Origin of the sequence: Saccharothrix sp. S26 (assembly GCF_021390395.1) — a bacterium.
Taxonomy (GTDB): domain Bacteria; phylum Actinomycetota; class Actinomycetes; order Mycobacteriales; family Pseudonocardiaceae; genus Actinosynnema.
On the sequence record NZ_JAJUWT010000006.1, the window covers coordinates 1 to 57,671 of the forward strand.

A 57,671-nucleotide genomic window follows, 5' to 3' on the forward strand; every position below is an offset into this window, starting at 1 on the left:
GTCACGTTCGCGGGCCGGGGCTGCGTCGCGCGGGGGTGGTCAGGTCCGATCGGACCTGACCTTGCCCGCGACCGTCTCCGCCTCCGTGGGCGCACCGGACTTGACGTACAGCGCGGCGGCCAGCTCCCAGTGGTGCGCCGCCTCCGCCTCCCGGCCGCCGCGCAGCTCCAGGTTGCCCAGGTTGTCGTGCAGCTCGGCCTCCTCGTAGGGGTCGGGCACGCGCTCGCGCAGCGCCAGCGCGAGGTGCAGGTGCCGGCGGGCCTCGGCGAGGTCGCCGAGCTCGAGCCGGGCCCGGCCCAGGAGGTTGAGCACGGAAGCTTCGGTGTGCCGGTCCGCCAGCTCCCGGGCCACGGCCAGCGCCCGCCGCAGGTGGCCCAGCGCCGCGGCGGGGTCGCCTCGGTCGAGCAGCGCGGTGGCGAGGTGGGCCAGCGCCGTGGACTCCAGCCACTGGTCTCCGGCCTGCCGACCGGCCGCCACCGCCTGCTCGAAGTGGTCGACGGCCTCGGCGAGCCCGCCCTGCCGCAGCAGCGCCTCGCCCAGGGTGTCCAGCGTGGCCGCCTGGAACCGCAGGTGGTCGATCCGCCGGCTGAGCTCCAGCGCCCGGGTCAGCGGTTCGACGCTCAGGTCGGCCCGACCCATCCGGATGTAGGTGTAACCGAGGTTGCGCTGGGCCAGGAGGGTGCCCACCGCGTTGTCCTCGGCCTCGTGCACCGCCAGCGCCTCGCGGTAGGCGGCGACGGCCTCGTCGAAGCGGCGCAGCTCGGTGTGGGTGTTGGCGATGTTGCCCTGCACGTGCCCCTCGGCCTGCCGGTCGCCGGTGGCCCGCGCGTGCGCCAGCGCCTGCCCGTAGCTGTCGAGCGCGGCCTCGAACCGCCGGGTCATCTGGTGGGCCACGCCCAGCGCGCGCAGCATCTCGCCCTCGGCCCGCACGTCACCGCCGGCCCGCGCCGCGGTCAGGCCGAAGCGGCACATCTCCACCCGCTCGGTCCATCGGCCGCGCGCGTCGAAGAAGCTCGTCAGCAGGTAGGTCAGCTGCCACGCCGCGGTGTGCCGACCGGTCTCCGCCGCGTGCCGCACCACCGCGAGGAGGTTGGCGCGTTCGGCGTCGAGGAAGGTGAGCGCCGCGTGCCGGTCGGCGAACGGCCCGTCCGGCGTGGTGTGCCGCGGCGACGGCACCACCAGGTCGCGCCGGGGGTCGAGCAGCTGGTTCGCCCGGTGCGCCGCGGTCAGGTACCGGTCCAGCAGCCGGTCCAGCGCCACCTCCCGATCCTCCGCCCGCTCGTCGACGGTGGCGCACTGCCGGGCGAACAGCCTGATCAGGTCGTGGAACCGGTACCGGTCGCCGTCCTGCCGGGTGACCAGGTGCGCGGTGCGCAGCTCCTCGATCGCGCGCCGCGCGTCCGCGAGCGGCACCGCGCACACCGCGGCGGCCAGCCCCGTGCCGAACACCGGACCGGGGTGCAGCCCGAGCAGCCGGAAGGCGCGCGCGGCCGGCGCGCTGAGCGACCGGTAGGTGCTGGCGAACACCGCGCGCACGCTGTGCGAGTCGCCCTCGACCGACAGCACGTCGAGCCGGTCGGCCCCGGCCAGCTCGGCCACCAGCGACCCCACCGCGCCGGCCGGCTGCCCCGCCAGCTTGGCCGCCGCGATCCGCAGCGCCAGCGGCATCCGCCCGCACAGCTCCGCCAGCTCGGTCACCGCACCCGCCTCGCGGCGCACCCGTTCGGCGCCCAGGACGGTCTCCAGCAGCAGCCGCGCCTCGGCGGGACCGAGCGCGTCCAGGTGCGTGACGTGCGCGGCGTGCCGGGTGGTCAGCGCGGGCAGCGACGTGCGGCTGGTCAGCACCACGATGCTCGTCGAGGTGCCCGGCAGCAGTGGAAGCACGTCCTCGGTGGCCCGGCAGTCGTCCAGCAGCACCAGCACCCGCTTGCCGTGCAGCAGCGACCGGTAGAGCGCGGCCCGCTCGAACACCTCGGCCGGCACGCGGTCGTCCGGCACGCCCAGGCTCCGCAGCAGGTGGGGGAGTGCCTGCTCGGGCGTCATCGCGCGCCCGGAGTCGTGCCCGCGCAGGTCGAGGAACAGGTGCCCGTCGGGGAACCGGTCGGCGACCCGGTGCGCCCACTGCACGGCCAGCGCCGTCTTGCCCATCCCCGCCGCACCGGAGATCACCACGACGGGCAGGTCGTCCGCGTGCTCCGCCAGCACGAGGTCCAGCGCGGCCAACTCCGCGTCACGCCCGGCGAAGTGTCCCGGCTTGGCCGGTAGCTGGGCGGGCCTGGGCTGCGCGGCCGTCACGCGCACGGCGCCGTTGGCCGGGACGGGCAGGTCGAGCGCGGGGTCTCGGCGCAGGATCGCGGCGTAGAGCCCGGCCAGCGCCGGACCCGGGTCCAGCCCCAGCTCCTCGGCCAGCCGGCCGCCCAACCGCTGGTAGGCGTGCAGCGCTTCGGTGTGCCGCCCGCACCGGTACAGCGCGAGCATGTGAAGCTCCACCAGCCGCTCCCGCTCGGGGTGGTGCACCAGGAGGCGCTCCAGCTCCCCGACGGCGGTGCGGTGGCGGCCCAGTCGCAGCTCGGCGTCCCACACGTCCTCGACGGCGGCCAGCCGCACCTCGCGTAGCCGGTCGGCTTCGGCCAAGCCCCAACCGGTCACCTCCGCGTCGGAGAGGACCTCGCCGCGCCACAGCGCCAGGGCCTGCCGCAGCCTGGCGACGGCCTCGTCGGTCGGTGCGGTGGACAGCTGCTCGCGCGCCGACCGGACGGTGCGCTCGAACCGGTGCGCGTCCACGGTTTCCGGTGCCACCGCCAGCACGTAGCCGGGTTCCCTGGTGCGCAGCACGTCGGGCAGGCCGCACGCGCCCAGCGCCTGGCGCACCCGAGCCACGTGGCTGTGCAGGGTCCGCAGCGCGGTGCGCGGCGGGTCCTCGCCCCACAACACGTCGATCAGCCCGGCGATCGGCACCACCGAGCCGGCCCGCAGCGCCAGCACCCCGAGCAGCGCGCGTCGTCTGGTGCCGACGAGGTTCGCGACACCGAGCGGGCCGGTGGCCTCGACCTGACCGAGGATCCTGATCTCCCCCGCAGAGCCCGATGAGCCCTCGACGCCAGCCACCATCGAACCTCTTCCCGCCCCGTCGTCTCGCAGCGTACAAGGTTCGCCGCGTGGATCGATCCGCGAGAGGGAGGAACGGAGCGGCCCGGGCGGTGTGCCCGGGCCGCGCTGTGCGAGAGGGTCTACTTCACGTCGACCGACACCAGGCGCATGCCGCGCTCCTGGCAGTAGATCCGCATGTTCGCCAGGGCCGTGGTCGTCTGGTACAGGTTCGTGCTCTGCTGGAACGAACCGCCCCGGTACCGCCACACGCCCATCACGTACGAGTCGTGCGGATGGGTGCGGACGATCTGGAGCTCCCAGCCGGCCTCCTTGCGCGCCCGGTTGAGCCGGTCGAACTGGCTCTCGTTGTTCGAGTCCACGCCGCTGCCGAGGAGGCCCGACGTCCACAGCTGCCCGGCCGTGCCCTGATCCGCGCGCCACACGCCGGTGATGTCGTCGTCGGCGGTGATGACCACGTCGACCAGTCGCAGGCCCTGGTCGAAGTAGACCTGGTTCTGGTTCTTGAAGTCGGTCCAGGACGGGATGCCCGAGCGCCAGTACTGCGCACCGGAGCCGGGGCGCCACACCGCGGCCCAGTCGCCGTCGTAGTCCAGGTCGACCAGCCGCAGGCCCTGGCTGAAGTACGTCGCGTCCAGCGACTCCAACTGGTCGGTCGACAGGCCCCAGTGCACCCGCTGGGCGCCCGATCCCGGCTGCCACGTCGCGGTCACGTCGTTGCCCTCGATGTCCAGCTGCGTGATGCGCAGCCCGTCGGCGAAGTATCCCGCGTCTTTGCTTTTGAAGGTGTCCCACGACATGTTGGTCCAGAACCTCTCGCTGGCGTCCGCCGCCGACGAGCAGGTCGCGGTGAAACCGCCGTACGGGCTGGCACCCGCCTGGGTGGCCCCGGCGAGGGTCGCCGCGACGACCAGGCCGGTCATGAGCAGAGCGCGTCCGGTGCCCCGTGCGAACATTGTCCGCCCCTTTCGAGGGAGTGTTTCGGCTGAGCAGCACCAGCTTCCGGCCACGTGGTTGCGCGGCGGTTGTCGCGCTGTTGTGGCCGTGGAGGTCTCAGCGGGCGCGGCATTCGGCCGAACAGCCTGCGGCGGCCCCATGCGCTCACATGCCGCGGACGGCGAACGGCGAGGTGCCGGCGTTCAGGCGCCCGAGACGGAGTCCCGGAGCTGTTCGTGGAGTCCGGGCACGTCGAGTTGGGTCGCGATGTGATTCATGGCGTGGAGATGGTGGGCGCGTTGTTCGTCGGTGGTGACGTGGGTGAGATGGGAGTGGGTCCAAGCTTGGGAGTAGCGGTCGTTGATGGCCTCGTACAGCTGCAACGCCTGGTTGTGGAATGCGCGGGCGGCGGCGTCGTCCGACCTGCGGGACGCGATCCGGCCCAGGCCGTTCAGGGTGTTGGCTTCGCCCAGCACGTCGCCCACCTGCTTGAACAGCGGCAGCGCTTGGTGGTGGAAGGTGTGGGCGGTGGCGTCGTCCGACTCGTCGAACGCGATGTCGCCGAGCCGGCTCAGGGTGTTGGCTTCGCCGAGCACCGAGCCGACCTGCCGGTACAGCCGCAGTGCTTGGTGGTGGAAGGTGCGGGCGGTGTCTTTCGACTCGTGGGACACGACGTTCCCGAGCAGGCTCAAGGTATTGGCTTCGCCCAGCACCGAGCCGACCCGCCGGTACAGCTGCAGTGCCTGGTCGTAGAAGGTGCGTGCGGTGGTGTCGTCGGATTCGATGAACGCGATGTTGCCCAGGTCTTTGAGGGTGTTGGCTTCGCCGAGCACCGAGCCGACCTGCCGGTACAAGGGCAGTGCCTGGTGGTAAAGCGCGCGGGCGGTGTCGTTGTCCGACCTGCGGAACGCGATCCGACCCAGGTCTTGCAGGGTGCCGGCCTCGCCCGGCACGTCGCCCACCCGCCTGAACAGTGGCAGTGCCTGGTTGTAGAAGGTGCGTGCGGTGGTGTCGTCGGATTCGATGAACGCGATGTTGCCGAGGCCCTTGAGGGTGCCGGCTTCACCCGCCACGTCGCCCACCTCCCTGAACAGCGGCAAGGTCTCGTCATACGAGGCGCGGGCGCGTGCGTGGTCGCCGCGGGTGAAGTGCAGTTGTGCGAGGGCCTGGGTGATGCCGGCCCGCAGTGCGGGGTCGGTGGTGTGGGCAAGGGCGTGGTGGCCGAGTCGGTGGTCGCCGAGCCCGGTGAACCGCTGGAAGTCGAGCAGGTCCGGCACGAGGCCGGCGTAGTCGGGGATCGAGGGCACGGCCGCGTGGAGCAGGGCCGCTAAGTTGCCGAACTCCGGCACCATCTCCGCGACCGCCTGTGCGCCGTCGGCCAGTCCGATCCGCGCGGCTCGGGTGGTGAGCCGTCGCGCGGGTGGCAGGAGCAGGCGCAGGGTATCCGGGCCGGCGGGGTGATGGGCGCGGATGTGCTCGCGCAGTGGCGCGAGGCAGCGGTGGCGGTGCTCGTCGTGGTGGAGCAGGGTGCGGTGGTCAAGTTCCACCAGACCCGCCGCCATGACGTCGGGCAGGTAGAGCCCCGGTCGGTCCCGAGGCCAGCCGTCGGGCAGCAACGCGGCGGCGGACAGGGCGGTGCGCGCGTCGGGCCCCAGCCGGTCCCAGGACAGCTCGATCGAGACGGGCAGGCTGGAGGTGCGGTGGGCGCCGACGTCGCGGTGGAGCAAGTCGGTGTGCTTGGCCCGCCACGCCGCGGTCAGCATGTCAAGGGTGCCACTGGTGTCGGCGAGGCCGGCCAGCAGTGTGATCGCCAGCGGAACCCCGTCCAGTCCCGCCACCAGGTCCGCCAGGTGCGGATCCCGGTGCAGGTGCCCACCGGCCACTGCCAGGAACAACTCCACCGCCACCGGTGCCGATAACGGCCCCAGCCGCACCTTCACCGCCGGGACGACCTCGGTGGGCAGCGCACCGCGCGACCCGACCCCCACCACCGCTGTCCGCACCCCGCGCAGTTGGGCGAGGAGCTCCCCCGCACCCGTCGGGTCGGTGTCGGTCAGGGTCTCGAAGTTGTCCCACACCACCACCGCCGGCCCCGCTGCCAGGAAGCCGAGCACGCGGTTGCGCACGTGCTCGCCCAGCGCAACCCCCAGGACCAGGGCGGTCTTGTCCATCACCGCGTCGGCCGACTCGACGCCCTCGCAGGACACCACGAACCTGCGCGTCCCGAAGGTCTTCACCACCGCCGGATCGTCCAGCGCGGCGGCCAGCAGGGTCGACTTCCCGATCCCCGGCCCACCCGTGACCGCCACCCATCGATCCGAACACCACCCCCGCACCACCGCCGCGATCTCACCGGCGCGACCCAACACCAAGCCGGGCACCGGGGGAGGCACCGGAACCGATCCACCGGCCCCGGCCAGCAGGGGACCACCCACCACGATGTCCCCGCCCGCCTGGAGCACGAGCGATCTCCCCGAGGCCATCGCGCTCTGGTCCACCGCGCCCGCACCCTCGTCACGATCAGCGTCCACCGCACACCCACCCCACGTACGCCGGCCACCCGGCGACCGCTTCGCCCACGAGAACGCGGTTCCGCCCGCATTCGCAACGCACAATTGCGGGCTTCCCGATTCGGCGTCCCTCGACCATCCGTTCATGCCGCAGTACACGTCCAGTCGGTTCGGCGACGGGTGCGGCTTCACCCCGGACGTCCGAAAGGGGTCATGCGGTGGGTCACCGCAGGGGTGTCGGGGTGAGACGGTCCCCGTCGTCGATCGGGGCCTCCGGCCGGCCGGTGAGGGGCGTCGCCGGGTGCTGTAGCGGTGCAGCCAGCCGAAGGTGAGCGGTTGGGCTTCCCCTGTACAACCTCAAGCCTGAGTGCAGTGAAGACTCTCGCGTGTGGAGGCGTTGCAGCTCTCGGCGGGGCGATAGGCATCTACGAGTGACATGACGCCCTGTTGCACTCCGTGGTCACTGCGAACCACCGCCCTGGCCAGACTGCCAGTGGGTGCCCACCCGAGGCGTATGTGGGCGTACAGGTGGTGACGCACTGATCATCACACCGGACAACCGCCGCCACCCGCGCCCGCTGGTCAGTGCGCAGCCGATCGCGGTGGACGCCGTCCGGTCGTCCGCCGGAGCCGTGCGGACGCGCCCCGAACGTCGGGATCAACGGTTCTGTCGGCGCTCAAGGGCACGTGACACACGGTCTTGGTTGACATGCCAGTCAATTCAGTCGAAGCTAGCATCATCATCTCCAACGCGCATGGAGGTGGGGGAGTGACTTCGCGTTTCGAGCAGGAGGCGGTGGCGCCGGTCGTGGACTGGTTCGACCGCTACCCGCACAAGACCCGGCTCGCCACCGCCACCCCGGCGCCGACCCGCGAGTCGGTGGCCGCCGTGGCGCGGTGACGCCCCCACAGATCAACCAGGAGGAGCGCTGTGCCCGGTCAGGACAACCAGGACGAGGTTCTGCGGTGGGTCGAGCGGGTGGCCACGTTCTGCGTGGAGGAATGGGCACTCCCGCCGATCACCGGACGCATCCTGGGCCTGCTGATGATCTGCGACCCGCCCGAGCGGTCCGCGGGCCAGATCGCCGAGACGATCCGGGCCAGCCGTGCCTCGCTCACCTCGAACATGCGTTTCCTCGCCGCCATCGGGCTGGTCCGCAAGGTTCGCGTGCCGGGTGACCGCACCACCTACTACCGCATCGAGGACGATGCCTGGCACAAGGTGATCCAGCGCAAGCTCGACGGCCTGGGCGCCTTCGGCGACATCGCCGAGGAGGGCATGAGACTCGCCGGCGGCAGCGGAACCCACACCGAACGCATCCGCGCCGCCCGACAGTCCGTGACCTGGCTGCGCGACATCGCCGCCCGCAATCCCCCGCAGAAGTGAGGAGTTCTCGTGCAACGCCTGCGAGTGGACCTGGATCCGCTTCGGGAAACCCTGCTGCTCACCCTCTACGCGAGGGCCCTGGACGCCAGGCTTCCCCACCCGATCCTCGGCGACACGCACTCCGCCGACATCGCCGACGCGATCGACTACGACTTCGCCAAGCTCGAGCTCAAGCCCAGCCTCGTCTGCGGCACCGCCCTGCGCGCCAAGAAGCTCGACGAGGCGGTCCGGGCGTTCGTGGCCCGCCACCCCGACGCCGTGGTGCTCGATCTCGGCTGCGGACTCGACACGCGCGTCCTGCGCTGCGACCCTCCCGCCGGCGTCGACTGGTACGACGTCGACTTCCCCGATGTCGTCGACCTGCGGCGCCGGTTCCTCCCGGACCGGTCGCTGTGCATCGGCGCCGACCTGACCACACCGGGCTGGCTCGCCCCGCTGCCCCGCGACCGGCCGACCATGATCGTCGCCGAGGGCCTGCTGCCGTTCCTGCCCGGCGACGCCTTCCAGCGGATGACCCGGCAGTTGACCGCGCACCTCACCACCGGCGAACTCGCCATCAACGGCTACACCCGGTTCGCCGCCTGGTCGATGAAGTACCACCCGACGATCAAGGCCATCGGCATCACCGCCGCCCAGGGCTTCGACGACCCGCACGATCCCGAGACCTGGAACGCGCGCCTGACATTGGTCGAAGAGCAGCTGCTCGCCCGCGCCCCGGAAGTCGCCGACTTCCCCCGGCCACTGCGCGCGGCCACCCGCCTCATGAGCCACAGCACCGCACTGTCCCGGCAGGGCGCCCGCATACTCCGCTACCGATTCTGACCAACCCCCAACCCCTGCGCCGAACGGTTCGTCGGCACCGCTTCTCCTGGATCGCCTTCTCAACGGGAACGGGGAAGCGGCGGCGGTGATCCGACGAGAGCCGGTGCACGTCCGGCGTTCACCCGGCGCGGTCGCCGCGGCGGGCGGCCAGCACCAGCACCGGTGGTCGCCGGAGGTGCTCGGCCAGCCCGGGGTGCGTCACGACGTCCGGCACCGGCTCGTCGATGGCGGTCAGCTCCAGGCCGGCGGCGAGGAGCGCACCGATCAGCGTGGTCAGCCGCCGGTGGTGCTTGCGCACGCCCTCGACGATCCAGTGCTGGGTCCGCGGGCCTTCCGCCGCGTAGTCGTCGACCGGCCACACCGTGCCGTGCTCCGTGCGCAACCACCCGGTCATGGGGTCGGCCGCGGTGCAGACGGGGTGCTCGACCGAGAAGGCGAACCGCCCGCCCGGCCGCAGCCACCGTGCGACGCGCCGCACCAATCCCGGGTAGTCGGCGACGTAGTGCAGGGCGAGGCTGCTGACGACCAGGTCCGCCGAGGACGCGGGTAGCACGAGTTCGTCCAGGTCGGCGCGCAGCAGGCGGACCCGCGGGTGCGGGGTGGACAGCGCCAACATCCGCCGGGACGAGTCCACCGCCAGGACGTCCGCCGCTCCCGCGTCGGCCAGCCGGCGTGCGAGGGCGCCGGTTCCGCAGCCCAGGTCGACGACCGCCGCTCCCGCCACGGGAGGCAGCACCCGTGCCAGCGCGGGGACCTCGACGGCGTCGTTGATCGCGGTGGCCGAACCCCGCAGCAGGCGGTACCCCTCGAAGAACCGGTCGTCGTCGTACAGGTCGCGTCCTGCCGTGCTCACAGGTACTTCCGGAGGTCGTCCACGTCGACCAGCGGCAGACCCCAGCGCAGCGCGGCGACTTCCAGGTCGGCGGCCCTCGCCATGGTCCCGTCGGGGTTCATGACCTCGCAGCACACCCCGACCGGGGGCAGACCGGCCGCCACGCACAGGGCGACGGTGGACTCGGTGTGGCCACCGCGCTCGGCGAGCCCTCCCGGACGCGCGGCGAGCGGGAAGACGTGGCCCGGCCCGATGAAGTCGCCCGGAACAGCGCGCGGGTCGGCGAGGCGGCGGACGGTGGCCGCGCGCTCGGCCGCGGACACCCCGGTGCCGGTGCTGGCGGCCAGGTCCACCGGGACGTGCGCGCGGGTGCCGTGCCGGTCGCCCGGTCCGGGGATGGGACCGATCTCCAGCCGCTCCAGGACCTCGGGCGCGCACGGCACCGTCGGGTGACCGCAGACCCGGGTGAGCAGGAAGGTGAACGCCTCCGGGCGCAGGTTCGCCCCCGCGAACACCACGTCGCCCTCACCCTCCAGGTCGGGGTCCCACACCACCACCGCACCGCCGGCGGCGAGCTGCGCGACGGCCTCCTGCACACCGCGAGCACCCGAGCGGCGTCCCGCCCACGGCAGCGCCGCGACCGCTTCGGTCACCGCACGTCCGGGGTCGGCGGGCCAGCGCCGCGCCAGGCGGGTGACGAGGTCGGGTTCCAGGTTCACGCGATCACCGGCCGCCAGGTCGCCGAGCGTGGTGTTCTCCACCGTGACGGGGACCAGTGCCACGGAGAAGCGGTCGCGGGACACGTCGGCGACGGTCAGGCTGACCCCGTCGACGGCGATCTGTCCTTTCGGGACGACCAGCGGGAGGAACCGCTCCGGCGGCTTGATCCACAACCTCCTGGCGGTCGTCTCGTCATCGACCCGGACGACCTTGCCCACCGCGTCCACGTTGCCCTGCACCAGGTGACCGCCCACCCGGTCGCCCAGCGCCAGCGGCGGCTCCACGTTGACCCGCGCGCCGGGCGCGATCGAGTCCAGTGTGGACCTCCGCCGGGTCTCCGGCGACAGCACCGCGGCCAGGACGCCCGGGGCCCGCTCGTCGTGGACGACGGTGAGCCCGACGCCGTTGAGGCAGATCGAACCGGGTGCGACGGTGGCCGTGCGGGGCGCGCTGACCGCGATGTCCGCCCGGTCGACGGCCAGCACCGTGCCGACCTCGTGGATGTGTCCGGTGTACATGTGACTCCGCCTCTCGACCGCGGGAGGTCGGTCCTCACCGCGTGCGGGAACAGGGGCCGCGCCAACGGGCCCGAGCAGAGGCGGGGTCTCACCGCGTGGCCTCGGAATCGCACCGAGTCGTCCCACCGTGACCGGCGGAACCGGTGGGCTCTCACCACCGCACCTTGGAATCGCACCGAAACCCTTATACCACCGCCCGGTGGTCGAGATCAACGTCGTACACGCCCACGAGGCTGATGTGATCATCGAACCCGTGGGCCGTGCGCATGGTGCGCGTGTGCTGCCCGCCTGCGGTGGCGCTCGGTTCGACGTGGGACACCGCGCTGGGGGTGGACCTCCTGCTCGCCCCCGGCATGACCACCAAGCGCTCACCGCTGTGAGGGCGCAACTTCGAGTACCTGTCCGAGGACCGAGCTGCGCCGCCGCGCCTGGTCGGTCAGGACCGGGCGCGGTGGGCGTTGTCGACGATCGCGTCGATGATGGTGGGCCACGCGCCGGGCGGGAGGTCGTGCCCCAAGCCGGGGACGAGCACGAGCCGCGCACCGCTGATCGCGGCCGCGGTCGCCTCGCCGCCGGAGTGGTGGCACATGCGGTCCGCCGTCCCGTGGATGACGACGGTCGGAGCCGTGATCAGTGCGAGCTGGTCGGTTCGATCGCCCGCCGCGCGCACCGCCCGGTACTGCCGGCGTCGACCCGCGCGGTGGTCGGGGTCGCGGCGGAACGAGAGCGCGGTCGCCCGCCTGATCTCGTCGACGTCCTGTTCGAAGCCGGGGGAGCCGATGTCCCGGAACAGCCGCACGCGCCGCTCGACGGCCTGCTGTTCGGTGCGGGCGGGCCGGGAGAACAGGTGGCGCAGCAGGCGCGCGGAGGTGCGACCCTTGCCGCGGCGGCCGGTGGTGGACATGAGCGAGGCGAGGCTGAGCACGCGTGACGGGTGGAGCGCGGCCATGACCTGGGCGATCATCCCACCCATCGACGCTCCCACCACGTGGGCGCGCTCGACGCCGAGCGCGTCGAGGAGCCCGACGGTGTCGGCGGCCATGTCGGCCAGCGCGTACTCGGCCTCGGGCAGGTGCGTGGAGCGGCCGGCGTCGCGGTTGTCGAAGCGAACGACGTGGAAGCCGCGCTCGGCGAGCCGTCGGCAGAACTCGTCGGGCCAGTGCACGAGCTGGAACCCCAGGCCCATGATCAGCAGCAGCACGGGCCGCCGCTCGTCGCCGAAGGTCTCGTAGCAGAGCTCGACGTCGTTGGCTGGAGCGATTCGTTCCGCGGCGCCGGCCGGGTGGTCCTGCATCGATGTTCCGCCGTTCAGGGTTGAGTGCGACCGCGGCAGTCGACGCCCTCGGGCACGTCGTGCCGCGCGGGGAGAACCGGGGTCGTGGTCGTAAGGTCGTCGAGACCGACGTTGGCCGGGGTGGTGTCGGTCATGCCGGTGTTCCCCCGTTGCGCCCGGTGGGCGGCGTAACGGGAGGTGAGGTGCCGCACGGCTTCACTCCTTCGTCGGTCGGCGGCGCGCGGTCCGTCCGCGTCGACGTTGGTCGTCGTGCGGAGGAGGCCCTCTCCGGGGCTTCGTGCCGGCTCACGGTGTACCACCCGGTGTTGCCGTCGGTCGACCGAGTTGCACGAGGCCGGGTGGGCAGGTGGCTCGCGGACTCCACGGCGGGATCGTCACGACCCCGGCACCGGCGGCGAGATGCAGGCGAGCCCGGCCAAGGTCGCCAGTCGGTCGAGGTCCGTGCGGATCAGGCGGTTGCCACGCCGGACCAGCTGTTGCAGCGTGCGCTGGGCCAGCCAGGCGTAGCGGATGTCCTCCGGGCCCGCCGCTTCGACTTCGAGCAGGGCGAACACGGCATCACCACCGTCGCCGCGCACGGCCAGCGCGTGCGCCGCGGCGAGGTAGTGGCGTGCGCGGTGGTGCACGGCGCGGGTATCGGGCACGGCGGTGGTCCTGGCGAGCATGGCGGCCTCATTGAGCCGGCCGAGCCGGGCGGCGATCCGGATGGCCGCGGTCGCGAGCTCGTTCGGGCCGATGCCGGCCGTCACGAGGCCCACCACCGCAGCACCCGCTCCCGGTCCGCCGCGCCCGGCCGCCAACGGCACCGCCACCACCGAGGCCACCGCCCACGCGGTCGCCGCACCGGCCGCGACCCGGACCGCGGCGCAGGCGTCGGCGGCCAGTCCTCGCCCGGTCCCTGCCGGCACGACGAACACGACGAAGGCCAGCGCACCGACCGCCACCACCGCCCCCGCCTCGGCGGTGAACCGGACCAAGCCGAACAACCACGACGCCACCCGCCCGGGATCGGTGTCGCCGAGCACCCCGTGCACGTCACCCGCCGCCGCCACGACGAACGTGACGCACGACACCGCGATGCCCGCCGCGAGCACGGAGGCCCTGTCAACCCTCACGACTGCACCAGTCGGGCGAAGGAGACGCGGAGTTCGGCGGAACTACTCCGATCGTCATCCGACTAACTGGACGAGAAGCCGTCCCCGATCAGAAGCGACGTGTTCGATGTCACGCACAAGCCGTCAGAAAAACCGCAACATCTTGGCCGCCCGGCGCGGTCCGTCCCTCAACGTCATCCTCACCGGAGCCGTGGTCCTCGTCGCGGTCCTGGTGATCGGCGGGGTGCTGGTGTTCAACCGGTCCGACGAGGACGGCACCGCGTCGAACGCGGCGCTGTTCCCAGCGGGCGCGCACACCCTGTCCAAGGTGGAGGGTGACAAGGTCACGCTGGTGGAGTTCCTGGACTTCCAGTGCCCGGCCTGCTCCTCGTACTACACCAACATCACCAAGAAGCTGGAGCAGGACTACCGGGGACGCATCACGTTCGTGGCTCGCAACTTCCCGCTGGAGATGCACCCGCTCGCGGTGCCCGCCGCGCGGGCCGCCGAGGCCGCCGGCAAGCAGGGCAAGTACGCCGAGATGTACCACGCCCTCTACGACAACTTCGACCAGTGGGCCGTGGAGGGGCAATCCACCAGCTCCGACGTCCGCCGCGCGACCGCGGAGTTCGAGGAGTACGCCACCGCCGCCGGCCTGGACCTGGAGCGCTTCCGCACCGACATGGCCTCGCAGGAGGTCCAGTCGATCATCGACCGGGACGTCACGGACGGGACGGAGGCCGGGGTGAACAGCACGCCGACGTTCTTCCTCGACGGCGAGAGGTTCCAGCCCACCGGGCGCACCGTCGCCGACATCGACCGCGAGCTGCGGGCGAGGATCGACGCGGCGCTGGCCGGATGAGCCGCCGACTCGCCTGGCTCTACGTCGTCGGTGGCGGTCTCGGCCTGGCCGCCGCGGCGGCGCTGACGCTGGAGAAGATCGCCAAGCTGCGCGACCCGGCCTACATTCCCACCTGCTCGCTCAACCCGGTCGTCTCCTGCGGGTCGGTCATGGACAGCCCGCAGGCCGCCGCGTTCGGCTTCCCCAACCCGCTGATCGGCATCGCGGCGTTCGCCGTCGTGGTCACCACGGGCGTCGCGGTGCTGGCGGGCTTCGACCCACCGCGCTGGTACCGGATCGCGCTCAACGCCGGCACCGCGTTCGGGTTCGTGTTCGTGCACTGGCTGATCGTCGCGAGCCTGTACGACATCCACGCCCTGTGCCCCTACTGCCTGGTCGTGTGGATCGTCACCATCCCGCTGTTCTGGTACACCACTTTGGACACCTGGCCCGCGCTCGCACCGCTGCGCCGCCTGCACAGCGCCGTCCTGGCGTTCTGGTACGCGCTGATCGCGAGCCTGGTGCTGCACGCCTTCTGGGACTACTGGACGAGCCTGCTGTGATGGTGCCCGCGGTGGACCCCCGGTGTTACCCGGGTTCGACGTCGAGACCGCCTTTGACGCTGATGGAATGCGCGAGACCCCCCACGTGCTCGCCCTGCCACCGTGTTCCGGATGATCGGCGACCACTCCTCATCGTCCGAACGCGACACGTCAGCCTGCGTGCGGTCGCCTTGGACGGCGTGGCGCTGGACGCCACCACCGCGTCAGGCGTGCGCGACCCGCCGCACCGCGCGGACACCGCCGGCAGCCCCGACCCCGACGTCCAACGGCAGTGCGCGCCCTTGAGCAGCACGGACAACGCGGTCACGAACACCCTCTCCCGTCGAGAGCGCACAATGCGCCCGACCGGAGGTCGTTCACCCGACCGGATCAGTTCCCGACGGTGCCCGGAAGATCGGCCCGTCGGTGGCGTGGAAGATCATCCCACTTCTGTGACCCCGTCACCCGTGGCGCGGAGCAGGTCGTCGCGGGCACGGGCGACGCGGGAGCGGATGGTGCCTACCGGGCAGCCGGCGACCTCGGCGGCTTCGGCGTAGGGCAGGCCCAGGACCTGGGTGAGCACGAGGGCTTCACGGCGGTCCGGGTCCAGGGCGTCGAGCAGCATGTTGAGCTCGACGGCGTCCTCGAAGCCGGTGTCGACCGCCTTGCGGTCGGCCTCCTGCGCCCAGTCCGCGCCCGAGGACAGCCGGGGGCGGGACTGGGCCATGCGGATCTGGTCGACCACGACGCGGCGGGCGATGACCAGCAGCCACGTGCGGGCCGAGGAGCGACCGGCGAAGCGCCGCAGGCTGGGCAGGGCGCGGGCGTAGGTCTCCTGCGCGAGGTCGTCGGCCAGTTCGACGTCGGCCAGGTGGGCGACGAAGCGCCACACGTCCCGCTGGGTGGCGCGGACGAAGCGCTCCAGGGCGTCCCGGTCACCGGAGCGCGCGTCGAGAGCCCAGCGCGTCACCTCGTCGTCGAAAGCTTTCACGATTCCGGATCGTAACCACACGGTGTCGGGAACTCGTGAGCCGAATGGAGCGACTAGTGGTGTGTGGACTGCCAATCCTGCCGTGAAGCGCTCTCGGCCCGCCTGGACGGCGAGGCCGAGCCCGTACCCACCGCCGAGACGGACGCGCATCTGGCACAGTGCACCGCCTGCACCCGCTGGCAGGCGAGCGCACAGGCCCTGACCAGGGCCATCCGAGTCCGACCAGTCGGGCCGGAGCCGGACCTGGTCGAGGCTGTGCTGGCCGCCGCCCCACCCCGCCACACCGCCCTGACCCCACGCCTGGCCCTGGCCGCGGTCGCCATCGTCCAGCTGTGGCTCGCCCTGGCCCAGCTGCTCTCCGGTGCCACCGGCGGGCACGGGATCTCCACCCACCTGTTCAACGAGGGCGCGGCGTGGAACCTCGCGCTGGGCATCGGCCTGCTGGTCGCCGCCGTGAACGCGCACCGCGCCGCCGGGCTGCTGCCGACCCTGGGCGGATTCGTCGCCGTGCTGCTGGTCTTCTCCGTCAGCGACTTGCTCGGCGGCACCGCGACCCCCACCCGAGTCGTCTCCCACCTGCCCCTGGTGGCCGGTCTGATCCTGCTCTACCTCGTCGCCCGAGCCCACCGGGAGCCGACTCCGGGCACGCCCGTCAAGCACGAGCACGACGACCTCCACCACCGCGACCACGGCGGTGACCAGGCCACCCCGAGCCCTGACGGGCGTCACGGGAAACCGCGTCACCTGCGACCCACCGCCCACCACCGACGAGCCGCCTGACCCCACGGACACGCCGGGGCTGGTCCACTTCCACCGCCCCGGCGTCGCACACCGCCGCGATCACCCGGGCCGGCCGGGCACCCCTTCGCCCGGCCGGCCCGGGCCCTCCCGGCCACCAGCCACCGCGGTCGTCGGGGCATTCGGTGCTCCCGTAGCGGATCGTTCCCGGTGCGACCCGGGTAGCCACCGCCAAGCCGCCCATCTCCCGGCCACCCGGGCCGAAGCCCGCGGCGAGCTCGGCGTTCGCGCGGTCAACCCGGCCTCGACGCTGTCAGCCGTGCACCCGGACCAGGGGGATGACGCCGCCCGCGGCGGCCTGGGCGCGGTGCAGGGCGAGTTCGGCGGTGGGACCCTCGGCGAGCACGATGCCGGTGCAGGAGCGCTGGTCGGTCAGGTGTTCCAGCAGGTCGCCGGGATCCGCGGTCGGGTACCACTCGGGGTTGCCGGGCAGTCCGGACAGGCGGTCGAGCCCGGTCCAGCCCTCCAGCACCCCTGCCTGACGGGGGTAGAGCGCCACGAACCCGGTCGCCGGGCCGCCGCCGGTCGCGCCGTCGAGCAGCTCGGGTCGTCGGCCCAAGGCGATCTGGACCATCGCGTCGTAGGCGTTGGTGCCCAGTGCCCGGCAGAGGGCTTCGCCGACGAGGGCGCCGCCGATGCGGGCGTTGATCTCGACCACCTCGGGGCCGGCGGTGGTGAGGACGAACTCGGTGTGCGCGAAGCCGCTCTCGTGCCCGGCGGCCTTGAGCACGCGGCCGATCCAGTCGTCCAGCTCGGCGAGGTCGGCCTCGGGGAGGACGACCGGGAACGCGGACGCCTCCTCGCGGCGCGCGGGTTCGGGGGACAGCACGCGGCTGAGCACGCCCAGCAGTCGGGTCTCGCCCCGCCAGGAGATGGTCTCGGCGCTGTAGAGGGGGCCTTCGAAGTACGGTTCGGCGGTCAGGACGCCCTTGAGCGGGGTGTCGGCGGCTTCGCGGAGGGCGGCGTCGCGCTCTGCGGGGGTGCGGCACACCCAGACCGCCCGGGAGGAGGTGCCCGCGGAGTCCTTGACCACCAGCGGGAAGTCCTGCGCTGTGGCGGGGTCGAGCGGTCCGGAGCGGCTGAGGCCGTGTGCGTGCAACCGGGATCGGACGGCAGCCTTGTCCCGCAGCACGCGGACCGCGGCCGGTGCCGGTCCGGGCAGGCCCAGGCGGGCGGCCAGGTCCGCGCCGGGCAGTGCCCAGGTGTCGGTGGAGCTGATCAGCCCGGCGAGCTCGGGCAGCTCGCGCATGGCCCGTTCGCAGGCTGTGACGTCGGTGGTGTCGATGTCCACGACACGTACGCGGTCGCCGCAGCGGGACAGTTCGTGGCGGTAGATCGAGCGGTCACCGGTGAGCAGCACCAGGTCGTGCCCGGCGGTGCGGGCGGCGTCGGCGAGGCGACCGAGGCCGAAGGTGAGGGCTTCCAGCAGCACGATGGTCACGGCACGGGGTCCTTCCTGAGTTCCCGGGGGCGTTCCTGCACGGGCAGGACCGGTCCGTACGACCGGCGTGCCCAGTCGATCGCGGACCACGGCGGGGTCAACTGGTCCAGCGAGCCGATCTCCACCGGCGCGAGGGTGGCGGGGTCGAGGGCCTCGCGGTGGCGGGTGAAGACGCGCTCGGTGTAGCGGTGGCCGGTGTCCGCTCCGATGACCACGTGGGTGCGGTCGGGGTGCCGGGCGGCTTCCCAGGTGGCGACCAGGTGGGCCGCGCCCGTGGACAGGCCGGCGAACACCGCGTGGTCGCGCATCAAGCCGATCGTGGCGGCCATGGCGTGCTGGAAGTCCAGCCAGTGGATGCGGTCGTAGAGGTGGTGGTGGACGTTGTCGAAGCGGATGGCGCTGCCGATGCCCGCGATGATGGCGTCGGGGTCGGTGAAGCGCTCGCTGCCGAAGGTGACGCTGCCGAAGGGCTGCACGCCCACCAGCCGCGTCAGCGGGTCGCGTGCGCGCAGAGCGCGGGTGAGCCCACCGGTGGAGGCGCCGGTGCCGACGCTGCCCACCACGGTCAGCGCTTCGCCGGGTAGCGCGCGGCGCAGCAGGTCGGCCAGTTCGGTGTAGCCGAGGTGGTGCACCGGGTCGTGGTACTGGCGCATCCAGTGCATGTCGGGGTGGTGGGCGAGCAGTTCCCGGACGCGGGCGACCCGGCGGTTCTGGTCCAGCCGCAGGTCGTCGGAGGGCGGCATCTGGTCCACGGTGACGCCGAGGATCTCCAGCTGGGCGCGCATGGCGTCGTTGACGGTGGTGGAGGCGACGATGTGGCAGCGCAGGCCGTAGCGGTGGCAGGCCATCGCCAGGGCGAGCGCGTAGATGCCGCTGGAGCTGTCGACGAGAACCTGTCCGGGGCGCAAGACTCCGGAGTCGAGCAGGTGGCGCACCGCACCGAGCGCGGCGTACACCTTCAAAGTCTCGAAGCGGACCAGCACGGTGTTCGGCGACAGCCGGATCAGGGAAGGAGCCTTGACGGCGTCGGTGATGTGCTCGTGGACCGGCGGGACCACGGCGTTGGGGTCGGACATGGTCCTCACCTCCCGGCCGGATGTGCGCACGGGGCTGCTGTCGCCGCCGTGGGGACCGTGGTGCGGGTCAGGGTCATGATCGAGCCCTTCCGGACGTGGGGCATGTCGTCGAGCGGCGGCGGCGAGGAGGGAGGCGCTACCGTGCGCGCGGTGGCGGATCGATCAGGCCGGCCCACCGGCCGCACCGCCCCCAGTCCTACTGGTCGTCTGCGGGGTCTCGCTGGTTCCCCGGGCGGTGGAATTCGGGTGCGGCGACTCGGGAACTCCCCTCCGCCGCGCAGCGACCAGTTCCGCGCCGGGCTCGTGGACCGGCCGGTGCGGAAGGCGACAGGAGCACGGAGGCTGTGCATGGGCTGGGGCGGTTGATGGGCACCGGGACGCCTCCCCGCACGGGAACCCGGAAGCGCTACCTAAGCGGCGTCACGGGCGCCCAGGTCGCGTTGCTGGTGGGCGGTTGCCTGGTCAACGTGGGCACCTTCGCGGTCTACCCGTACCTCGCCGTGCTGCTGCGCGACCGGCTCGGGGTCGGGATGGCGCAGGTCGGTGTGGTGCTGGGAGCGGCAACGTTGGTGCAGTTCGCGAGCGCGCCGTTCACCGCGGCGTTCGCCGAGCGGATCGGGTTGAAGCGGTGCCTGCTGCTGGCCACGGTCGTGTACGTACTCGGTGCGGTGACCTACCTGGTCGGGGCCGACGATCCCGCGCTGACGGTGCTCGCGCTGTTCCTGAGCTGCGGCGCCGGGGCGCTGTATTCGCCCGCCTACCGCGGTTACCTGGTGCACTCGGCGACGGTCGAGCAGCGCCCACGGTTGCTGTCGTCGGGCAACGCGGCCGGCACCTTGGGCATCGCTCTCGGCCCGGTGGTGGGGGCGTTGTACCTGCACCAGCCGGGCCGGTTGTTCACGATGACCACCGTGCTCTACGCGGTGCTGGTCGTGGCGCACGTCTTCCTGCGCCCCGAGCGCACCGCGGCGTCCGAGGTCGAGCCGTTCCGGCGGGTGCTGCGTGGGCTGGCAGGGCTGCCGTTCGCGGTGACGGTGCTGACGCACTACCTGTACATGCAGTTCTACCACTACCTGTCGACCTTCGTGGAAGGCCGCGTGCCCACGGCGGTCTACGGGGTGGTCATGATGGGTTACTCGCTCAGCGTGGTGGCGGTGCAGCCGTTGGTGGCGAGGAGGGTGGGTCAGGTCGGCTACCCCGTGGCGATGGCGGTCGGCTTCTGCGGCATGGCCCTGGGAATGGTGGCCTTCACCAGTGGCCGGGTGATCGGTCTGGCGGCGGGTGTCGCGGCGATGGCCGTGGGCACCGCGGTGCTGTTCCTCAAGAACGACCTGGAGGCGCTGGCGGGGTCGACGCGGTCGGCCACCGTGACCTTCGGGCAGCAGCGGCTGGCGGTCGGCGTGGGTTCCCTGCTGAGCGGTGTCGTCGGCGGCGCGGTGTACGGGCGGTTCGAGGATGCGGGGCTGCTGCCGGGGTTCTGGTTGGCGGTGGCCGCGCAGTGCCTGCTCCTACCACCGCTGGTGCTGGTGGTGGCGCGCAGGCGGGCCAGGAAGCGGTGATGGGCCGGGCAGGGGGACATTCGCGTCACGACGTCCCACTGCCACACCCTGGACCCTGCGGGATCACGAAGTCGGTGTCGTGGGCTTCTCGTACACGGTGACGTAGTCGCCCTCGGCGCGGTACGGCTCACGGTGCCGGCCGCACCACCGGTGCACGCGTCGCGGCCCCGCCAAGCGAGCCATGAGGTCGAGTTCGCCGGGCCACGCGTGGCGCATGAACGCCGGCGCCAGCTGATCAGTCCGGCCAGGCCCCGCACCGCGTCGGCGGGGTCGTGCACGGCGTGCCACTCGTCGTAGACGTCGGCGTTGAGCTCGCCGTAGGTCTCCGGTCCGGAGCTTCGCCTGAGGTGTCCTCCCCAAGAGCCGTTTCCGGAGGTCGGGGGTGGGTGCGCAGGCGTGCGACCGCGTTGTCCTCCCAGCCCGGCACTCGAAGCCCCGTCGTCGATCGTGACCGGAGTCGCCTGAAGGCTGCGCGTGTCGGACGGCCACGGCACGTCCAACAGGTCGCTCGGCTGATCGGTGAAGTTCCCGCTCCGTGCGGAATCGGCGCGGCCCCGTGAGTTTCCGCGATCTCTCCGGGAACCGGACGGGGGTGCGGCACGACTTCTACGGTGGTGGCCGGTTTCCGGCGGTCGGAGCTGGAGGAACAGGTGCGCGGTGTCGATTAGTGGCGCGGGTGTCGAAGACGCGGTCGAGGATGAGGCCGTCGCACCGGCACGCGGAACCCGGGTGCGTCGACGGGTCGGGTACGTGGTGGGGCTGTTCGGGCTGCTGACCCTGCTGCTGCTGGGCGCGGTGGTGGTGCTGATCGCGCAAGGTTCGATCGCCATCCCGATCGGCGATGTCCTGCGCGTCCTGACCGGCCAGGAAGTCGGGTCCGCGGTCAACCGCACGATCGTGCTGGACGCGCGGCTGCCGAAGGTCGTCGCCGGACTGCTGGCGGGGGCGGCGTTGGCGGTGGGCGGGGCGCAGATGCAGACGCTGTTCCGCAACCCGCTGGCCGACCCGTTCGTGCTCGGCGTCAGCTCGGGAGCGATCCTCGGTGCCGCGATCGTCATCCTGGGCACCAGCGGCGTGGGGTGGTTGTCGGGCCTCGGGCTGGTCAGCCAGCTCGGCGTCACCGGCGCCGCGGTCGCCGGGGCCGCCGGGGTGCTGCTGATCGCCCTGGGCATCGCCCGACGGATGGGTGACCCGGTGGTGGTGCTGGTCGTCGGCGTGATGCTGGGCTACCTGGCCGGGGCGGTGGTCGACATGCTGGTCTATTACACCGATCCGGACCGGTTGCAGGCGCTGGCGACGTTCACCCGCGGCTCGGTGCGCAACGTGACGTGGAACGAGTTGCAGGTCATCGCCGTGTCGTGCGCGGCGGTGCTGGTGTTGTCGGTGTTCCTGGCCCAGCCGCTCAACGCCCTGCTGCTCGGCGACCGCTACGCCGGCAGCCTGGGGATCAACGTGCGGCGGGTGCACTTCCTGTCGTTGGCGAGCGTGGCGGTGCTGTCGGGCATCACCACGGCGTACTGCGGTGCGATCGGGTTCGTCGGCCTGGCCGCGCCCCACCTCGCACGTGGGCTGCTGCGAACCTCGGACCACCGGCTCGTGCTGCCCGCGAGCGCGCTGATCGGGGCGGTGATCGTGCTGGTGGCCGAGTACGTGGCCGGTGGCAACGGGTTGACCCGGACCTCGCTGCCGCTGAACTCGGTGACCGCGTTCGTCGGCGCGCCGGTGATCCTGTGGGTGCTGCTGTCCGGCCGGGCGAGGAGGCAGGCGTGACGACCGAGAACCCCCGACCGGCCCTTCAGGCGGTCGCGCTCGCCGCGGGCTACCGGCGCCGTCGCAGGCACCCCGCGGTCACGGTGTTGCGCGACGTGCACCTGGCGGCCAGGCCCGGTGATCTGATCGCGTTGATCGGACCCAACGGGGCGGGCAAGTCGACCTTGCTGCGCACTCTGGTGGGGGCGCAGCCGCCGCTGGCCGGTCACGTGCTGCTCGACGGCCGGGACCTGGCGACCCTGTCGCCGCGGCAGCGGGCACGGCGGCTGGCGGTCACGCTGACCGAGCCGGTCGACGTGGGGCAGATGAGCGTCGAGGCGGTGGTGGCGCTGGGCCGCATCCCCTACCGCTCGTGGGTCGGCAGGGAAAGCGGGCGCGATCGTGCCGCGGTGGACCGGGCGCTGGTCGACGCCGGGGTGGCCGACCTGCGGGATCGCCCGTTGACCGACCTGTCCGACGGTGAGCGGCAGCGGGTGATGGTGGCCCGCGCGCTGGCCCAGGAACCCGCGGTGCTGGTGCTGGACGAGCCGACGGCGTTCCTGGACGTGGCCCGGCGCATCGAGTTCGCGGCGATGCTGACCCGGCTGGCCGCGACCACCGGTGCGGCGATCGTGCTGTCCACCCACGACCTGGGGTTCGCGCTGCGCCGCGCCGACCAGGTGTGGCTGGTCGGCGGCGATGGCACGGTGACCGCCGGCGCGCCCGAGGACCTGGCCTACGGCGACGCGGTGACCCGCACGTTCACCGGCGAGAACATGTCCTTCGACGACGCGGCGGCCACCATCGTCGTCGCCGACGACACCAGGCCGGGGGCCAACGTGCGGGTGGTCGCCGACGGGCGGCTGCGGCAGTGGGCCGAGCACGCCGTGCGCCGCGCCGGGTGGGAACCCACCGCGGACCCGTGCGACCACGTCCTGAGCATCGAGCACGGCGCACCGTGCCGCTGGCACGTCAACGGCGCGCGGGGCGTCGGCTTCGAGTCCCTGGTCGCCCACCTCCGCGGCCGCACCGCGACGCTGCCCGAAGACGCGCGGACCGGGTGACCGCCCACCGGCCGACACCCGTCTCCACCACCGGACCCACCACGTACCAGCAGGAGAGCGCCACCGTGAACACACTCATCCGCTCGGCCGTCGCGCTGCTCGCGCTGCCCCTCGCCCTGGCCGGCTGCGGGGGATCGAGTCCCGGCGCGTCGGGCGGCCAGGCAGGCGCGCAGGACTGCGTCACCGACTACGCCGAAGGCCGGGACTACTTCCCCGACAAGAGCACCGTCACCGAGTCGGAGTTGTGGAAGATCAGCTACCACGACTCCTACAAGACGATCACGCTCACCGACACCGAGAACGCGGCCGGTCCCGAGCTGAAGTACGTGCTCTACCAGTGCGGCACACCCCAACCGGAGGCCACCGGCGACCTCGAAGGCGCGCTGGTCGTGCAGGTCCCGGTCACCAACGTGTCGGTCACCTCGTTCAACGCACTCGCCATGGTCGACCGCCTGGGCAAGAACAAGAGCATCACCGGGCTGAGCGGTCAATTGCTGGGCAACGCCGAGAAGGACAAGTGGTACGCCGGGGTGGCCGAGGCCGCCGGGAAGCCGATGTCGATCGGCGAGTACACCGACCTGAACAAGGAAGCCGTGCTCGGCCTGAAGAACCAGGCCATCTTCATGTCCGGGTTCGGCAAGGGCTTCGACGACATCAGCAACGCCCGCGCCGCCGGGATGCCCGGGGTGAGCGTGTCCAACCGGTTGGAGCGCCACGCCCTGGCCTCCGCCGAGTGGATCAAGATGGTGGCGGCGTTCTACAACGCCGAAGCCGCCGCCAACACCGAGTTCGACGCCATCAAGGCCAAGTACGACCAGGTCGTCTCCACCGTCTCCGGCAAGATCGACAAGCGCAGGGCGGGCTACCTCTGCATCGCCCCGGAACGCGGCTGCGAGTTCCTCCACGGCCACGGCGCGGAAACCCTCGTAGGCCGCCTGCTCACCCAACTGGGGGTGGACAACGTCTTCGCACCCGACAACCCGGCGCCCAACGGGCAGCCCTACGACTTCGAGAAAGCGGTCGGTACCGCGGCCGACGCCGACTTCTTCATCGTCTACGACCCGATGAAGATGGTCCGCGACACGCTGACCGCCGACCCGCGCACGAACCAGTTCCGACCCTTCCGGGAGAACGACTTCATCGCCGGGGTCGACGACAACTTCGAGGAGTGCCGCGCCAAGACCTACCTCGACGTCGACGTGCTCATCCGCGACTTCGCCATCGGACTCGCACCCGACCTGTTCCCCGGCGCCAAGGGCACGTGCTTCGCCCGCGCCTCCTGAGGCCCCGGGGCCGCCGGGCACCGCGCCCGGCGGCCCCGGCTCGTCGTCTCAAGCGCGGGTGCCCCGGACGATCAGCCGACGTGCGTGGTTGTCGTAGGGGGAGCAGTCGAAATCGCCGAAGCACTCCACATCGGTGAACCCGACCTCCTCGAACAGCGCCCGCAGCTCGGCGGCGCTGTAAAGGGTCGAGTAGAGCGACGTGCGCCGCACCTCGTCCCCGCGCACCCAGGTCCAATCGCTGCGCAGGCGCGTCCAGTCGTCCAGGACGGTGTCGCGCATGAACACCGTGCCGCCGCCGACGTCCACCGCCTGCGGGCGCCCGACCCACCCGGCGAAGACCTCCTTGCCCATCACGTCGACCAGCAGCCGCCCACCGGGGACGAGGCTGGCGTGGGCGTTGCGCAGCACCGCCAGGTTCTCACCGGGGTCGGTGAAGTAGCCGAACGACGTGTACATGTTGATCACCAGGTCGTACGCGGCCCGTTCGACGTGCTCGCGCATGTCCGCCCGCACCAGCCGCGCCTCGACCTCCGCCGCCGTGCACGCCACGCGGGCCCGCGCGAGCATCGCCTCGCTCAGGTCCACCCCGGTTACCACCGCCCCGCGCCGGGCCAGCGGCACGATGTGGGTCGCCGGGCCGCACGCCAGGTCCAGCACCCGGTCGCCGGGGGCGACCTCAAGCAACGGCGAGGTGGCAACCAGGCGTTCCGCCTCCGCCGCACGGCGCGGCGGGAACATCACCTCGGCGAACCCCACCCAGAGGTCGTCATCCTCATACCAGCCCATGCCGCTCCAGCCGCTTCGTCCTCGTGCGGAATAGCACCGCTCCAGTCCAATGGTCGTCGGCGAAGGCCCGCTGGTTCCCGACACCGGGGAGCCCAGGCCGGATCCGCGGGAACTCTCCGGTGCATCGAGCCGACCACTGGTGGTGACGAGCCGGCTCTCGGGATGGGGGACACCGATGCGACCGACACAGGCAGCCCGCGCCTACCCCTTCCGCGAGCCGACCGGACTCGAGCTGGAACCCGAGTACTCCCACCTTCGGGACCACGAACCGCTCAGCCGCATCTCGTTGCCCTACGGAGGCGACGCTTGGCTGGCCGTGCGGCACGCCGACGTCCGCACGGTGCTCAGCGATCCCAGGTTCAGCCGGGCCGCGCTGCTGGACCGAGATGTGCCCCGAGCTTCGCCCCGCAGGCACACCGACGCGACGCTGCACACGGTGGACCCGCCCGAGCACACCCGGCTGCGCCGCCTGGTCGCCGCCGCGTTCAGCCCCCGGCGGATCGGGCACCTGGCCGAGCACGCCCAGCACGTCACCGACGAGCTGCTCGACCGGATCGAGGAGCAGGGGCCGCCCGCCGACCTGATCTCCGGCTTCGCGGTGCCGGTGCCCGTCGCCGTCATCTGCCAGATGCTGGGCGTGCCGGTGGCCGACCGGGAGGAGTTCGCGGGCTGGATCGACGTCGCCCTGGCCACCACCGCGTTCTCCAGCGAGGAGATCCACGCCGCGTTCGCCGCGTTGAAGGACTACGTGGCCGGTCTGGTCGCCGCGCGCCGCCGTGAGCCAAGTGACGACCTGCTCGGCGCGCTGGTCGAAGCGCGGGACGGCGACGGCCGGCTCAGCGAGGACGAGTTGGTCGTGCTGGGCGTGACCCTGCTCTACGCGGGACTGGAGACGACGACCAGCGAACTCGGCAACGGCATCCACACCCTGCTCACCCACCCCGGCCAACTCGGCGCGCTGCGCGCCGACCCGGCGCTGATCGACCGTGCCGTGGACGAACTGCTGCGCTTCAACCCCCTGGTCACCTCGGCGGGGTTCACCCGGATCGCGCTGGAGGACGTCGAACTCGGCGGAGTGCTCGTCCGCGCCGGTGACGCGGTGATGGTGCAGCTCGACGCCGCCAACCGCGACGGACGGGTCTTCGACCGCCCCGACGAACTCGACGTCACCCGCAGGCCGAACCCCCACCTGGCGTTCGGGTTCGGCCCGCACTACTGCGTCGCCGCGCAACTGGCCAAGGCCGAGCTGCGCGTGGCCATCGGCTCCCTGGTGCGCCGCTTCCCGACCCTGCGCCTCGCGGTCGGCGAGGACGAGCTGTCCTGGCGGCACGGCCGGATGGCGCGCGGCCTGGACCGGCTTCCCGTCACCTGGTCTTCCGCATCCTGACGGCGAGGAAGAACGGCGTGTGCCGGGTCTTGCGGTACCACCGCTCGTCGATGTGCCGGGCCTCCTCGGTGGCCTGCGGTTCGACGACGCGCTCCTCGTCGAAGTACGACCCACCGTGCCAGGTCCGGTCGGCGGCGGGATGGGTCGTGGACACCAGCAGGACGCCGCCCGGTCGGAGCACGCGGTGCGCCTCGGCGAGCAACTCGCGGCGTGCTTCGACGTGGTGGTGCACCAAGGCCATCACGACCAGGCCGAACGAGCCGTCGTCGAGGAACGCCGGCGGCTCTTCCAGGTCGTGGCGGCGCAGCGTCACCGCCGGGTGGTCCTTGATGTGCTCGCGCGCGTGACCGAGCAGCGTGTCGCCGCCATCGACACCGAAGACCTCGGCCGCGCCCCGTGTGCGCAACTCGGCGATGTAGTGCCCGGCACCGCACCCGATGTCGAGGACGCGTAACCCGGTGAGGTCACCCGCCAAGGCGAGCACGGCCGGGCGGTCGGTGTGGGCGCGCATCAGGGCATGGTGCCGACACATCGCGCTGTGGCACCACGCATTCAGCCGTGCCGCGACGGTCGCCGCAGGGGGTTAAGGCGTGCTCGGTGGCCACCTGCGGCGGCTCGGCGGCCGAGGCCGCCGATCACCACCTGACAGCCGTCCCGAACACGGTTGACGTCAGCGGCCGCTACCGGACCGCACCGCTGTCAAGCAGCCACCAGTACCCCGCGTCGGCGTGGGGCGAAGGCCGTCCGCCGCATGCTTCGTACAGCGCCTTCGCGGGATGGTTGTCCTCGTCGGTGAACAACCACATCTTGCTGTGGCCCTCCCGGACCGCGTGGTCCCGGAACGCCGTCAGCAGGGCGCGTCCGATCCCATGTCTGCGTGCCGGCTCGGCGACGCCGATCTCGTACAACTGCACCTGCGAGTAACCACCGACATGGCGCTGCCGACAGCCCCGCACCCACCCGGCCACGTCACCGTCTTCCAGCGCCACGAACGCGACCGTCGCCGGATCCTCCAGGAACGGTGCGTGATCCTCGACCACGATGCCGCGGAACCTCCGGACCGCGACGTCGAGCAACCCGTGATCCGCAGCGGTCAGCCGGTGAACGAACACCCCGACATCCTCCACCACACCACCCGTCAGGCGTGGTGTCCCTGGTGCCTCGTGACAGCGGCCCCCGTGAGCGGGCAGGCGCGGCACGTGTGACCGTCGGGCGTGCGGTAGAACAGGCAGCAGCTGCGGCGGGTGCCGTCGGGGGACAGCGCGCCGCGCAGCGGCGGTGCGCTCAGCAGCCGGTCGCCCAGATCGGAGAGTTCGGCGGGCAGCGGGCGCAGGGCACTGCGCACGGCCGCGGCGGCGTTGCCCCACAGCAGCCCGTCGGCGACTTTGACCACGGCGCGCAATCCGGCGTGCAACGGCCGCAGGTGCTCCTCGACGACGGCTCGCAGCAGCACCGGCGTGGGATCGCTGCCGGTGGTCCAGCCGCCGGGCTCGGGCAGGGACAGCCGCACGGAGGCGTCCTCGCCGACCCTGCACCGCACCCGGCGCAGGTCGGGCACGACACCACCGTGGGCCAGCGCGCCGAGGGCGACCGACCACAGCCCGGCCGCCACCAGGAACTGGAACGTCGAGGCGGCGACGCGCGCCTCGGTCGCCCCGAAGTGCGCGCCGACCCGTCGCACGGCCTCGACAAGGACGGCGGGGCTGTCGTGGAACGAGCGCAGCGGCTCGCCGGTGCGGTCCTCCTCGACGGTGAAGTACGGGCTCGTCATCGCCACCGAGGCCAGGGCCGCGGCGACGGCGTCCGGGTCGGCACGCCGGATCGGGCGCTGCCCGGCCGGTGGGGTGAACCTGTCCAAGCCGGTGCGGTCGAGGTGGCCGTCCCCTGGTTCGGGCAGCGACAACATCAGTGGACCCACGAGTGCCTCCGGAAGTGAGTGGTGCGGGGACCGGTGGCGGCGTGTGGTGGGCGGTGGCGACCGTGCCTGGTCCCCACCGCCGTCCTGCGTCGGGCTCAACGTGGAAGGCCCTTGCACAGGTGGTCGTCCAAGAACCGCTGTCGGTTCCCGCGACGTAGGTCACGTGTCGCAGTTGCCAGGAAGTTGCTCTTGCTGGAAAGCGACAACAAGCCACCACGGAGTTCTCGGAGAGCTGATGAGCCAGTACGTGCTGCCGGACCTGCCCTACGACTACGCGGCGCTCGAACCCGCGATCACGGGCGAGATTCCTGGAGCTGCACCACAGCAAGCACCACGCCGCCTACGTCAAGGGCGAAGCCGGCCTGCTGGGCGGCCGTCGCGCCACCACCCACTGGGCCGCCGCGGCGGAGCTGGCCCGCCGCCACCCCGACATCGAGGTCGACGCCGGCGCCCTCTACCTCGGCGACGGGCGCACCTTCACCTCCGCGGGCGTCGCCGCCGGCCTGGACCTGTGCCTGCACCTCGTGCGCCGCGACCACGGCGCCGCCGTCGCCGCGAACGCCGCCCGCGCCGTCGTCATGGCACCCAGCCGTGACGGCGACCAGGCCCAGTTCATCCCACCTCCGCCGCCCACCACCGGCGACGGCTCCCTCTCCGCCACCCTGGCCTGGATGCACGAGCACGCCACCGAACCGCTCACCCTCTCCGACATCGCCCGGCACGCCAACCTCAGCACCCGCAGCCTCAGCCGCCGCTTCCGCGAGCAGACCGGCACCACGCCGCTGCACTGGCTGGCCGGACGACGCCTGAACGTCGCCCGCGAACTGCTGGAGACCACCGACCTGCCCATCCCCGTCGTCGCCGAGCGCAGCGGTCACGGCTCCGCCAACGCCCTGCGCACCCACTTCGACCGCGAACTGCACACCAGCCCTCAGCGCTACCGACAGACCTTCCGCCCACCCACCCGACAGTGATGTCGATCAGCGTCGCGTTCCACGCGATCACCGGTGCTGCGTGCCGCGAAACCGTGCCGGTACCCGGTACTCTTCCTGCGTGGCAAGGGTTGCTGAGGCAGCGGGGTGTTCGTGATGGCGGTCGTCGCCGGTGTGCTCGCGCTGATCCTCGTCGCGGGCTGCGGCTGGGTGGTCGGCAGGGGCGGTGTCGGCGACCTGGTCGCCCGCTTGACCCCGATGGCGAAGCTGGCCGCCTTCGGCGTCGTGCTGGTGCTGGTGGCGGCCGCCGCGTGGACCCTCGGTTCCGCCGTGGGACCGATCGGCGACCCGCCCATGTCAGTGTCTCCGCAGCCCAGCCATTCCGGTGACAACGGCCACGGTGGGTGACGGCGTCGCCGACGGCGCATGCACGGTCAACGGAACCGGCCCTCGTGGGAGATCAGCGCCCAGCATCGGACCCGGTCAGCCTACCGGCGAAGTGCACGTGATCGGGTTGGTACGCACCGCCGCGGTCGGGTCTGTCACTCGACCGTGCCATGTGCTCGCCATGCTGGGGTACAGATGAGTCGGACTTGACCCGTTTTGACGGACAACCTGATCCTCGCCCCGTTTGACGGAGTCGGGTTGCTGGAGTTCAGGCTACTGGAGCGATCCTGGCGTGTCGGAGTTCGTACTCGATCGGTGTGAGTATTCCGAGTGCGGTGTGGCGTCGGCGGCGGTCGAGCAGTTCGGTCTGCACACGTCCCCGGTTGACTCGACCGCACCTCGGAGGCGATCACCGTGGCCGCCTCGTATCGCCTGTTGGGGTGCTGCTCTCCTCGGGCGGTTCGGCGGTGGACGGCGACCTCGGCATCGAGTTCGGCGATCCGTCGACGCGCGGTGACCAGTTCGGCGTTGTCGGCACTGGTGGTCCCAGCCATCTCGACGGAGCTCGGGTGAGTACCGCTTGGCATCGTGGGCTGTTCTCCGGGCTGCTGAGACGAGTGATCATCCAGCAACCCGACTCCGAACAACCAGGCGAGGATCAAAGACTCCGAACTATCGGGAAAGCGCAGTGCGCCCATCCGGAGCCGTTCCTGTTGTGGCGAACGGCCCATTCTCGACATGGCCCGCTGTGGCAGTGTCGTGAACGACGCAGACCGTTCGGGGGAGAACGACAAGCATGACGGACCATGATATTTCGCGCCGTGAGGTGTTGGCACGAACCGGTCGAATCGCTGTTGCGCTCAGTGCGACAAGTGCGGTAGCCGCGGGGGCGGCACAGGAGGCGCAGTCGGACGACGAGCCGGCCGGCGCGTCCGGTGACTCGGTTGTGCTGCGGGAAGGCACCAACATCTCGGTCGCCGTGTCGCCGGATGGCCGGTGGCTCGCGACGGACCTGGTGACCGCGATCTGGGTGCTGCCGGCGAGCGGTGGCACGGCTCGCAGGCTGACCGGAGACCTCCAGGACGCCACGCTGCCGTCGTGGTCGCCGGCCGGCCGGTCGATCGCGTTCCAGTCCTTCCGCGACGGGAACTTCCACCTCTACGTCGTCGACGTCGGTGGCGGTGAGCCGCGGCAGCTCACCCGCGGTCGATTCGACCACCGCGAACCGGCGTTCTCGCCGGACGGCACGCGCATCGCCTTCACCAGCGACCGCGGCGGCTCCTACGGGGTGTGGCTGCTCGAAGTCCGGTCCGGCGAGCTCACCGCGCTCACCGGGCCACCGGACGAGGCTGCGGCCCCGCGCTGGTCCCCGGACGGCGAGCGGATCATATTCACTGTCAACGACAACGCCGTGGACGTCGTGACGGTGGCGACCGCCGAACGCGTCCGGGTGGCGACCGCACCGGCGGGCGGCCGCGTCCACGGTGCCGCCTTCGGACCGGACGGACGCACGCCGAGCTACACCCTCGTGCGCGGTCACCGCGCGGACCTCGTCCTGGGCGACCGGCAGCTCACCACCGGCGAGGACGTGTTCGGCTTCGCCGCCACCTGGATCGGCGGGTCCGTCCTCTACACCGCCGACGGCGGGATCCGCCGCCGTGAACCCGACGGCACGGTGCGGGGAATCCCGTTCCGCGCCACCGTGCCGATCACCCGCCGGGAACCACGGCATCCTCTGCGCGAACTCGAGCGCGGCCCGGTGCGGGGCATCGCGAGCCCCGTCGTGTCACCGGACGGGCGGCAGATCGCGTTCCGGGCGCTCAACGCAGTCCACGTCGTCCCGATCACGGGCGGCAAGCCCCGCAGGCTCACCGACGGCGCGTTCTTCGACTCCGACCCCGACTTCGCGCCGGACGGTAAGTCCATCGTGTACTCCAGCGACCGGCAAGGTGTTCCCGCGCTGCGCTTGCACGACCTGGTGACCGGCGACGACTCGGCACTGGGCGGCGCGTTCGCGGGTGCCCAGACGTTGCCGCGGTTCTCCCCGGACGGCAAGCGTGTCGCGTACGTGGACCAGGACGGCGCGGTGTGGGTCGTCGACATCGCCATCGGAACCCACGAGCAGGTCACGCCCACGCTCTTCCAACCCGGTAGACCCACCTGGTCGGCCGACGGCACCGTGCTCGCGCTCGCCGCGGTCAAGCCGTTCTCCCGGCGTTTCCGCGAGGGCACCAGCCAGATCTTGACCGTGCACCTGGCGAGCGGCGAGCTCCGCTACACCGAGCCGATGCCGTTCCGCTCGATCGCGACCCGTGGCGACGACGGGCCGGTGTGGTCACCCGACGGCAGGCACCTGGCGTTCGTCGTGGAGAGCGTCGCCTGGGTCGTCGCGGTCGACGCCGGGGGCCGGTTCGTCGGTGAACCGCGTCAGGTGACCCGCGAGGTGACCGACTCCCTGGCGTGGTGCGGGTCGGACTCCTTGGTCCACCTGTGCAACGGGGTGCTGCGCCGGGTTCCGCTCGACGGCGGGCCGCCCCGCACCATCCGTCTCGACTTCTCCTGGCGCAGGCCGAAACCGCCGCACCGCACCGTCATCCACGCCGGCGCGGTGTGGGACGGAGAGAGGCGCGACCTGCGCCGCGACGTCGACATCATCGTGGAACACGGCCGCGTCCAGGAGATCCGGCCGCACCGCGCGGCGGCGGGGGAGCGGGTGGTGGACGCGCGCGACCTCGTCGCCATGCCGGGACTGGTCGACGCCCACAACCACTGGCACCTGCGCGGCCGCCAGTGGGGTGCGCGGCAGGGCAGGTTGTGGCTCGCCTACGGCATCACGACGACTCGATCGCCCGGTGACCCGGTGTACCAGATGCTGGAGACCAAGGAAGCGCTGACGGCGGGCACCCTGGTGGGACCACGACTCTACGGCACCGGCGAGGCGATCGACGGCTCCCGCGTCTACTACAACTTCATGCGGCCCACGCTGTCGCGCGCGCAGCTCGACCTGGAGCTGAAGCGGGCGCTCGAACTCGACTACGACATGGTGAAGACCTACGTGCGGCTGCCCGTGGAACTCCAGCGGGAGACCGCGCGGGCCGCGCATCGCGCCGGTGTCCCGCTGTCGTCGCACTACCTGTACCCCGCCGCGTCGATCGGCATGGACGGCATGGAACACGTGGGCGCCACCAACCGGCTCGGCTACTCGCACACGGTGAGCCGCACCGGCCACGCCTACCAGGACGTGGTGGAACTCTTCAGCCGTTCCGGGATGTCGGTGACCCCGACCCTGTTCCACTCCCGCGCCCTCTACGCCGACGACAAGTCCCTGGTGACCGACGAACGCACCCGCGTGCTGTTCCCGCCATGGGAGTACCAGAGGTACGTCGCCGACGCCGAGGCCGCGGGCACGCCGGGATCGGCTTACTCGCGCGACATCCTCGCGGGCTGGGTGGACATGGTGCTGCGGATCCACCGCGGCGGCGGCCTCGTGATCTGCGGCACGGACGCTCCCCTCGACAACGTGGCCACAGCGACGCACCAAAACCTGCGCGCGATGGTCGCCTTCGGCTTCACCCCGCTGGAAGCTCTGACCACGGCCACCCGCAACCCGGCGGAGTGGCTGGGACTGTCGGGGCAGGTGGGCAGCTTGCGGCCGGGCGCATACGCCGACATCACCCTCGTCGAGGGCAACCCGCTGGCGGACATCCGTGCCGCCGCGGCGGTTCGCCAAGTCGCGGTCGGCGGAACCGTGCACCGCGTCGAGGACCTCCTCGCCCCGTTCCGCACGCCGCAACCCGCAGTCCAAGGCGGTTCCCGCCCGCACGACCACACCGACGCAGATCCCGAGCACTGGTGGCACCAACCGGAATGGGCGGCACACGTGTGCTGCGGGGAGGTGTGACACCGGCACGGCGTCGGACCGGTCCGACGCCGTGCCGCTGATCAGCTCCGGGGATCGACCGGTGGCACGCTCGCCACCTCGCAACGGAAGCAGACGATCGCCCTGTCGTCGAGAGCCGCCAGGTGGCGGCGTGCGTACTCCACGTCGACCATACCGTCCGGGTAGGTGCTGATCGCCTGTTCCCAGTACCGCCGAGCCTCTGACAGCCGACCGAGGGTGAACGCCACGTGCGCCAAGCCTTCCAGCGCACGTGCGCGGTAGCGAGCGATACCGAACCGGTCAGCGACCTCCACCGCCAGTTCGAACGTCCGCTCGGCACGGTCGGAGTCCCCCATGGCGAGGGCGGTCTCCCCGAGGCAGTTCATCACTTCGCACTCGACGACGCGCAGTTCGAACCGTCGGGCTGTGGTCAGCGCTCGCCGACCCTGGTCGAGTGACTCGGTGAGGTTGCCCAGCGATCGGTTGACCCCGCACAGGCCTTGCCGCGCGAACGCTTCACCGTGGGAACTCCCGGAGGCCCTGCTCATCTCCAAACCACGCGTGAACTCCCGCCGAGCATCTTCGTGCGCTCCCATGGCGTGCAGAACCGACCCGATGCACCACGAGATGAACTGTGCCGACCGCGCATCCTCGGCGGTGAGCAGTGTCTCTGCCCGTCGGAGGTGGTGCAGCGCCTGTGTGAAGTCTCCCAGGTCCCGGCAGATGACACCCAGGTTGTTCGCCACCGCGAGGCTCAGGAACGTGTTCGACGCCCGTGCGGTCAGGGGTTCGGCTTGGTGGAAGATGTTCCTGGCTTCCTGGAGCCGATCTTCGTGCAGGAACAGGTTGCCGAGGTCGATCAGCTGCGCCGTCTCGTTGTCGGTGGCCCCGATCTGCCTGCTCAACCGGAGTGCCCGTTCGACGTGTTCTCGGGCTTCGGCGATGGACCTGTGGTCTCGGCAGACGGCGGCCAGCCCTTGCAAGCAGGCGGACTCGCCGCGCACGTCGCCGGACGCGCGGGCAGCCCGTGCCCCGCTTCGGAACAACTCGTACGACTGCCCACCGTAGTTGTGCAGTTTGAGCATCGGTTGCAGAGCGCAGACCAGCTGCCAGGCGTGCCGGTGCCAGCCGTTGTCCGCGGCGAACAGCGCGACCGCGGTGAGGTTGCCGTACTCCGCGTTGAGGACCTCGACGGCCTGTTGGGGGGTGGACACCACCGGGACGTGCTTGGGCACCTGGTCGACTTGAGGTGGGTCGCGGTAGATGGCGTTGTAGTGGTGCCGGCACCACGTGTGCGCGGCGTGCAGGTAGTAGTCGAGGAGCCGGCCGAGAGCGGCTCGCTGCTCACCGCTGTCGTCCTCCTCGGTGAGCAACTGGCGTGAGCAGTCCCGGATCAGGTCGTGGAAGTGGAAGCGCCCGGCGGTGTTCTGCTTCAGCAGGTTGTCGTCGAACAGCGAGTCGAGGTGCTGCTCGGCCTCATCCAACGGCAGGCCCACGAGGGCGGCGGCGCCGCAAGCGTCGAAGTCGGCGCCGGGGTGGAGGCTGAGCAGCCGGAACAACCGCTGCTGCGCCGGGGACAGGTAGCGGTAGGACACCCTGAGCGCCGCCATGACACCGCGGTCGTCGACTTCGAGGAGCCTGACGCGCTGCGCGTGGTTTCGCAGCCGGTTCACCAGCTCCGCCACGGTCCACCCCGTGCGATCCCGCAGGCGTGCCGCGGCGATCCGGATGGCCAGCGGCAGGCGTCCGCACAACTCGACGGCGGTGGCGACGGCGTCCGGTTCCGCCGCCACGCGTTTCGTTCCCGCGATCTTCTCGAAGAGGCTGATCGCGTCTTCGGGTGGCAGCACGTCGAGGGACATCGGCAGTGCGCCTTCCAGCGCCGTGAGCTTCCTGCGGCTCGTGACCAGCACGAGCGCGCCCGCGGTTCCCGGTAGCAACGGGCGCACGTGCGCGGCGTTGATCGCGTTGTCGATGATCAACAATATTCGCTGTCCGGCCACTCGCGAGCGCCAGAGCGCACTCCGACTGTCCACGCTGGACGGTATGAGTTCGGGTGACACCCCGCTGGCGCCGAGCAGCATGTCCAACGCCTGCTCCGGGGGCACCGGGCTCATCCCGGCGGTGAAGCCGCGCAGGTCGACGAAGTAACGGCCGTCCGGGTAGTCCGATGCGACCTCGTGTGCCAAGTGGACCGCGAGGGTCGTCTTGCCGACCCCTCCCATGCCGTCGACAGCGGAGATCGTGATCGCGGTGGGCGACGTGCTGCTCGTGGCGGCGCGCAACCGCAGGAGTTCCGCGGACCGCCCGGAGAAGTCGCTGGTGTCGTGGGGGAGGTACGACCTGGCGTCTCGCCAGCGGGATGAGCGGTCCTCGAGCCCGGTCGGAGCCGGGGTGGGTTCCACGGTGCCGCGCAGCACGTCGGCGTGCACCTGCTGGAGCTCCGGACCGGGGTCGAGCCCGAGGTCCTCGGCCAGCATTCTCCTGCCCTCGTCGTACACCGCCAGCGCGTCAGCCTGTCGCCCGCTGCGGTGGAGCGCCTCCATCAAGCTGATGCGCAGGGAGTCGCGCAGCGGGTGCTCGGTGACGAGCTGTCGGAGCTCGCCGACCACCGAACCGGTCTCGCCGGCCCGCAGGCGCAGGGACATCAAGTCCTCGATGGCGCCGAGTCGTTGCTCGTGCAGCCTCGCGGCCGCGTTCTCGATCGTCGCGCCGCCGAGCCCGGCCAGCACGTCTCCCCGCCAGATGTCCAGCGCGGCGCGCAGCACGGCTACCGCCTCCGCCGGCTCCCCCCGGTCCTTCGCCTGCCGAGCCTCGCGCAGGAGGCTCAGGAACTGATTCACGTCGATCGACTCGGTCGAGGCGTCGAGCCGGTAGCCGACCTCAAGCCACCTGATGCGCACATCCGTGGTGTGCGCGGACAGCGTGCGCCGAAGGCCGGCGACGGCGTTGTGGACCTGTTGGCGGGCCGACTGCGGAGGGACGTCCCAGAGTTCACCGACGAGGCGCTCGACCGGGAGGACCCGGTTGACGGCCAGCAGCAGCAGCGCCAGGAGCCGCTGTTGCCTTGGCCCGCCGACGCGAACCGGGCTTCCGCTGGAGCGCACCTCCAGAGGTCCCAGGATCCGGAAGTCCAATGTGACTACACCCCTTGGTCCGACTCGGTCGACCGAAGACACGTGTGCGCGGTGAGTAGTAAGCCGATGGCCCACAGGCAATCCATGCTGCCATAGTGGTGAAGGTCGGAAGGGCTCGCCGGTGCAGCCGGGCTCACAGCGCGTAGTCGACGACTGCATTAACGGGGGAACAATGAAGAAGGCGTTATCGGTGGGGTTCGCGTTGTCCGCGGCGTTGTTCGTCGTGGTGGTGACGGCGGGCGGTTCGTCCGCCGAAGGGGCCGGCGAACCGTACGCGGACAACAGCGTGGTGAACCAGGGCACGGGCCAGGAAGTGTGCAGTCAGGGCACGTGAGCCGCGAGGACGCTGCTCGTCGAACGAGCGATCATCCAGAGGGGGACGACGCGCGGAGCCTGCACGGATTCGCCTTGACGGCGACTGTGCTGGTGACGAGCCTCGTGATCACGTGGGTGGCCGCGCTGGACGTGGCCGGGCTGCGTGATCGACTGCAGGGCTACCTGGAAGTGTGGCCGCAGCGCTGGACGTTCTTCGTGGATCTGGACAGGGACCTGCTCGTGGGCTACCGGGTGGTGCCCGGTAGCCCACGGCTGGGCCCACTGACCGAACGCCGGCGATGGGGCGCGTGGTCGTGGGGCCTGAGCCGGGCCGGGTACGCGGAGTCGGTGGAGCTGCGCGCGGTCGCTCGCCGGATACCCGACCAACACTGGATCGCGTGTGACGCGTCAGAGGCTGCCGATTGCGGCGAGCTGTGGAAGGGCGTGAAGCCGTACCGGGCGGAGAACAGGTCCCAGCACCCGGTCCTGTGCGGGCAGCTCGCGATCGCGGTCGAACGCCCGTCGACGCCGGCTGCTCGCCGACTGCCGGCGCGGCCCAGGCAGGTGTACCGCATTGCCTTCGTGGACCTCGAGTGCAAGACATGAGCACGTGGGCGCGAAGTGCCGTCCACGCGATCAACCGGGCCGAACCACGAGGGGTGCCTCTGGCGGTCGGCCGGAGCCTGCTGGCCGCCGCCGGCCTCCTCACCATCCTCTTCAGCTCGGATTCCGTGCTCTTCGTCCGCACCGCGGAACTGCCGGACGGCATGCGGTGCGCGGGTGTCCGCGCGGCCTCGCTGTGGTGCGTGATGGGACCGACCGAGTCCGGCCTGCTGGTCAGCCGGGTCCTCGCAGTCGCGGTGCTGGTGCTCGTGCTGGTCGGGTTCAGCCCGAAGTGGACCTGCGTGCCGCACTGGTACGTCTCGTTCAGCCTCGCTGCGGCGATGGACATGGCGAACGGCGGGGACACCATCGCGCAGGTCGCCACGATGCTGCTCGTCCCGATCTGCCTCGGCGACGACCGGGTGTCGCAGTGGCGGCCCGTTCTCCGTCCGCTCGCGCCGTCGTGGCGCGGCAGCGCGTTCGCCGCTCACCTGGGTCTGCGCGGGCAGCTCTGCTTGATCTACCTCGGCGCGGTGACCGCCAAGCTGATGGATCCCCTGTGGCGTCATGGCGCCGCCATGAACATCGTGGCGCACCACCCCCAGTACGGGTTCCCGGCCTCGGTCCGCGAGCTGCTCTCACCGGCGTTGAACTCGTACTGGTTCGTCGCCGTCCTCTCGTGGTCGGTGATCGGTGCCCAGGTGGCGATCGCGCTGTTGATCCTTGGCCGGCGGAAGCACCGGCTGATCGCACTGGTGCTCGGCTGCGGCCTTCACCTGGGCATCATGTTCCTGATGAGCTTGATGAGCTTCGGCATGGTCATGATCGCGCTGCTGATCATCAGCTTCGCGTCCGCGACACCCCTGCGGCGGGCTGATCAGCCGAGCGTCGCGACCGAGCAAAGGAGCCGCTCGTGACAGCACGTGTCGAGGTCGAGCCGTTCGACCCAGCGCACGCCGCGGAGGGTGATCTCCGCGGGTACTACGAGGTGATGCTGGCGAGGCAGGAGACCGACCGGCCTGATGAGCCCCGCTTGTCGTACGAGGACGTGCTGGGCCGTTTGAAGAACCCGTTCGTCGGCTTCGGACCGGTGGTCTACTGGGTGGCCCGCCTGCGCGGTGAGGTCGTGGGGCTCGCGATCGTCTACTTCCTGGAGGAGGAGAGCAGCCACATCGGGCTGACGGAGGTCATCGTCCACCCTCGGGCACGCCGCAAGGGGGTCGGCACCGCGATCCTGAGAGCCGTCATCCCGGAGCTGCGCGCCCGCGGCCGACGCCTCGTCGAGACCTGGCAGATCACCAAGGGCAGCGACGGCGAGCGGTGGGCGGAATCGCTGAAGTTCCTGGTCGTCCACACGGTGCTCATGCAAGCTTTGGTGATCCCCGAAACCGACAGCGCCCTGTGGCGAGACGACCTGCCCGCGGGCTACCGGTTGCGGCGCTGGGCGGGCACCGCGCCCGATGACCTCGTCGCGTCGTTCGCCGCTGCTCGCAACGCCATGCACGACGCGCCTGTGGGGGATCTGGCCTATCAAGAGCCCGAGTGGACCGCGGAGAGGATCCGGGCACGCGAGGCCGAGCTGCGGCAGAACAACATCGAGCTGAGAGCGGTCGTCGCCGTGCACGAGGACACCGGCGAAGTGGCCGGGCTGACCGAACTCGAGCTGCACCCCCACCGTCCGTTCTGGGGCTTCCAGCGCGACACGGCGGTGTTGCCGGCGCACCGGGGGCATGGGCTCGGGCGGTGCATCAAGGCGCACCTGATCCGCTGGTTGCTGGAAGACCGCCCAGACCTGGACCGGATCTACACGACGACCGGCGCCGGCAACGCGCACATGATCCGGGTCAACCACCGGTTGGGGTACACGACGGTCCGGACCATGATCGCCGTCAACCGCGACCTCTTCGAACTGGAGGCCGAGCTCGCGGGGAGGTGAGCGGCGTTCCCCCCCATGACGGGGTGCCGGATCACGTGCTCACTCCTGCACGCGGGGGATCACGCGGCTCGTGTGCAGGAACCGGACACGGCCGGTGCCGTCCTCGTCGATGAGGCCCATCACGGAGTGCGCCCCTTCCACCGGCGCCACCGTGATCAACGAGTCCGGCCCCAGCGGGACCACTTCCACCGGGTCCGCGGTGAAGGCGTCCGGTTCGGCGGGTGCGTTGTGGGGCGAGACGCGCAGCCAGGCCCGTCCGTCCGCGTCGACGTGCACCGCGTTGTCGGCGACGGGCGACCGGTACGTCCCCGTGATCCGGTCGGCGTCGACGGGTCGCCGATCTTCCGGAGGAACGGGCAAGGCCGGTTGAACCACCCCGGCCAGTTCCCCGAGCAGGTGACCGAACACCTCGGTGAACACCGGGTACACGTCCCCGCCGTTGGTCAGCATCGCCACGGCGACACCCGCGTCGGGCACCACGCGGAGGAACGCGCGCTGCCCGGCCGTCCTGCCCGTGTGGCCGAGCACGAGTGGTCCGCGGTAGTCGGGCAAGGCCCACCCCAGTGCCCAGTGGCCGCTGGTCATCCCCAGGTCGGGGACCGCGACCTGGGGTTCCCGCATCCCGTCGAACTCGGCGCACCCCAGGTGCATCCGCACGAAGCCGAGCAGGTCCTGAGCGCTCATCGCGAGCAGTGCGCCGGCTGGAGCGGTGGATGCCACCATCGACCACACCCTCACCGGCTGGACCCGGCCGTCCGATGTGGACCGGAAGTGACCCACGGCCGGGCGTTTCAGGATCGCCTCGCCGACCGACGTCGCGACGTCCGACAGCCCCAACGGTGCGATCAGCCGCTCGCGGAGCACCGCGTTGAACGGCTTTCCGCGCAGCACCTCGACCAGGCGGCCGAGCACCACGTAGCCGCTGTTGCAGTACGAGAAGCGCTCACCGGGAGGGAACACCTGAGCGGCGTGCGCGAGAGCGGCCACGTACTTCTCGACGGCGTCGTCGCCGGTACCGGTGTCGGTGAACAGGTCCCCCTCGAAACCCCCGGTGTGGCACAGCAACTGCCTGGTGGTCACGGTGGCCTCGGCGCAGCGGTCGGCGAGGCGGAAGTCGGCCAGGTAACCGCGCACAGGCCGGTCCAGGTCGAGCACCCCCTCGTTGACGAGCTGCTGCACCAGGGTCGCCGTCCACACCTTGGTGATCGAGCCGATCTGGAACAGCGCGTCACCGGTGACCGGCACGCCCGTCGCGGTGTTCAGCACCCCGGCTGCGGCACCCGCGATCCGGTCTCCCACCAGCACCGCCACCTGGGCACCGGGCACGTGGTGCCGCTCCAGCAGGCCGGGCAACGCCCCGGTCAGCCATTCGGCGGAGGCGTGCGCTCGGCTCATCAACGGGACCTCCGGGCGACGCGGTCACCGGCACCGCACTCCACCGCGACCTTCCTCCGGCATGCGCGGCCACAGCCGGGCTGCGGCGCCGGGCCGCACCCGTGCGCGGACCGCCGAGGTGTCCCGCCGGCAGGACGTCCCACCTCCCCGTACCCCAGGGCGTCGTCCCGGAAGGCCCAACCGCCGCGCCGTTGGCCGGGGTCTCGGCGTACTGTCCGCCGGCACGTCAGGGCCGAGCCGGACCGGTCCACCGGATGCCCGCCCCACCCGACCGCGGGCATCTCGCAGGACCCGGTCGTGGTCTCGACCGGTGCGGTGCGCGCCACGCCCCTCACCCGTCCCGCCGCTCCGGCGCGGCGGCGTCCAGCCACACCCCCGACGGACTGCCGAACCGCCCGTGTTCGTGGACGACCTCACCGCGTCGCAGCACCACGTCGACGCCGCCGTCGAATTCACGCCCCTCGTAGGCCGACCACCCGCACAGCGCGTGCACCTCCGCCGCGGTGAACGTCCGGGTCCGGTGCGGGTCGAAGACGACGAGGTCGGCGTCCTTGCCCACCTCGACAGAACCCTTGCGCCGCGCCAAGCCGCACAGCCGCGCCGGGTTCTCCGCGAGCACCCGCCGCACCACGGCCAGGGCCGTGTCCACCGACAGGCCCCGGTGTCGCCGCAGACCCGTCCACAGGGCGGGCAGCAGCTCCTGGACGCCCGGCAACCCAGGGGGCGCCTCGGCGCCGGGCAGCGCCTTCTCCGCCCGGGTGTGGGGCGCGTGGTCGCTGCCGACGGTGAAGGCGTGGCCGTCGACCACGGCCCGCCACAACGTGTCGCGGTCGGCGTCGTCGCGAATGGCGGGGCGCAGCCAGAGCCGGGTGCCGACGCGGACCGTGTCGGAGTCGGTGAAGGTCAGGTGGTGGGCGGTGACCTCGAAGGTAACGGGGATGCCCGCGTCAGCGGCGGCGACGAGCAGGTCGACCTCTTCGCGGCTCGACACGTGCAGGACGTGCACGCGGGTGTCGTGCCGCCGGGCCAGCTCGACGAGGCGGGCGACCGCGACGATCGCGGCCGTGCGGGGTCTGCGCGGCTCGTAGTGAGCCGACCGCTCCGGTGCGCCGCGCCAGGCGTCGAGCAGGGCGAAGACCCCCTCGTCCTCGGCGTGGCACACCAGCACCAGCCCGGCGCGCGCGGCGAGGCCGAACAGCCGCTCCAGGTCCGCGGGATCGCGGAGCACGTCCGGCGCGGTGTGATGGCCGCACAGGAACACCTTGACCGTCACGGCGTCGTGCGGGGTCAGGTCGAGCACGGCCTCCAACCGACGCGGGTCGACCCCGGCGTGGAACCGGTAGTCGACCAGGCTCGTGCCGGTGATGTCCCGGTGCTTGGCGGCGGCGTCCGCCGGGGTGACGAGCGGCGGCCTGGTGTTGGGCATGTCCACCACCGTCGTGATCCCTCCTGCGACGGCGGCCCGGGACCCGGTCGCCCAGGTCTCCTTGTGCGTCAGTCCGGGGGTCCGGAAGTGCACGTGGGAGTCGATCAGGCCGGGCAACACGAATCGGTCGCGTGCGTCGACCACCCGCTCCGCCGCTGCGTCGGCGCCTGGTCGCAGGAGTGCGGAGACCACGCCACCGGACACGGCCACGTCCGCCGCGGTGGTCCCCTCCCGGGTGACGACCGTGCCACCGCGGACCAGTACGTCGTACCGGGTCATCTCGATTCCTCTCAAGCTGCGAGCGCCGCGCGGCGGGTGAACACCGGGATGCGCAGGACGGTGACGGGGCGTACGACCTTGGGTGACACGCTGACCCACGCCAGGCGGCCCGCCACGACGGACGACACGACGGTGGTGGCGCCGAGCGGACCGGTCACGGTCAACAGGCCGTCCACCGGCCGGCCGAGCAGGGCGGGCACGGTCCCGGGGATCGCGGCCGCCGCCGCGACGCACACCGCGCCCGTCAGGGCCAGCGTCGGGTGCCACGACGGCACCGAGACCGCCCGGGCGGCGACCGCACCGTCCTGGTCGGGCAGCAGGGCCGCGACCTTGGGGAACGCGCCCGGCGGCCAGCCGAGCAGGCGTTCGCCTGCCGCGCGGACCTCCGACAGGGCGCCGAACAGCCGCTCGCCGCCGCCGAACAGTGCCGCCGTCGAGCCGATCCCCAGTTCGCGGGCGTCCACGAAGAGGTAGGGGTTGCCCATCGACACCACCGACGCGGACACCTTCCCGCCGGCGTACCGGAGCTCCGTCCGCGGCTCGCCGAGCAGCAGCAGGTCGGCGAGGTCGGGTCGATCGCGCCGGGTGAACCGGACGGTGAACACCACCGCGCCGTCGGTGACGGCGTCGACCCCGCACCTGATCGAGTCGCCGTTGTTGAGCACCGCCACCCGCACCCGCGAACCGGGCCGCAACCGCGGGACCAACCCGCGCTCGCCGCTCGCCGCCACGGCCGCCAGCACCGAGTGCCCGCAACTGCCCCGCAGCTCGAACCTCGGCTCATCGCCGGGCAGGCACTGCACGAACCGGTACTCCAGGTCGTGCCCCGGGACGCGGGAACGGCCGACCACGGCGAACTTCAGCACGTGGCCCGCGCCGATCGCGCACAGCCACCGACGGATCGCGGCCAGCGCCGGCACGAGCCGCGCCTCGTCGGACGGCAGGGCCTCCGCCGGTAGCACCAGCGTCGGGCATGGGCTGCCCTCCGCCTGCAGGACGTGCGCCAGCATCAGGCGACCTCCGCCCGGGGATGCGCGAGCGCCCGCGCACCGGCCCAGAGTTGGAACACCAGCAGTGCCCAGATCGTCATCGCCGTGGTGGCGCGCGGCCGGGTGGCGTGCCGGTCCAGCAGGCCGGTCACGGCCGGCGGGTCGAGCTGCCCGGAGGCGGCGACCCCGTCGGGCGCCAGCACGTCCCGGGCGAAGGCGTACAGCGGCGTGCCGGCGGTCAGCATGGCGGCGACGGGCAGGGTGAACGGTTGCTTCGGCCGGGAGAGCACGGCGTCGGGCAGCAGACCGCGCCCGGCGGCGGTGAGCACCCGTTTGCCGATCCCGTCGCGCACCCGCAGGTCCGCGGGGAGCGCGCTCGCGAGTGCGGTGACGGAGGGTTGCAGGAACGGCAGTCGCGCCTCCACCGCGTGCGCCATGCTCAGGTGGTCGACGCGGCGCAGGTGGTAGGAGGGCATCCGGGACGCCACCTCGAAACGGGTGATCGCGGTGAGCCGGTCGGGTCCGGCGGCGCGCAGCTCCTCGACGATCCTGTCCTCTTCGGTGCCCACATCGGCGAGGTGCTGCCGGTAGTCGTCGCTGTAGAGCTCGGCGCGCAGGTCCCTCGGCACCGCGGCCAGCGCGTCGAGGTAGCCGCGGACCCACTCGTCCCCAGCCGCCACCGCGGCTCTGGTGCGGTCGTAGCCGCCGAACAGCTCATCCGCGCCGTCACCGGTGAGCGCGACGGTGAAGCCCGCCTCGCGCACGGCGCGGAACAGCTCGAAGGTGCTCACCGCGATCGGGTCCGCGTTCGGCTGGCCGAGCGCGGCCACCACGGTGGGGAGCAGGTCGGGCAGCCGCACCGGGTCGAGCTCCACCTCGTGCAACTCCACGCCCGACCGGTCGGCCACCGCGCGGGCGAACGCGCGTTCGTCGAACGGCCAACGACCTCGGTAGGCGATGTGGAACCCGTGCGGCCGCGGCTCGTGCCGGGCCAACAGCGCGGTGACCAGACCGGAGTCCAGACCGCCGCTCGTGATCGCGGTGACCCGCACGTCGGCCCGCCGCAGCCGCCGCACCTCGCGGTCCAGCGCGTGCCGGACCAGGTTCGCTCCCCGATCGAGGTCGGCGTCCTCGGCGGCGCGTCCCCGTGGTGCGCGGTCGAACCGGCTGAGGCCGGTGGTGGAGACCACCAGCGTCGTGGCCGGCTCCAGCACGGCGATGTCCTCGTAGGCGGTGCGCCCGCCGAACACCGCTTTAGTGGTCAGGTACGAGTCCAGGGCGAGGGACGACGCGACGCCGACACCCGCCAGCAGTCGCAGCGCGGGGATCTCCGAGGCGAACGAGCAGCCACCGCGCCCGTCCCAGTGGTAGTACAAGGGCTTCATGCCGGACTCGTCGGAGGCGAGCACCAGGGTCGGTTCGCGCCGCAGGTCCAGCACGGCGATGGCGTACATGCCGTCGAGGTGGTCGGTGAAGGACGGCCCGTAGTGGTCGTAGAGGGCCGGCAGGATCGTGCCGTCGCACCGGTCGGCGAACCGGTAGCCCAGGCGCGTCAAGCGGTCCCGCAACTCGTCGTGGTTGTAGATCTCGCCGTTGAAGACGACCCGCACGCGGTCGGCCAACCGGTACGGCTGCTCGCCGCCAGCCGGGTCCACGACCGCCAGTCGGGTGGCGCCGAGCGCCCACGTCGTTCCCGTCACGACGCCGTGTTGGTCGGGCCCGCCGTGGCGCAACGCCCGCCCGACCGCCGCCAACCGGCTGTGGTCGACGCCCCCGTTGAGATGACCGAAGATCCGGCACACCGCTGCATCCCCCTTGCGAACACCGTCGTCACGTCCCGCCCGGCCTATCGCCGGCGGGCCATCCGCAGACCGCGCACCACCTCGGACCGCCACGCAGCGACCTCGTCGTCGTGGACTTCGCCGCTCGGCCGCCACAGCTCGCCGTCGGCCGCGGCGGTGCGGGAGGCGGCGGAGTAGCGCTCGCGGTGCACGACGAGGCCGGGGCGCAGGCGGGGACGTGGTCGGCGGACCTCGTCGGTCCACCCGATCGCCACGCCGAACAGCACGCGCACCCCCTCCGGCAGGTCGAGCAGCGCGGACACCGCGCCCACCCGGTTGCGCACCGCTCCGACCATCACCGTGCCGAGCCCCACCGACTCGGCCGCGAGCGCCAGGCACATCCCGGCGAGCGACGCGTCGACCACCGCGCTCAGCCCCAGGTCGTCGTGCTGCGGGCCGACCGCCACGTCGTGCCGTGCCCCGAAGTCCCACAGCCTGCCGGGGTCGGCGCACACCAGCACGAAGGCCGGGGCGACCGCCACGAAGCTCTTGCCGATCAGCTCGGCCAGCGCGGCACGCCTGGCCCGTTCGCGCACCACCACCAACGCGTAACCCTGGAAGTTGAACGAGGTGGGTGCCCGGGTCGAGGCGGCCAGGACGCGCTCGACCAGGTCGTCGTCGACCGGTGCGTCGCGGAAGCTGCGGACGCTGAACCGGTTCTCCAGCAGGGACGTGGTTTCCGACGAGGTGGTGGCGGTCATGCTGTTCCCTTCACGTCCGCGACGACGTAGGCGTGCTTGGCGCGTCGGCCCGACCACAACCACCAGGCGATGCCGAAGACGGCCGAGGAGATTCCCGCGACGATGCCGACGGTCGTGACGTCCACGATGGTCAGCAGCGCGCCCAGGCCGGCGAGGGACAGCCGCCCCACCGCGTTGTAGGTGGTCATGTGGACACTGGTGACCCTGCCGCGGACGTCGTCGGGCACGGTGTCGAGCAGGATGTTGGTGTCCAGCGCGATGATGAACCCGCTGGCGAACCGCATCAGGACGACGCACGCCACCAGCGGCGCGACGTGGTCGGACATGAAGATCAGCGCCCAGGCGGCGCCCTGGACGACGTACGCGGAGGCGTACACCGCCAGGTGGTGCCGCCGGCTCAGCCGCCCGGCGACCACGGTGGCCGCCATCACGCTGATCCCGTCGGCGGCGTAGACCACGCCGAGCACGAACGCGCTCGCGCCCAGGTCCACCGTGACGTGCCCGGCCAGCAGGACGCTGTAGCCGCCGCCGACCAAACCCCACGCGACGCCGATCCACACCACGGACCGAGCCAGCGGGAAGTCGCGCGCGGCGCGCACACCGTCCCGCAGGTCGGCGGTGAACGACGTGCGCGCGCCCGTCGCGCGGGCTGCGGGCTCCGGGCTGCGGGTGCGCAGCAGCTGGGTGGTCGCCACGACCTGGCAGGCCGCCGCGACCCCGAAGGCCGCGAAGGCGTTCCACGACGACAGCAGGCCGCCGAGGGTGGCGCCGGCGAGCGTCATCATGCCGTTGATCGAGCCGATCGAGGCGTTGGCGCGGTGCCGCAGGTCGACCGGGACCACCCCGTACAGCCAGCGCTGGCGCGCCGGCGGCCAGAACGAGGCCAGCACGCCTTGGACCGCGTACAGCGCGGCCAACAGCCCCAAGCCGAACCTGCCGACCGCGACCACGAGCAGGAGGACCACGACCTGACCGCCGATGGCGACCAGCGCGATCCGGCGCACGTCGTACCGGTCGGCGACGAGTCCCGCGATGGGGGTGCACACCAGGGCCGGGACGGTGCCAACCAGTCCCACCACCGCGAGCGTGGCGACCGTGTGGCTCTCCAGTACGTGCACCGCCACCGCGATCTGGAGCATCCAGAGTGCGAGGGAGTTACCCGCGCTGGCGTACCAAAGGGTGCGTGCTTCGACGGGTAGGCGGGTCTTCCGAGGCGTGACGGCGTCGGCGTTCAAGCGGTCCCCACTGAGTTCGGAGGTGTCGGGAGGAGGTGGCTCCCACCCTGGCAGGGTGGGAGCCACCGGACCAGGCCCCGCGGGGCGCCGGTCGGATCAGGCGTTGACGAGGATCAGGTCCTCGTCCTTGCGGAAGGTGCCTTCGCCCTTCATGACGACGGTGCCGGGGCCGAAGGTGTCGTCCTTGCGGAAGGTGCCTTCGCCCTTCATGACGACGGTGCCGGGGCCGAAGGTGTCGTCCTTGCGGAAGGTGCCTTCGCCCTTCATGACCACGGTGCCGGGGCCGAACACGTCGATCCTGTCCATGACGATCTCCTTATCAGTGGGAAAACGGTTCTTGCCTGATCGAGTCCGCGTCGGTGGTACCGCCGCGGACTCGATCGTCAGGTGGTCCCCGTCGTCAACTCGCCCGCGACCTCCCGCGGGACGACGAGGTGCACGACGTCCCGTCCGTAGAGGTCGGCGACGACGGCGAGCAGGGACGCGTACGAGAAGTCCGGCACGGCGGCGGCCAGCTCGAAGACGGTTTTCGGACCGGCCGCGAGCGCGCGCAGCACCGGGTGGTCGCGCAGCGCGAACACCCGGGACCTCTTGTGCTCCCGCCAGTCGCGGTGCACCAGCAACCCGGTCACCGACGGCGTCGGGTCCGCGCCGTAGCCCGTCGGGTCGTTGACGATGCGCAGCACGTCGTGGCGGAAGGTCACCACCTCGAACGGTTCGCGCAACCGCACCGTGTAGTTGCCGCGCACGGCCGTGATGCCGGGCAGGTCCGCGAACTTCGGCACGGACACCTTGGGCGACTCGGAGACGGTGGTGACGACCGAGCAGAACCGGCACAGGTCGACCAGGTGGTCGGGCAGCCCCCACCGCACCACGAAGTCCAGGGCGAACGCCTCGAAGCGACGGACCTCGGCCCGGCGCTGCCACCAGCCGCGAGTGTGGAGCCGGTCGTACTCCTGGTAGAAGCGGGTCACGTCGGCGTACCGCCCCAGGTGCTCCAGGAACAGCCCGTACACCGAAGAGGTGCGCTCGAAGCGCTCGTTGAGCACCGCGTTCGACACCCGGTCGAGGTCCGCCAGGTCGATGCCGTTGACGAGCCGCTTCTCCTCCTCGCTCAGGCCCGCCAATTCCGGCAGGTCGGCCTCGGTCCCGAGTTCGCGGAAGTCGTCACGGAACGCCGGGTCCCGGAGGTACGCGGCGAGGAACTCCTGCACAGCCGTCAGGCTCATCGGTCCGCCCCCGACCCGAGCAGGTCGCGCGCCCAGTCGAGGCCGTCGCGGATCTCCTCCGGGGTCGCGAGCGCGATCGTGCCCGCGTTCTGGACCTCCAGCACGATCGAGACCGGCCGGAACGACTCCTCCTTGAACAACTGCTCCGCGGTGGCGTGCGCCCACTCCTGCTCCCGGCGCTGGCGACCGTTGTCCGGCTCGGCCAGCTCCGCACCGCTGCCGAGCGGGATGTGCAGCTGCCACACCCGTTCCAGCGGGATCGCCTCCAGCTCGCGCTCCCGGTCCATGGGGTGGAAGCGCTCCGCGACGGTGAAGTTGGACATGCTCAGCAGAATCCCGACGTCGGCACCCTCGGCGATGTCCCTGACCTGCTCGCACACCGACCTGGGACCGACCTGGTCGTAGATCTGCGCCTGGTTCTCGATGATGAAGGGCACGCCCGCGACGTCCCGGTCGCGCTTCAGGTTCTCGATGAACACCTCGGTCTGCTCGTCGGTGCCGAACGGCTGGAGGAACGTGCCGCTGTAGCGATCCCGCGTGCCCATAACCCCGACGTGCTCGCCGATGTAGCGGCAGTTGCTCAGCTCCACCATGCGGCGCAGGCGTTCCACCGTGGCGGCGGCCGGCCGGTCCACCGAGCCGATCATGTACTCGAAGCAGTGCAGGGTGGAGGGGACACCACCCAGCGAGTCGATGATGTCCGCGAGGTGCCCGGGATCGGCGTGGTGGTGCGCGGCGAGGAACTCCACGAGGTCGATGTGCCCGCCGACCTCCACCAGCCGTTCGTACAGCCGGGCGAACTCGGGAACACCGTGGTACAAGAACCCGACACCGATGACGTCGGGCTTCACCGGAACCGGTGGGTCGGCGACGTGTGCGGACATGTGGAACCCCTCCTGTGAGGTCGTCAGGAATCGAGGACGGCGGTCGCGACGCGCGCCAGGCACACGCCGTTGGCCGGTCCCATGAGCGAGGTGGCCTGCGCGTCGCGGAGGTGCCGCTCCAGCGGGTGGGCGGCGTCGGACAGGAAGGCACGGGATCCGGTGGCCGCCACGAGCCGTCGCGTGATCGCGTCCGCCGCCGAGGTGGCTTGCGCTTTGAGCTTGCTCGCCGAGGTGTAGCCGGGAACGGGGGAGCCGACCGTGTCGGCGGTCAGGTGGGCGGCGTAGGCGTAGGTGGCCTCCAGCGCGAGCTGCGACTCGGCGATCGCGATCCGCGCCACCTCGCCCAGTGGGCGATCGTGTCGGACGCCCACCGCCGCTTCGAACGCCGCCCCCGCGACACCGAGCGCGATCAAGCCCGGGTTCAAGGGGGTCTCGTGGTTGGCGCGCATGAGGTCCCGCGCCCCGCCTGCGGCACCCACTACGTCCACCGGGTTCACGTGGACGTCGTCGAGCCGCAGCGTGCCGGTGCCGGTGCCCCGCAGGCCCAGCATCGAGTACAGCTCGGCGACCTCGACGCCGGCGCTCTTGGCGTCCACTCGGACGAACGTGGGGCCCTCGGCCGCCGCCACCAGGACGTCGACCACGGCCGCCGAGCGCAGACCCGTGCAGTAGGTCTTGGTGCCGTCGACCCGCAGATCGGCCCCGCGCCGGGTGAGCGAGGTGCGGACATCCGCCTTGTCGGCGGTCCGCGACGGCTCGGTCCACGCGCTGGCCGCGATCACCGACCCGTCGGCCATGCCCGCGAGGTCGTCGTCGCGGCGGGCGGGGTGACCATGGGCCGCGGTCCGGTGCACCACCTGGTAGTGGAACATCAGGATCGCGGCCGTGGAGGCGCAGGCCCGCGCCACGCGCTCGACGACGAGCGCCGCCACGCCGTTGCCGAACCCCAGCCCACCGCGCGACCGGGCCACCTGGACCCCGAAGGCGCCCACCCCTCGCAGTCCTTCCACGGCCTCCGCCGGGTGCCGTCCCTCCCGGTCGACAGCTGCCGCGTGCGGCGCGACGGTCTCCTCAACAACCCGATCGAGCTCCTCCAGCCACCCCACGGCGTCCGTCGAGGCCTCCGACAGGCAGGCCGCGACGAACGCGGTCCGGTAGTCGTGCGCAGTCCCCACGTGCCCTCCCCAGGTGATCACCGCCGTGACACCACGCTGGCAGGGCTCGCTACCGAGCCGACATCGACGCACTACTCGCGGCGGGCGCGCTGTCCCGCCGCGACGCGCGGAGGTTCCTCGGGGCCGTCCGAAAATTCATCGTCGCTGGCCAGCGATGTGTGCGCACTCGTCGACGAGTCCGCGCAGGATGCGCGTACGTGGGGCCGCTTAGCGGTACCTCAGGCCGCCGCCGGTTCGTACTCGTTGATCAAGCCACCAAGGACCGACCGGGTGGTGGTCCGGGGCAACCACCGCCCAGCGCGGTGTAGCCGATCACCGGTCTGGTCCGCGCTGATCACCGCCTCGTAGCGCGCGCAGGCACGCGCCGGTGGTGTGACGGGATCCTGTCGTGCGGCGGTGGTGAGAGTGGGAGGAGGGGTGTGCGAACAGCCACGGAGGACAAGGTGCCCCGCCGGCAGCGGGACGTGCTCTACCTCTAGGCCGCCGGTCCGACTTACGCCGACATCCCGTTCACCCGGCCGGCGCAGGGCCGCACCCGGTCGCCCGGTCGCGCGAGGCAGAACCGGGGGTAAGGACGGGCAGACCGGGCCGTCCGGTCTTCTCCTCGGCGCGCGCGGTGTGGTGGGGTCGGTGGACATCCCCGGTACGGGGCGAACCTGGGGGCCGGGTCGCAGCGGTGACCGGTCCCCGCGCGGAGGGTGCGATGGACGTGCGGTCCGAGGGCGAGACCGGTGGTGCGGGTCGCGCCTCCCCGCCCGAGCGGTTCGCCGGCGACCTGTTCCTCCAGCTCGCCCGCCGCGGGTGGCTGGTGCTGGAACCCGCGCAGGCGCAGCGCGTGATCGGCGAGCTGGAGCGGACGCTGGACGAGGTCCGGTCACGGCTGCGCAAGCTGGAGCTGTCGCGCAAGCTGCGCGACGCGTCCGGGGACGACGTGGCGCCCGACGTGGACCGGCTCGTGGTTGACGCGGTGTTCGCCGGGCAGCTCAACTCCGACAGCTGGGAACGGGCGCTGGTCGAGCTGCCCAAGTACATCGAGGCCCTGCGGATCGCGGGGCGCAACGCCGGGCGGCCGCGGTGACGGTCCCGCAACGGCCCGAGCCCGCGCGGTCGGACCCGGACGCCGGCCGGGACGAGCTGTCCCGGCTGGACCTGTGCGCCGAACTGGCCGCCGCGGCCGCGGAGCTGCGCCACCACCTGCTGCGGGGCGACCGCGACGTGGCGAACCTGCTCGGCGCGTGGATCGACGCGCTGCTGGACGAGTGGAACCGCCGCCGCGACTGACCGCGCCCCGGCATGGCCGAGCGGCCGAGCGGGAACCCGGCACCCGTCACCGACAAGCGCACGAGAACCCCGCCGGCCGCACACGACTCACCTGCGCACGACCCGTGCCGCGCATGCGAACGCGCTCGCCCGCGCCGCCTGCACCCCGCGCGCACGACACGCGCCGCCCGCGCCACGCTCACCTGCGCTCGCGTCGCAGGACTGTGCCGCATACGACTCGTCGGGGCCGGGCCGGGGAGCACCCCGACCCGACCCCGACGCGGACCCGGACCACCTCGGGTCCGTCCCCGTTCACCCCCGCGGCAGGTCCGCGAGCGTGCCGCTGACGTTGAGCAGTTGCAGGCAGTTCGGGGCCTGCCGCCCGCTGGCCGGGGTGCCCGGCCGGGCGCAGGTGACGGTCGCGCTCACCGCGCTGTTCTCCGGCACGTCGATCGGCGTCACCCAGTGGTAGTCCTGGTTGCGGAACGTCTCCAGCGCGATGGTGGTCACCGTGCGCTCGCCGAAGACGATCGTCAGCACGCCCTCGTCGCCCTGGTGGTTGGCCAGCACGAGGTCGGTGACGCGGAAGACCTTCCCGGCGGGCACGACGTAGCTGCCGGTGCCCTGGTCGCCGGTGTTCGTGCGGACCTCGATGCTGCTGGAGCTCTGCTCGCCGCCGCCCGTGGCGTCGCCCTGGCCCGGCTGCCCGGGTTGCCCCTGCTGTTGCTCGCCGCCCGGGGTCTGCTCGCCGCCCGGTTGCTGCGGCGGCTGGGTCCGCGAGGCGGCGGCCTGCTGCTCGCCGACCTCCACCAGCTCCTCGGCCCGGTCATCGGCGGCCTCGCGGGCCGCGCTCTGCACCGCCGGGCGCACCAGCATCAGCCACGCCAGCAGCAGGGCCAGCAGCAGCGCCAGCAACGCCAGCAACCACTTGGGGAACACCGGGAGTTGGAGCAGCTCGCCCTCCAGCTCCTCGGCTCGCGCGGTCTCGGCGGACGGCGCGGCGGCGTCGGTGGAGGTCGCGGTCGCCCGCACGGGCCAGGACAGCGGCGCGCCGAACCACAGCACCTTGCCGACGCGCACCCGCACCGGCAGCTCCACCCGCACCCCCGGCGCGACGGTCGTGGGCCGCTCGGGCACGGTGACGCGCAGTTGGTCGTCGGCCTCGGCCGCGACCAGCCCGACCGCGATCGGGGTGTTGCCGTCGTTGCGCACCTCGACGTGGAAACGCGCGCTGCGCCAGGCGCGGCGGCGTTCGGGCACCAACTCGGCGTGCTGCTGGAAGAACGGCTCGACGACGACCGTGGTCTCGGAGACCACCGCCGTGTCCGGCCGCTCCGCAGGCAGGACGCGCACGCCCAGCGGCACCTCGCCCGCCCGCACCTCCGACGACCGCGGCGGCCGCAGCACCACGGTCACCTGCTCGGACGTGCCGGGGTACAGCGAGAGCCGCGCGGGCTCGACCGAGGTCCACGGTGCGCACTCGCCCACCACCTCGAACTCGTACGCCTCGACTATGTCGCTGTCGTTGCGCACCGTCAGCTTCGTGCTCGCCTCCGAACCGGGCGTGACAACCACGGTCGGGAGACCGAATTCGGTCGTTGTGGTCACCGGTCGAACGGTAGGCAGGCCGCAACCCCTTGCGGCAGGGAGAAAAGGGCACACCGGGGGCAAACAAGTGCACCGGCGGCCCTCGGTCCTCCCGCGGCCCGAACCCGGTGCGCAGGATGGTGGCACGGGGACCGCCGGTGCGGTCCCGTTCTCGCCAGGGAGGCGGTCATGACGAGGATCCCGGTCGCGGTGTACGCCGAGGACCCGGTGCTGCGCACGGGTGTCACGCACCAACTGCGCCCGCGGCCCGAGGTCGAGGTGCTCGACCCGCGCGAGCACGAACGCGCGCAGGTGTCGTTGGTCGTGGTGGACGAGGTGGACGACGCGGCGGCGTTCCTGCTGCGCCGGTTGCGGCGCTCGTCCGGCACGCGCACCGGGGTCGTGGTCGGCCGCTTCGACCAGGACGCGTTGCAGACCGTCATCGACTGCGGCGTGGCGGCGGTGGTCCGCCGCGCCGAGGCCGACCAGGACCGGTTGGTGGCCACCGCGGTCGCGCTGGCCAAGGGCGAGGCGGTGCTGCCCGGCGACCTGCTCGGCATGCTGCTCGACCACGTGGGCCGGCTCCAGCGCGGCGTGCTCGACCCGAACGGGCCGACACTGTCCACTTTGACCACTCGTGAGGCGGACATGCTGCGGCTCGTGTCCGAGGGGTACGACACCGCCGAGATCGCGACGCGGATGTCGTTCTCCGAGCGCACGGTGAAGAACGTGCTGCACGAGGTCAGCACCCGGCTCCAGTTGCGCAACCGGGCCCACGCCGTGGGCTACGTGATGCGCCACGGCCTGATCTGACCCGTCGCACCCCACCCGTTGCCCGAACAGCCCCGGGGTCTTCCCCGGCTGTGCCCCACCGGGCCTGTCCGGCGCACGCCGCGCGCGGCGACGATCGCCTGCGACAGGCCCGTGACCGGAGGTGGAACCTTGTCCAGAAGGGCGCGTACCCGCACCCTCGCCGCCCTCGCGGCGGTCGTGGTGGCGTGCGGCGTGATCGCGGTGGTGCGTGGCGTCACCGACCCGCCCGCGGCGGCCGGCCAGCCGGGAGAGCCGCCGTCGCCCGGCCGCATCGCCTACGCGGGCACCGGGCACCGCAGCCTGGGCTACGCGGCCGACCCGCAACCGGACCGGCTCGACCCGACCACGCCGGTGATGGGCGAGGGGCCGTCCCACCACGACGACCACGTGTCCGCCCGCGGCGGCCTGCTGGTGTTCACCAGCCTGCGCGACGAGCCCCGGCCCCAGGTGTACCTGCGCGGCGCGGACGGCGGCGTGCGCAAGCTGACCGAGGGCCAGGACGCCGCGAACCCGCAGCTCTCGCCCGACCTGCGCACCGTGGTGTTCGCCTCGCGCGGCGACCTGTGGCTGGTCGGCGTGGACGGCGGCGGGATGCGGCGGCTCGCCGACACCGATGCCGACGAGTCGTGGCCCTCGTTCTCCCCGGACGGCACGCAGGTCGCCTACTCCGGTGACCGCGACGGCGGCCGCGAGATCTACCGCCGCCCGGTCGCGGGCGGCCCGGAGACCCCGGTGACCGACGAACCGGACGGCGACGCCGACGAGCCCGCGTGGAACCCCGTGGACGGCCGCATCGCCTACACGCTGCGGGTCGACGGGGTGCCGCGGGTGCGGGTGCTGACCGGGACCGGCACCCGGGTCGGCACGCCGCTGCTGGGCGGGGACCAGACCGCGTGGCGGGGCCACTGGCCCGCCTGGCTGCCCGACGGGACGCGCCTGCTGTTCCTCAGCCTCGACCAGACCTGCTCCTGCACGGCCGACCCCGCCGCGGTCAAGGTCTACCGGGCCGACACCGCGCCCGGACTGCCGCTCACCGCGCCGCCGGACGTGCTGCTGGGGGAGAACCGGCAGCTCAGCTCGCCGAGCTGGCAGGACGACGGCTCCGGGCCGCGGCTGCTGGTGTCCCGCACCAGCGCCCCGACCTGGTTCACCGCCACGCTCCAGGACATCCGCCCGGACGGGTCCGACCCGCGCGACCTGGGCGTGACCGTGCTGCGCGAGGACCCCGAGGCGGTCAACGACCCCAACCTGCTGTTCCGACCCAGGGCCGGGTTCGACACGTGGGCGACCCGCCAGTCGTACTCGCCGGACGGGCGGCGGATCCTGCTCAGCCGGTTCGAGGACGAGGGCGGGCGGCGGGTGCAGCGGCTGTGGCTGGTGGACGTCGACGGCGGCAACCCGCGCCGGGTGCCCGTGGCCGACCGGCAGCCCGCGGACTGGGAGTTCGACGCCACCTTTTCACCCGACGGCCGGTTCATCGCGTTCGCGCGGCGCTCGCCCGGCGGCGTGCGGCCCGACGGCTCGGCGAGCCGCATCGTGGTCGTCGAGGCCGACACGGGGACCGTGGCCGGTGAGCTGCGGCCGCCGCCCGAGGTAGCCGACCAGGAGGACACGCAGCCCGCGTGGTCGCCCGACGGGACCACGATCGCGTTCACCCGCGGCATCATCAGCGACGGACCGGGCGGCGAGGTGCGCGACAACCACATCTGGACCACGCGGGCCGGGGCGCTGGACCGGCAGCGCGACCTGAGCGCGTTGGCCTGCGGCGGCGACTGCGCGGTGACCGACGACAGCTCGGCGTTCAGCCCGGACGGGCGCGAGCTGGTGTTCAACCGCGAGTTCGACGGCCTGCTGCGGGTGCCGCTGGCCGACCCGGGCCGGTGCGAGGTGCTGCTGGGCGGCGGCACGTGCGCCGGGCCCGTGACCAACCCGGCCGGGCCGTTCCAGCCGCGTGACGCCGCCTATGCGCCGGACGGCCGGATCGTGCTGACCACCCGGCGGGCGGGCGAGGCCCGCTCGCCCGAGGAGCTGGCCGTGCTCGACCCCGGCACCGGGGCGCTGGAGCGGATCGCGACCCGCCTGCCCGGCAGGCAGAAGGAACCCGCCTGGCAGCAGTCGGTGGACCTCGCGGTGGACGCGCCGCTGGCGGTGTCCGTGGACGTGGGGGAGACCACGCCGGTCACCGTGACCGTGCGCAACCGGGGTCCGGCGGCCTCGCCCGGCACCGCGCTCACCGTGGCCGTGCCCGGCGGGCTGCGCCTGGGCGGGTTGCGCGCGTCGAGCGGCACGTGCGTGGCGGAGGAGCTGCGCTGTGACCTGGGTGTCGTGGGCCCCGGCGCGTCGGTCGAGGTGGTGGCGGACGTGGTGGGCGTGGTGGCCGGCGGGCACCGGCTGGACTGGTCGGTCACCGGGTCGGTGCTCGATGCGTTGCCGACCGACAACGCGGACGACACCGTGCTCACCGTGGCGGAGCAACCCACTCCGACCACCGTGCCGCCGACCACGACCACCGCGTTGCCGCCGCCACCGCCCGTTGCGCCGGCCGGTCCGTCGCTGGCCGTCGTGGTGCAGCCCCAACCGTCGTATGTGGGTGGTCGGGCGGTGGTGGGCTTCACCGTGCGCAACGGTGGGGGAGCGCTGGCGACCGGGCTGCGGCTGGACTTCGCGCTGCCCGCGCGGGTGCCGGTGGCGAGCCTGCCACCGGGGTGCGCGCCGACGAGTTGCGTGCTGCCCGACCTGCCTGTCGGCGCGACGCAGGTGGTGCAGGTGGTGCTCGCGCCGGACGCGCCGGTGCGGACCGAGGTGCGCGGCGTGCTGCGCACCACCGGCACCGACGCCGACCCGAACGACAACACCGCCGTCGCGCCGATGACCGTGCTGCTGCCGAGGATCGTGGCCGTGCCGCCGATCGGCGAGCCCGGGTTCGTCACCTCGGTGCGCGGCGAGGACTTCCCGCCGGGGGCACCGGTGGCACTCGCGTGGTCGCCCGGCATCACCGCCGCGTCCGCGCC

The 57,671-nt window shown here is 72.2% G+C and carries 49 protein-coding genes (1 of these 49 running past the window's edge); 22 read left to right on the forward strand and 27 right to left on the reverse strand.

What is annotated here, in order from left to right:
- Positions 1-39: 39 nt before the first annotated feature.
- The 3 genes from LZG04_RS10630 to LZG04_RS42425 form a co-directional block, all read right to left on the reverse strand.
- Positions 40-3,108 (reverse strand): BTAD domain-containing putative transcriptional regulator, encoded by a 3,069-nt coding sequence (locus tag LZG04_RS10630; RefSeq protein WP_233815663.1) that lies wholly within the window; start codon positions 3,106-3,108, stop codon positions 40-42.
- 122 nt (positions 3,109-3,230) lie between these two features.
- On the reverse strand, positions 3,231-4,064 hold the full coding sequence (locus tag LZG04_RS10635; RefSeq protein ID WP_233815664.1) for a hypothetical protein: 834 nt from the start codon (positions 4,062-4,064) through the stop codon (positions 3,231-3,233).
- Between the two features lie 183 nt (positions 4,065-4,247).
- Complete coding sequence (locus LZG04_RS42425) at positions 4,248-6,575, reverse strand: tetratricopeptide repeat protein (protein WP_308199036.1); 2,328 nt, start codon at positions 6,573-6,575, stop codon at positions 4,248-4,250.
- Positions 6,576-7,323: 748 nt separating this feature from the next.
- Here LZG04_RS42425 and LZG04_RS41615 point away from each other — a divergent pair.
- The 3 genes from LZG04_RS41615 to LZG04_RS10655 are packed head-to-tail and all read left to right on the forward strand — an operon-like array spanning position 7,324 to position 8,763.
- Positions 7,324-7,455, forward strand: a complete 132-nt coding sequence (locus LZG04_RS41615) for a hypothetical protein (protein ID WP_267935992.1) — start codon at positions 7,324-7,326, stop codon at positions 7,453-7,455.
- Between the two features lie 30 nt (positions 7,456-7,485).
- Positions 7,486-7,941 (forward strand): GbsR/MarR family transcriptional regulator, encoded by a 456-nt coding sequence (locus tag LZG04_RS10650; protein ID WP_233815665.1) that lies wholly within the window; start codon positions 7,486-7,488, stop codon positions 7,939-7,941.
- 9 nt (positions 7,942-7,950) lie between these two features.
- The gene (locus LZG04_RS10655) at positions 7,951-8,763 is read left to right on the forward strand and encodes a class I SAM-dependent methyltransferase (protein ID WP_233815666.1); all 813 of its coding nucleotides are present in this window, start codon (positions 7,951-7,953) and stop codon (positions 8,761-8,763) included.
- A gap of 118 nt (positions 8,764-8,881) precedes the next feature.
- Here the strand turns inward: LZG04_RS10655 and LZG04_RS10660 are convergent, their stop codons facing one another.
- The 5 genes from LZG04_RS10660 to LZG04_RS10680 all read right to left on the reverse strand — a co-directional run bounded on the left by LZG04_RS10660 (position 8,882) and on the right by LZG04_RS10680 (position 13,242).
- Positions 8,882-9,616 (reverse strand): trans-aconitate 2-methyltransferase, encoded by a 735-nt coding sequence (locus LZG04_RS10660; protein ID WP_233815667.1) that lies wholly within the window; start codon positions 9,614-9,616, stop codon positions 8,882-8,884.
- Positions 9,613-10,833, reverse strand: a complete 1,221-nt coding sequence (locus tag LZG04_RS10665) for a riboflavin synthase (RefSeq protein WP_233815668.1) — start codon at positions 10,831-10,833, stop codon at positions 9,613-9,615. The genes LZG04_RS10660 and LZG04_RS10665 overlap by 4 nt, the downstream gene beginning before the upstream one ends.
- A gap of 436 nt (positions 10,834-11,269) precedes the next feature.
- On the reverse strand, positions 11,270-12,127 hold the full coding sequence (locus tag LZG04_RS10670) for an alpha/beta fold hydrolase (RefSeq protein ID WP_233815669.1): 858 nt from the start codon (positions 12,125-12,127) through the stop codon (positions 11,270-11,272).
- A gap of 14 nt (positions 12,128-12,141) precedes the next feature.
- Positions 12,142-12,318 (reverse strand): hypothetical protein, encoded by a 177-nt coding sequence (locus LZG04_RS10675; protein WP_233815670.1) that lies wholly within the window; start codon positions 12,316-12,318, stop codon positions 12,142-12,144.
- Positions 12,319-12,501: 183 nt separating this feature from the next.
- Positions 12,502-13,242, reverse strand: a complete 741-nt coding sequence (locus LZG04_RS10680) for a hypothetical protein (RefSeq protein WP_233815671.1) — start codon at positions 13,240-13,242, stop codon at positions 12,502-12,504.
- A gap of 106 nt (positions 13,243-13,348) precedes the next feature.
- Between LZG04_RS10680 and LZG04_RS10685 the strand changes: the two genes are divergently transcribed.
- Positions 13,349-14,083, forward strand: coding sequence for a thioredoxin domain-containing protein (locus LZG04_RS10685; RefSeq protein WP_233815672.1), 735 nt, complete (start codon positions 13,349-13,351; stop codon positions 14,081-14,083).
- Positions 14,080-14,625 carry a vitamin K epoxide reductase family protein gene (locus LZG04_RS10690; protein ID WP_233815673.1) on the forward strand — a complete coding sequence of 182 codons (546 nt, stop codon included), beginning with the start codon at positions 14,080-14,082 and terminating at the stop codon, positions 14,623-14,625. Before LZG04_RS10685 ends, LZG04_RS10690 begins: the two co-directional genes overlap by 4 nt.
- A gap of 418 nt (positions 14,626-15,043) precedes the next feature.
- On the opposite strand, the gene LZG04_RS10695 is transcribed toward LZG04_RS10690, so the two are convergent.
- The gene (locus tag LZG04_RS10695; protein ID WP_374202806.1) at positions 15,044-15,598 is read right to left on the reverse strand and encodes a sigma-70 family RNA polymerase sigma factor; all 555 of its coding nucleotides are present in this window, start codon (positions 15,596-15,598) and stop codon (positions 15,044-15,046) included.
- Positions 15,599-15,658: 60 nt separating this feature from the next.
- On the opposite strand from LZG04_RS10695, the gene LZG04_RS10700 reads away from it, so the two are divergent.
- Positions 15,659-16,375, forward strand: coding sequence for a zf-HC2 domain-containing protein (locus LZG04_RS10700; protein WP_233815675.1), 717 nt, complete (start codon positions 15,659-15,661; stop codon positions 16,373-16,375).
- 271 nt (positions 16,376-16,646) lie between these two features.
- Here the strand turns inward: LZG04_RS10700 and LZG04_RS10705 are convergent, their stop codons facing one another.
- Complete coding sequence (locus LZG04_RS10705) at positions 16,647-17,834, reverse strand: ATP-grasp domain-containing protein (protein WP_233815676.1); 1,188 nt, start codon at positions 17,832-17,834, stop codon at positions 16,647-16,649.
- Positions 17,831-18,910, reverse strand: coding sequence for a cysteine synthase family protein (locus LZG04_RS10710; RefSeq protein WP_233815677.1), 1,080 nt, complete (start codon positions 18,908-18,910; stop codon positions 17,831-17,833). Before LZG04_RS10710 ends, LZG04_RS10705 begins: the two co-directional genes overlap by 4 nt.
- A 365-nt stretch (positions 18,911-19,275) precedes the next feature.
- On the opposite strand from LZG04_RS10710, the gene LZG04_RS10715 reads away from it, so the two are divergent.
- From LZG04_RS10715 to LZG04_RS10730, 4 genes are all read left to right on the forward strand, one after another.
- Positions 19,276-20,469, forward strand: a complete 1,194-nt coding sequence (locus LZG04_RS10715) for an MFS transporter (protein WP_267936061.1) — start codon at positions 19,276-19,278, stop codon at positions 20,467-20,469.
- Between the two features lie 729 nt (positions 20,470-21,198).
- Positions 21,199-22,239, forward strand: a complete 1,041-nt coding sequence (locus LZG04_RS10720) for an iron ABC transporter permease (RefSeq protein ID WP_233815679.1) — start codon at positions 21,199-21,201, stop codon at positions 22,237-22,239.
- A complete protein-coding gene (locus LZG04_RS10725) occupies positions 22,236-23,282 on the forward strand; it encodes an ABC transporter ATP-binding protein (RefSeq protein WP_233815680.1) in 1,047 nt (348 codons plus the stop codon). Before LZG04_RS10720 ends, LZG04_RS10725 begins: the two co-directional genes overlap by 4 nt.
- A gap of 65 nt (positions 23,283-23,347) precedes the next feature.
- The gene (locus LZG04_RS10730; RefSeq protein ID WP_233815681.1) at positions 23,348-24,565 is read left to right on the forward strand and encodes an ABC transporter substrate-binding protein; all 1,218 of its coding nucleotides are present in this window, start codon (positions 23,348-23,350) and stop codon (positions 24,563-24,565) included.
- A 48-nt stretch (positions 24,566-24,613) separates the two neighbouring features.
- Here the strand turns inward: LZG04_RS10730 and LZG04_RS10735 are convergent, their stop codons facing one another.
- Positions 24,614-25,351: a class I SAM-dependent methyltransferase gene (locus LZG04_RS10735; protein ID WP_233815682.1), complete on the reverse strand. Its 738-nt coding sequence runs from the start codon at positions 25,349-25,351 to the stop codon at positions 24,614-24,616.
- Between the two features lie 175 nt (positions 25,352-25,526).
- Between LZG04_RS10735 and LZG04_RS10740 the strand changes: the two genes are divergently transcribed.
- The gene (locus LZG04_RS10740) at positions 25,527-26,738 is read left to right on the forward strand and encodes a cytochrome P450 (RefSeq protein ID WP_233815683.1); all 1,212 of its coding nucleotides are present in this window, start codon (positions 25,527-25,529) and stop codon (positions 26,736-26,738) included.
- On the opposite strand, the gene LZG04_RS10745 is transcribed toward LZG04_RS10740, so the two are convergent.
- The 3 genes from LZG04_RS10745 to LZG04_RS10755 all read right to left on the reverse strand — a co-directional run bounded on the left by LZG04_RS10745 (position 26,716) and on the right by LZG04_RS10755 (position 28,656).
- On the reverse strand, positions 26,716-27,249 hold the full coding sequence (locus tag LZG04_RS10745) for a class I SAM-dependent methyltransferase (protein ID WP_233815684.1): 534 nt from the start codon (positions 27,247-27,249) through the stop codon (positions 26,716-26,718). The two genes, LZG04_RS10740 and LZG04_RS10745, sit on opposite strands and share 23 nt — an antisense overlap.
- 169 nt (positions 27,250-27,418) lie before the next feature.
- Positions 27,419-27,850: a GNAT family N-acetyltransferase gene (locus LZG04_RS10750; protein ID WP_233815685.1), complete on the reverse strand. Its 432-nt coding sequence runs from the start codon at positions 27,848-27,850 to the stop codon at positions 27,419-27,421.
- Positions 27,851-27,876: 26 nt separating this feature from the next.
- A complete protein-coding gene (locus LZG04_RS10755) occupies positions 27,877-28,656 on the reverse strand; it encodes a (2Fe-2S)-binding protein (protein ID WP_233815686.1) in 780 nt (259 codons plus the stop codon).
- A gap of 524 nt (positions 28,657-29,180) precedes the next feature.
- On the opposite strand from LZG04_RS10755, the gene LZG04_RS10765 reads away from it, so the two are divergent.
- From LZG04_RS10765 to LZG04_RS10775, 3 genes are all read left to right on the forward strand, one after another.
- Positions 29,181-29,630, forward strand: coding sequence for a helix-turn-helix domain-containing protein (locus LZG04_RS10765; RefSeq protein WP_233815687.1), 450 nt, complete (start codon positions 29,181-29,183; stop codon positions 29,628-29,630).
- A gap of 114 nt (positions 29,631-29,744) precedes the next feature.
- Positions 29,745-29,996 (forward strand): hypothetical protein, encoded by a 252-nt coding sequence (locus LZG04_RS10770; RefSeq protein ID WP_233815688.1) that lies wholly within the window; start codon positions 29,745-29,747, stop codon positions 29,994-29,996.
- Positions 29,997-30,921: 925 nt separating this feature from the next.
- On the forward strand, positions 30,922-33,876 hold the full coding sequence (locus LZG04_RS10775) for an amidohydrolase family protein (RefSeq protein ID WP_233815689.1): 2,955 nt from the start codon (positions 30,922-30,924) through the stop codon (positions 33,874-33,876).
- A gap of 41 nt (positions 33,877-33,917) precedes the next feature.
- Here the strand turns inward: LZG04_RS10775 and LZG04_RS10780 are convergent, their stop codons facing one another.
- Positions 33,918-36,992: a BTAD domain-containing putative transcriptional regulator gene (locus tag LZG04_RS10780; RefSeq protein WP_233815690.1), complete on the reverse strand. Its 3,075-nt coding sequence runs from the start codon at positions 36,990-36,992 to the stop codon at positions 33,918-33,920.
- A gap of 172 nt (positions 36,993-37,164) precedes the next feature.
- Between LZG04_RS10780 and LZG04_RS10785 the strand changes: the two genes are divergently transcribed.
- From LZG04_RS10785 to LZG04_RS10800, 4 genes are read left to right on the forward strand one after another with little or no spacing between them, the layout of a single operon-like run.
- Positions 37,165-37,326, forward strand: a complete 162-nt coding sequence (locus LZG04_RS10785) for a hypothetical protein (protein WP_233815691.1) — start codon at positions 37,165-37,167, stop codon at positions 37,324-37,326.
- Positions 37,323-37,913 carry a hypothetical protein gene (locus LZG04_RS10790; protein WP_233815692.1) on the forward strand — a complete coding sequence of 197 codons (591 nt, stop codon included), beginning with the start codon at positions 37,323-37,325 and terminating at the stop codon, positions 37,911-37,913. The genes LZG04_RS10785 and LZG04_RS10790 overlap by 4 nt, the downstream gene beginning before the upstream one ends.
- Complete coding sequence (locus LZG04_RS10795) at positions 37,910-38,827, forward strand: hypothetical protein (protein ID WP_233815693.1); 918 nt, start codon at positions 37,910-37,912, stop codon at positions 38,825-38,827. Before LZG04_RS10790 ends, LZG04_RS10795 begins: the two co-directional genes overlap by 4 nt.
- The gene (locus tag LZG04_RS10800; RefSeq protein WP_233815694.1) at positions 38,824-39,846 is read left to right on the forward strand and encodes a GNAT family N-acetyltransferase; all 1,023 of its coding nucleotides are present in this window, start codon (positions 38,824-38,826) and stop codon (positions 39,844-39,846) included. Before LZG04_RS10795 ends, LZG04_RS10800 begins: the two co-directional genes overlap by 4 nt.
- 39 nt (positions 39,847-39,885) lie before the next feature.
- On the opposite strand, the gene LZG04_RS10805 is transcribed toward LZG04_RS10800, so the two are convergent.
- The 10 genes from LZG04_RS10805 to LZG04_RS10850 form a co-directional block, all read right to left on the reverse strand.
- A complete protein-coding gene (locus LZG04_RS10805) occupies positions 39,886-41,241 on the reverse strand; it encodes a serine hydrolase (RefSeq protein WP_233815695.1) in 1,356 nt (451 codons plus the stop codon).
- Between the two features lie 331 nt (positions 41,242-41,572).
- The gene (locus tag LZG04_RS10810; protein ID WP_233815696.1) at positions 41,573-42,946 is read right to left on the reverse strand and encodes a dihydroorotase family protein; all 1,374 of its coding nucleotides are present in this window, start codon (positions 42,944-42,946) and stop codon (positions 41,573-41,575) included.
- Positions 42,947-42,957: 11 nt separating this feature from the next.
- Positions 42,958-43,956, reverse strand: coding sequence for a PrpF domain-containing protein (locus LZG04_RS10815; protein ID WP_233815697.1), 999 nt, complete (start codon positions 43,954-43,956; stop codon positions 42,958-42,960).
- The gene (gene asnB, locus LZG04_RS10820) at positions 43,956-45,737 is read right to left on the reverse strand and encodes an asparagine synthase (glutamine-hydrolyzing) (RefSeq protein ID WP_233815698.1); all 1,782 of its coding nucleotides are present in this window, start codon (positions 45,735-45,737) and stop codon (positions 43,956-43,958) included. The genes LZG04_RS10815 and asnB overlap by 1 nt, the downstream gene beginning before the upstream one ends.
- Positions 45,738-45,781: 44 nt before the next feature.
- Entirely contained in the window at positions 45,782-46,477 is a 696-nt protein-coding gene (locus LZG04_RS10825) for a nitroreductase family protein (RefSeq protein ID WP_233815699.1), read from the reverse strand.
- Positions 46,474-47,778 carry an MFS transporter gene (locus tag LZG04_RS10830; protein ID WP_308199041.1) on the reverse strand — a complete coding sequence of 435 codons (1,305 nt, stop codon included), beginning with the start codon at positions 47,776-47,778 and terminating at the stop codon, positions 46,474-46,476. Before LZG04_RS10830 ends, LZG04_RS10825 begins: the two co-directional genes overlap by 4 nt.
- A gap of 30 nt (positions 47,779-47,808) precedes the next feature.
- Positions 47,809-48,018: a hypothetical protein gene (locus tag LZG04_RS10835; protein WP_233815701.1), complete on the reverse strand. Its 210-nt coding sequence runs from the start codon at positions 48,016-48,018 to the stop codon at positions 47,809-47,811.
- Positions 48,019-48,095: 77 nt separating this feature from the next.
- Positions 48,096-48,941 carry a hypothetical protein gene (locus LZG04_RS10840; protein WP_233815702.1) on the reverse strand — a complete coding sequence of 282 codons (846 nt, stop codon included), beginning with the start codon at positions 48,939-48,941 and terminating at the stop codon, positions 48,096-48,098.
- Entirely contained in the window at positions 48,938-49,825 is an 888-nt protein-coding gene (locus tag LZG04_RS10845) for a DUF692 family multinuclear iron-containing protein (protein ID WP_233815703.1), read from the reverse strand. The genes LZG04_RS10840 and LZG04_RS10845 overlap by 4 nt, the downstream gene beginning before the upstream one ends.
- Before the next feature lie 23 nt (positions 49,826-49,848).
- Positions 49,849-51,000 carry an acyl-CoA dehydrogenase family protein gene (locus LZG04_RS10850; protein WP_233815704.1) on the reverse strand — a complete coding sequence of 384 codons (1,152 nt, stop codon included), beginning with the start codon at positions 50,998-51,000 and terminating at the stop codon, positions 49,849-49,851.
- A 703-nt stretch (positions 51,001-51,703) separates the two neighbouring features.
- On the opposite strand from LZG04_RS10850, the gene LZG04_RS10855 reads away from it, so the two are divergent.
- Positions 51,704-52,078: a hypothetical protein gene (locus LZG04_RS10855; protein ID WP_233815705.1), complete on the forward strand. Its 375-nt coding sequence runs from the start codon at positions 51,704-51,706 to the stop codon at positions 52,076-52,078.
- Positions 52,075-52,281 carry a hypothetical protein gene (locus tag LZG04_RS10860; RefSeq protein WP_233815706.1) on the forward strand — a complete coding sequence of 69 codons (207 nt, stop codon included), beginning with the start codon at positions 52,075-52,077 and terminating at the stop codon, positions 52,279-52,281. The genes LZG04_RS10855 and LZG04_RS10860 overlap by 4 nt, the downstream gene beginning before the upstream one ends.
- Before the next feature lie 291 nt (positions 52,282-52,572).
- Here the strand turns inward: LZG04_RS10860 and LZG04_RS10865 are convergent, their stop codons facing one another.
- A complete protein-coding gene (locus LZG04_RS10865) occupies positions 52,573-53,868 on the reverse strand; it encodes a hydrolytic protein (protein ID WP_233815707.1) in 1,296 nt (431 codons plus the stop codon).
- A 168-nt stretch (positions 53,869-54,036) separates the two neighbouring features.
- Here LZG04_RS10865 and LZG04_RS10870 point away from each other — a divergent pair, with 168 nt between their 5' ends.
- Positions 54,037-54,660 carry a LuxR C-terminal-related transcriptional regulator gene (locus LZG04_RS10870; protein ID WP_233815708.1) on the forward strand — a complete coding sequence of 208 codons (624 nt, stop codon included), beginning with the start codon at positions 54,037-54,039 and terminating at the stop codon, positions 54,658-54,660.
- A gap of 129 nt (positions 54,661-54,789) precedes the next feature.
- A protein-coding gene (locus tag LZG04_RS10875) for a hypothetical protein (RefSeq protein WP_233815709.1) crosses the window boundary here: on the forward strand, positions 54,790-57,671 show its 5' portion. 172 nt of this gene lie beyond the right edge of the window; 2,882 of the gene's 3,054 nt are visible here — the first part of the coding sequence; it begins with the start codon at positions 54,790-54,792; the stop codon falls past the right edge of the window.

Bases quoted from the DNA above. Each gene is read 5' to 3' on its own strand.
- LZG04_RS10745 (WP_233815684.1), bottom strand. From the start codon at position 27,249: ATGCGCGCCCACACCGACCGCCCGGCCGTGCTCGCCTTGGCGGGTGAC.
- LZG04_RS10740 (WP_233815683.1), top strand. From the start codon at position 25,527: ATGCGACCGACACAGGCAGCCCGCGCCTACCCCTTCCGCGAGCCGACC.
- LZG04_RS10715 (WP_267936061.1), top strand. From the start codon at position 19,276: ATGGGCACCGGGACGCCTCCCCGCACGGGAACCCGGAAGCGCTACCTA.
- LZG04_RS10670 (WP_233815669.1), bottom strand. From the start codon at position 12,127: ATGCAGGACCACCCGGCCGGCGCCGCGGAACGAATCGCTCCAGCCAAC.
- LZG04_RS10735 (WP_233815682.1), bottom strand. From the start codon at position 25,351: ATGGGCTGGTATGAGGATGACGACCTCTGGGTGGGGTTCGCCGAGGTG.
- LZG04_RS10845 (WP_233815703.1), bottom strand. From the start codon at position 49,825: ATGTCCGCACACGTCGCCGACCCACCGGTTCCGGTGAAGCCCGACGTC.
- LZG04_RS10870 (WP_233815708.1), top strand. From the start codon at position 54,037: ATGACGAGGATCCCGGTCGCGGTGTACGCCGAGGACCCGGTGCTGCGC.
- LZG04_RS10855 (WP_233815705.1), top strand. From the start codon at position 51,704: ATGGACGTGCGGTCCGAGGGCGAGACCGGTGGTGCGGGTCGCGCCTCC.
- LZG04_RS10710 (WP_233815677.1), bottom strand. From the start codon at position 18,910: ATGTCCGACCCCAACGCCGTGGTCCCGCCGGTCCACGAGCACATCACC.
- LZG04_RS10825 (WP_233815699.1), bottom strand. From the start codon at position 46,477: ATGACCGCCACCACCTCGTCGGAAACCACGTCCCTGCTGGAGAACCGG.
- LZG04_RS10835 (WP_233815701.1), bottom strand. From the start codon at position 48,018: ATGGACAGGATCGACGTGTTCGGCCCCGGCACCGTGGTCATGAAGGGC.
- LZG04_RS10810 (WP_233815696.1), bottom strand. From the start codon at position 42,946: ATGACCCGGTACGACGTACTGGTCCGCGGTGGCACGGTCGTCACCCGG.
- LZG04_RS10815 (WP_233815697.1), bottom strand. From the start codon at position 43,956: ATGCTGGCGCACGTCCTGCAGGCGGAGGGCAGCCCATGCCCGACGCTG.
- LZG04_RS10795 (WP_233815693.1), top strand. From the start codon at position 37,910: ATGAGCACGTGGGCGCGAAGTGCCGTCCACGCGATCAACCGGGCCGAA.
- LZG04_RS10665 (WP_233815668.1), bottom strand. From the start codon at position 10,833: ATGTACACCGGACACATCCACGAGGTCGGCACGGTGCTGGCCGTCGAC.
- LZG04_RS10770 (WP_233815688.1), top strand. From the start codon at position 29,745: ATGGCGGTCGTCGCCGGTGTGCTCGCGCTGATCCTCGTCGCGGGCTGC.
- LZG04_RS10690 (WP_233815673.1), top strand. From the start codon at position 14,080: ATGAGCCGCCGACTCGCCTGGCTCTACGTCGTCGGTGGCGGTCTCGGC.
- LZG04_RS10635 (WP_233815664.1), bottom strand. From the start codon at position 4,064: ATGTTCGCACGGGGCACCGGACGCGCTCTGCTCATGACCGGCCTGGTC.
- LZG04_RS10785 (WP_233815691.1), top strand. From the start codon at position 37,165: ATGAAGAAGGCGTTATCGGTGGGGTTCGCGTTGTCCGCGGCGTTGTTC.
- LZG04_RS10805 (WP_233815695.1), bottom strand. From the start codon at position 41,241: ATGAGCCGAGCGCACGCCTCCGCCGAATGGCTGACCGGGGCGTTGCCC.
- LZG04_RS10840 (WP_233815702.1), bottom strand. From the start codon at position 48,941: ATGAGCCTGACGGCTGTGCAGGAGTTCCTCGCCGCGTACCTCCGGGAC.
- LZG04_RS10685 (WP_233815672.1), top strand. From the start codon at position 13,349: ATGTCACGCACAAGCCGTCAGAAAAACCGCAACATCTTGGCCGCCCGG.